We start from the raw sequence: 54789 nt of genomic DNA, 5'->3' as shown, positions 1-54789 counted from the left end.
CACCGCGATCTGGAGCACAGCCTGGAGGAACTGGGCGAGCGCTCGCGCGACCTGCAGCTGTCGCGCTTCATGACCGATCACGCCAGCGATGTGGTGCTGCTGCTCGACGAGGACGGCGCGCCGCGCTACCTCAACGCCGCCGCAGCCGCCTTGCTGGGGGACGACCCGGCCCAGCGCGGGCCACGCCTCGCCGCGCTGCTGCCGCCGTCGGACCAGCCGCTGCCGCTGACCTACGAAACCGTGCTGGACGACGTGCCGTTCGAAGTCAGCCTCACCAGCATGCAGTACCAGGACCACGCCTACCGTTCGCTGCGCGCGCGCGACATGAGCCGGCGCCAGCAGGCGGAGCAGCAGCAGCGGCTGGCCGCCAAGATCTTCGACACCAGCAGCCAGGCCATCGTGATCAGCGACGCCAGCAACCACATCGTCATGGTGAACCGCGCCTTCACCGACATCACCGGCTACTCGGCGCAGGAGGCGATCGGCCGGCAGCCGTCGCTGCTGTCGTCCGGGCGCCAGCCGCCCGCGTTCTACCAGAAGATGTGGCAGCAGCTGGCGCAGCGCGGCCACTGGGCCGGGGAAATCTGGAACCGGCGCAAGGACGGCACCATCTACCCGGAATGGCTGAGCATTTCGCTGCTGCGGGACGAGGCGGGACAGGTCAGCCACCACGTGGCGCTGTTCTCCGACATCAGCGAGCGCAAGGAGCAGGAAGCCCACATCCGCCACATGGCCGAGCACGACTTCCTCACCGACCTGCCCAACCGCGCGCTGATCCACGACCGGCTGGCGCAGGCCATCCGCGCCGCCGCGCGCCAGAAGAACCGGCTCGCCGTGCTGTTCCTCGACCTCGACCACTTCAAGAACATCAACGACACCTTGGGCCACGCCCACGGCGACGAGCTGCTCAAGCAGGTGGCGCAGCGCCTACAGCACACGGTGCGCGGCAGCGATACCGTGGGCCGCAACGGCGGCGACGAGTTCGTGCTGATCGTGCCCGAGCTGGCTTCTCCGGCCGAGGCGGCGCAACTGGCGCAGCGCCTGCTCGACGACCTGCGCCGGCCGTTCCAGATCGACGGTCAGGCGCTGGCGATCAGCACCAGCATCGGCATCAGCCTCTTCCCCGACAACGGCAGCGAGCTGCAGGAGCTGCTGGTCAGCGCCGACCTGGCGATGTACCACGCCAAGGCGCAGGGGCGGAATCGCTACCAGTTCTTCACCCCGGAGCTGAACGCCCAGGTGGCGGAGCGGCTGACGCTGGAAAACCACCTGCGCCAGGCCCTGGAGCGGCAACAGCTGTACCTGGTGTACCAGCCGCAGTTCGCCATCGACAACCGGCGCCTGGTCGGCTGCGAGGCGCTGCTGCGCTGGCAACACCCGGAGCAGGGGCTGATCTCGCCGGCACGCTTCATCCCGCTGGCGGAAGAGACCGGCCTGATCGTGGAGATCGGACGCTGGGTGCTGGACGAGGCCTGCCGCCAGGCCGCCGCCTGGCTCGCCGCCGGCACTCCACTGCGGGTGGCGGTGAACGTCTCGGCCCGGCAGCTGGGCCAGCCGGATCTGCTCGCCGAAGTCGAGGCGGCGCTGGCGCGCCACCGCCTGCCCAGCTGCTGGCTGGAGCTGGAAGTGACCGAGAGCACGCTGATGGAGGACGCAGAACAGGCGGTGCGCCACCTGCAGGCCTTCAAGGAACGCGGCATCCACCTGGCGGTGGACGATTTCGGCACCGGCTATTCCAGCCTGACCTACCTCAAGCGCTTCTCGCCCGACCTGATCAAGATCGACCGCGCCTTCGTGATGAACCTGCCCGACAACCGCGACGACGCCGCCATCGTCAGCGCCATCGTGCAGCTGGCCGAGGCGCTCGGCATGCAGACCCTGGCGGAAGGCGTGGAAAGCGAGGAACAGCTCGACTTCCTGGCCCAAGCCGGCTGCGACGTGGTGCAGGGCTACCTCACCGGGCGGCCGCAAAGCGCTGGCGAGCTGACGGCGCAGCTGGCCGGGGCAAACTCAGTCGAAGCGTAGCGTATAGCGCGTTTCCAGCGAGGCGGTGGTGCCGGCGCGCAGCACCAGCGACCAGCCCTTGGACAACTGGTAGGACATCTTGAGCGCCTGGCTGGCGCTGGCGATGCCGTACTCGTAGCCGAGGTAGAGAGTGCGCGTCAGCTGCCGCCCCACCGTCACCACCTGCTCCGCCGGGCTCACCGTGCCGTCGGCCAGGGTCTTGCCTTGCTGGTTGACCAGGCCGAGGTCGTCGAACAGGCCGATGCGGTCGTTGATGGTGCCGGCCAGCAACGCCCCGGCGGCGGCGGCCAGCGAGGCGTCGTCGCTGCCGCCCACCGAGGCGCGCCCGAGCACCAGCCAGGACAGCTTGTCGCGTTCCGACAGCGCCTCGTCGGCGATCAGGCGCACGCTCGGCGCGGCGACGCTGCCGCCCACTTCCACCCCGGCCCCGACCGGCGACAGGCGGCGCTTGGCGCGCACGTTGAGCGCCGGGTTGTCGAGCGAACCGGTGAAGGTGATGGTGCCGTATTCGATGTCGAGGTCCTGGCCGTAGGCCTTGTAACGCCCCTTCACCACGCGCACCTGGCCACGCGCCGCCGGCGCCTCGCCGGGCGCGGCGCTGACGTGCACCACCCCGCTCAATTCCACGTCCAGCCCCTGCCCGGTGAAGCGGAACCGTTCGCCCAGGTCGAGGTCGAGGCGCACCGTCACCGGCAGCGTGGCCAGCGCCGACGGCGGCGGCGCCTCGCGTCCGACCACATGCACGTCGTCGGACAGCTGCGGCGTGCCCTGCTTGGGCAACTCCACCCGCCCCTGGTCGGCGCGCAGGCGTCCCGTCAGCGTGAGCTTGTTGTCGACGAACAGGATGTCGCTGTCGCCGGAGACCACCAGCCGGCGATTGGGACGGTCGAACACGCTGAAGCGCTTCAGGCTCAGCCGCACCGTGGCGTCGGGACCGCGGTCCTTGAGATCGAGTGCGCCGCTCGCCAGCGCCTCGCCCTCGCCGCTGGCGAAACGCAGCCGGTCAAGCAGCAGGCGGCGCCCGTCCAGGCGCGCCTCCAGCACGCCTTCGGCCAACCTCAGCCCGGTCTTGCGGTCGGCGAACAGCAGCCCCTTGCCGTCGAGGCGGCCGTAGGCCAGCGGCGCGGCGAGCGGACCGCTCAGGGTGACGTTGGCGGCCAGCTGCCCGCCCAGCTCCAGGCCCGGCCCGGCCAGCCCGGCCAGCGCCTTCAGCGCCGGTACCTCGAGCCGCAAGCTGGCGGCGAGCGGGGTGCGGCCGTCGATGCCGCCCGCCAACGGCAGCGCGCCGTTGCCGCTGGCGTTGAGGTAGCGGCTTTGCAGTTGCAGCTCGAGCTGGGCGCGGTTGGCGTCGAGGCGCAGCCCGACCCGGCTGGTGCCGAGCTCCAGCGCCAGCGGGCGGCCGTTGCTGCCGGGCAGCCAGACGTCGCCGCCGACGCGTTGCAGGTTGAGCTGGCCCTGCGGCACACCGCGCCCGGACAACGCCCAGTCGCCGGACACCACCAGCGTCTGCTGCACCGGCAGCGCCAGCAGCGGCGCCAGCTCGGCGAGGCGGAGGCCGGCCGCCCGGCCGCGCGTGTTCAACAGGCCGCTGGCATCGCGGCGCAGTTGCTGCAGTTCGACCTGCCCCCCCAGCATGGCCAGCCGTGCCGCGCCCAGCTCCAGCCGCTGCGGCCCCACGCTCAAGCTGGCCGGGGCGAGCAGCGTCAGGCCGGGCTGGCCGGCCAGCTGCAGCGTCTGCAGCGTGCCCTGCCATTGCGTGGAGCCCGCCGCCAGGCCGCCGTTGGCGCGCAGCGCCAGGGCATAGGGGCGCTGCTTGAGGGTGAGCCGGCCATCCAGCTCGATACGGTGGCGGTTGCGCTGGCCGACGGCGTTGAGGCGCAGCGTGCTGGCGCCGAACTCGCCCAGCCGCAGCTGCTGGGCGGCGAGCTGCACGCGGAACGGGCTGGCGGTGTCGGCCTGCAGTTCGCCCGCCAGCGTCAGCGCCTCGACGCCGACACCGCCCGGCAGCGCCAGCCGTTCCGCCTTGAGGTTGGCCGACAGCAGCGGCAATTTGGGCGTGCCGGCGAGATCGAGCTGGCCGCCGATACGGCCGGTGAAACCCGGCCCCAGCAGGCGCAGGTTGGGGGCGTCGATCAGCAGCTTCAGCCGGTCGCCCGCCGCGCCGTAGGCGCCGGCGGCCTGCAGGCGGTTGTCCGCCAGGCGCAGGTCGGCGTCGAGACGCTTGAGCCGGCCCGGCTGCAGGTCCAGCTCGGCACGGCCGGTCAGCGGCGCGCCGGAAAGCCGGCTCGGGGCGAACTGCAGCCGCAGCGTGGCGGCGAGCGGGGCCGCCAGCTGCCCGCGCGCCGTCAGCCGGGCGTTGAGGTCGCCCACCGGCGCCCCCTTGAGGAAGCGCGCCGGGTCGGCCTTTTCCAGCGCCCCGGACAGTTCGAAGCGGCGTGCCTGCTGCAGCTCGACGCGGCCACTCAGCGCCAGCCGACCGCCGCCGGCGGTAAGTTGCAGGCGCTCCAGCCGCAGCGCCTGGGCCGCCCCCGGTTCCCGCGCCAGGCGCGCCTCCAGCGCCAGCTGCCGGCTCTGCAGCGCCGCGCTCAGCGTCGGCTTCGCCGGGGTCCCGTCCAGGGTCAGCGTGCCGCCCACGGTCTGGTCCGGCGCGCTGGCGTGCAGGGCGCGCAGCGCCACATCCTGCAGCCGCGCCGTGAGCGCCAGCGCCTGCGCGTCGAGGGTCCCGTTCAGCGCCACCCGGCCGCCGCCGGCCAGCTGCGCCTGCAGCGCGTTCAGCGTCAGGCGTTGGCCGCGGACGCGGAACTCGCCGGCGAGGAAGGCCAGCGGCAGTTGCCCGGCAGACAGCGCGCCGGCCTCGCTGTTGATCAGCGACAGTCCGCCCGCCACCGTGGCGCCGGCGGCCGGCTCGGCGTACACCGCGAAGTTGAGCCGCGCCTTGGGCCAGGATGGCTGCAGCGCCTGGGGATTGACGCCGCCGACGCGCACGTCGAGGCGGCGGAAACGGTTCAGCGCCGACGCGGCGAACGGGTCGAAGCGTCCGGACACCTCCGCCAGCAGCCCGCGTCCGGCAACGGTGCCGCGTGCCTGCAGATCGGCCAGGCTGCCCGCCAGGGCGAGGTCGGCCTTGATCGCCACCTGCTCCAGCGTGCCGCGCGCCGAGAGCGTGCCGGAGAGCGCGAACGGACGGGCATCGGCCAGCGTCAACGCCGCGCCGCCGCCGCCCCACGGCGAGTTCAGCCGCGCCAGTTGCACCTGGTGCCGCCCGCCCTGGTAACGGTAGGCGCCGGCGACGTCGTACAGGCGCACGTCGCCCGGCAGCAGCGTCAGGCTGGCGAGCGCGAAGCGGTCCAGCTCCACCGTCAGCGGCAGGGCCAGCGACGCCGGCAGTTGCGGCGGCGCGGCAGGCGCGGCGGCGGCCAGGCTGGTCAGCCGCACGTGCCCCAGTTCCAGCCGCGTCAGGTGCAGCGTGCCCCGCCACAGCGCCGAGGGCTGCCAGTCGAGGCGCAGCCGCTCCACCTCGAGCCGCTGCGCCGGGTCCTGCCAGCGCAAGCGCTGCAGCTCGAAGCCCTGCCATAGCGTACCGCGCACCGCGCCCACGCCGAGCCGGCCATGGCTGAGCTCGGCGGCCGTGCGCCAGGCCCAGGCGAAACCCTGCCCGCTGGCGGTGACCCAGCCGGCGAACGCCGCCAGCGCCAGCAGCAGCGCCAACGCGCCGGCCGCCAGCCAGCGCAGCGGCCGCCAGCCACGGTGCGGCGGCGGGTTGGCCGAAGCCGGAGTGTCGTCAGGAGAATCGGGATGCGCTTGCGTCATGGCGTGCTATCAGAAGGCCAGCCCCAGGCTCAGGTACCAGCGGATGCCGCCATCTTGCTGCGCCTTGGCGATATCCAGCGCCAGCGGCGCCACCGGGCTCATCCAGCGTAGGCCGACGCCGTTGCTGTGCTGCAGCGAAAAATCCTGCCAGCGGTCGGCGGCGTTGCCGGCGTCGTGGAACAGCGCCACGGACCAGTCGCGACTGACCGGGATCTGATATTCCAGGCTGCCCACCGCCATCACCCGCCCGCCCAGCACCGAGCCGTCCGGACCGGGCAGGCCCAGGGCGAGGTAATCGTAGCCGCGCACGCTGGTGGCGCCGCCGGTGCGGAACAGGCGCGAGGTCGGCACGCGCTCGGGGTTGTTGCTGAACACCTCGCCCAGCTCCAGCCGGCTGATCAGCGTGCCCCACTCCTTGCGCGGGGTCCAGTAATGCACCAGCTTGCCGTAGCCGCGCACGAAGGCGGCGCTCGACAGCGTATCGCCCAGCGTGGAGGAGAGCTGCAGGTCGATCAGCGTGCCGGCGCGTGGACGGCGCACGTCGTCGAGCTGGCGCCGCGTCCAGCCGTAGCTCACCAGCAGCGCCTTGTTGTCGCGGTTCAGCACGTCGGCCACGCTTTCCTGCTCCAGCAGGTACTCCAGGCCGATGCGCGATTCGATCGCGCCGTTGCTGCGGATGCGCCACAGCCCGCCCTCCAGCGCGTCGGTCTTCAGCCCCTGCACGTCGCTGTGCTTGAAGGCGGCGTTGACGCTGTGCGAGTAGCCGTCGGACTGGCGCGGAAAGCTCAGGCCGAACTTGAGCGCCTGCTCGCTGGGCTTGTGCTCCAGCAGCACCGAGCCGATGTAGCCGCGCTGGAACAGGTTGTAGTGGTCGTAGCCGATGCGCGCGCCGAGTCCCTCGTCGGCCTCGTAGGTCAGGCCCAGCGTCAGCTTCTGGCGCGGCAGCTCCTCAACCGCCACGTCCACCGGCACGCGGCCGTCGGCGACACGGCTCATGTCGGTGCTCACCACCACGCTGGAAAAGTACGGCGACTGCTCCAGCGCCGACTGGTAATCGAGCAGTCCCTGCAGGGTGTACGGGGTGCCGGGGCGGAAACGCGCCATGCCGGTGACCACGTCCTCGGGGTAGCGCTTGAGGCCGCTCACGGCAATGGCGCCGAACGCTACCGGCTCACCGCTGTCGAGCTCCACCGTGAGGGTGGCGCGGTGCGTCGCCGGATCGACGTCGGCACGGCTGGTGGCGATCCTGGCCAGCGGGTAGCCGTCGACCTGCAACTGGCGCAACAGCACGCGCTTGCCGCTGTCCCACTCGGCCTGGCGGAAGCGCGCCGCGGTCGGCAGCGGCCACAGCTCGAGCGCACGCGCCAGCCGCCGCGGGTAGTCTTCGGCCAACCTCACCGGCCCGGCGAGACGCAGCGTGACGTCGTCGATCAGCACCGGCTCGCCCGGTTCCACCACCAGGCGGTAGCGGCGCGGCGTGTGGCTGTCCTCGTCGAGACGCACCTTGGCGGAGAAGTAGCCCTCGGTCTCCAGCAAGGCCTGCGCCTGCCCCGGCGCCTCGCGCCGCAGCGTCTCGAGCTGCGCCTCGTCCATCTCCGGCTCGTTCTCGCCGGCCACGAAATCGAGGTGCTCGCGCAGCAAGACCGCAATCTCGTCCGGCGCGTCGATCGCCACGCTGTAGGGCAGCGCCGCCCAGGCCGGCGCGGCGCCAGCGAGCACGGCGGCCAGCAGCATGGCGTGCGCCAGCGCGGCCAGACGGAGGGGGTGGGGGAACGTCATGAGCCTCATGGTAAAGAAAGCCCGCACAAGGGGCGAGCCCCGGCGGCGCGTCGATGGCGGGAGACCCTGCTCCAGGTCAAGGAATAACACGAAACAGGATGCGAAAATGGCGACACCGCCCCAACGGCGGCCGCCCCTTCAGTGTAGGTAGCTCATCATGGCAAAAAAGTTTCCCTTGCATCCCGCGCACCCCGAGCGCATCTGCTGGGGCTGCGACAAGTATTGCTCGGTCGACGAGTTGCGCTGCGGCAACGGCTCCGATCGCACCCAGCACCCGATCGAACTGTTCGGCCCCGGCTGGGCCGAACCGGAGAGCGACAGCAACGACTTCACGGCGACCACGCCGCCCGCCGCGCCCTAGCCCGGTCATCCAAGGCTTCTCCGCCGCATGGCGGCGCTGGCCGTGGCCGGCAACACCGCCTGGCCGCGCACAAAGACACGTAGGGACCAAGGCCGGCACACCGCAGGTCATGCCAGCTCCGCCGCACCGTCGCCCCCTCTTGGCGTTCGCCACCAGCGCCCTGCTGGCGGTCGCACCCGCGGGCCCTCTCCCGGCACGCCGTCGCCCCCGGCGGATTCTGGCCAACGGCACACGCCACCAACACAAAGGCGCTGTCGGCGTGACCTGTTGCGTCTTCCGTAGCGCCCTCGCTTTCAGGCTATCTGCCGAAAGCCTGGAGCGGCGTGGGTTTGCCGTGCACGCCGAGCGATTCTCAACACCTCATTCCGGCAGGACCAAAACAAAAGCGGCGGGATGGCCCGCCGCTTTGTCTTTTGCTGCCGCTGCGCTTACTTCTTGCGCTGCGGCGGTAGGTCGGTACACGTGCCGTGCGCCACTTCGGCGGCCATGCCGATGCTCTCGCCCAGGGTGGGGTGAGCGTGAATGGTCTTGCCGATGTCGGTGGCGTCGCAGCCCATTTCGATCGCCAGGCAGATCTCACCCAGCATGTCGCCGGCGTGGGTGCCGACGATGGCGCCGCCGATCACCTGATGCGTCTCGGCGTCGAAGATCAGCTTGGTGAAGCCTTCGTCACGGCCGTTGGCGATGGCGCGGCCGGAGGCGGCCCACGGGAATACCGACTTCTCGATCTTGATGCCGTCGCGCTTGGCGATTTCCTCGGTCACCCCGACCCAGGCCACTTCCGGATCGGTGTAGGCCACGCCCGGAATCACGCGGGCGTCGAAGTAGGACTTGCCGCCGGCGCAGTTTTCCGCCGCCACGTGCGCCTCGTGCACCGCCTTGTGCGCCAGCATCGGCTGGCCGACGATGTCGCCGATGGCGTAGATGTGCGGCACGTTGGTGCGCTGCTGCTTGTCGACCTCGATGAAGCCGCGGTCGGTCACGGCGACACCGGCGTTCTCGGCCGCGATCAGCTTGCCGTTCGGCGCACGGCCGGCGGCCACCAGCACCAGGTCGTAACGCTGCGGCTCGGCCGGGGCCTTGGCGCCTTCAAACGTCACGTAGATGCCGTCTTCCTTGGCCTCGACCGCCACGGTCTTGGTGCTGGTCATGATGTTGTCGAAGCGGTGGGCGTTCATCTTCTCCCACACCTTGACCAGGTCGCGGTCGGCGCCCTGCATCAGGCCGTCCAGCATTTCCACCACGTCCAGGCGCGCGCCCAGCGTGGAGTACACCGTGCCCATTTCCAGGCCGATGATGCCGCCGCCGATGATCAGCATCTTCTTCGGCACGGCCTTCAGTTCCAGCGCGCCGGTGGAATCGACGATGCGCGGGTCCTGCGGGATGAACGGCAGGTTCACCACGCGGCTGCCGGCGGCGATGATGGCGTTCTTGAACTTGATGGTCTGCTTGGCACCGGTCTTGGCCTGGCCCGCGCCTTCGGTGGTATCCACCTGCAGGTGATGCGGGTCGAGGAAGCTGCCGACGCCGCGCACCACTTGCACCTTGCGCGCCTTGGCCATGCCGGCGAGGCCGCCGGTGAGCTTGCCGATGACCTTTTCCTTGTAGCCGCGCAGCATGTCGATGTCGATTTCCGGCTCGGCGAACTTGATGCCGTTGGCCGCCAGGTGCTTCACTTCATCGATCACCGCCGCGTTGTGCAGCAAGGCTTTCGATGGGATGCAGCCGACGTTGAGGCAGACGCCACCCAGGGTGGCGTAGCGCTCCACCAGCACCACGTTGAGGCCGAGGTCGGCGGCGCGGAAGGCGGCGGAGTAGCCCCCCGGGCCGGCGCCCAGCACCAGCACGTCGCATTCGATGTCGGCACCGCCGGCGTGGCTGGCAGCCTGCGGCGCGGCGACCGGTGCGGCAGCTTGCGGCGCGGCAGCGGCCGGAGCCGGTGCGGCCTTCGGCGCTTCGGCCGCGGCGCCCACCGCCTCGACGATAGCGATCACGTCGCCTTCGCTGATCTTGCCACCGACGGCGACCTTCAGCTCGACGATCTTGCCGGCGTGGCTGGCCGGCACTTCCATGGTGGCCTTGTCGGTTTCCAGCGTGATCAGCGAGTCTTCCACCGCGACCACGTCGCCGGCCTTGACGAACACCTCGATGATGTCCACGTTGCTGTGGCCGCCGATGTCCGGGACTTTCAGTTCGATCAGATTGCTCATGGAGTTTCTATCCCTAAGCGTGGAATGAGGAATGTGGGATGGGCCCGCCGGTGCGGCGTCCCATCGTCATGTGAACCAGGGAGCTGGCGAAGAAATCGTTGCGAGCCGCCCAGGGCGGGGTCGCGGGGCCCGGCCGTACAACGGTACGGCGGGCATCCGGGACGCGGCTTGGGCGGCGCGGTCGATTTATCCGCGAACTCAGAGGATCAGACGGCGCACGTCGGACAGCAGCTTGCCCAGGTGCACGGTGAAGCGCGCCGCGGCGGCGCCGTCGATCACGCGGTGATCGAACGACAGGCTCAGCGGGCACATCAGGCGCGGCGCGAAGTCCTTGCCGTTCCACACCGGCTTGATCTGGCTCTTGCAGACGCCGAGGATGGCCACTTCCGGCGCGTTGACGATCGGCGTGAAGCCGGTGCCGCCGATGCCGCCCAGGCTGGAGATGGTGAAGGTGGCGCCCTGCATGTCGGTCGGCTTGAGCTTGCCTTCGCGTGCCAGCAGCGACAGATCGGTCAGTTCCTTGGCGATCTGCTTGATGCCCTTCTGATCGACGTTCTTGATCACCGGGACCACCAGGCCGTTCGGCGTGTCGGCGGCAAAGCCGATGTGGTAGTACTGCTTGAGCACCAGGTTGTCGCCGTCGAGCGAGCTGTTGAAGGTCGGGAACGCCTTCAGCGCCTCGGCGGCGGCCTTGATGATGAAGGCCAGCGGGCTGATCTTCAGGCCGGACTTTTCCCATTCCTTGCCGATGGTCTTGCGGAAGTCTTCCAGCTCGGTGATATCGCACTCGTCGTTGAACGTCACGTGCGGGATCATCACCCAGTTGCGGGAGAGGTTGGCGCCGGAAATCTTCTGGATGCGGCTCAGCGGCTTGGTTTCGATCGGGCCGAACTTGGCGAAATCGACCTTCGGCCACGGCAGCAGGTCGAGACCCGTGCCACTGCCGCCAGCGGCCGGGGCGGCGGCCGGCGGGGCGCTCAGCACGCCCTTGACGAAGGCCTTGATGTCGGCCTCGACGATGCGGCCCTTGCGGCCGGAGCCCTGGACCTTGCCCAGGTCGACGCCCAGTTCGCGCGCGAAGCGGCGTGCCGACGGACCGGCGTGCGCCTTGCTGAAGGCGGCCTCGTCGATCTTGGCGCTGGCGGCCGGCGCCACGGCGGCGGGCGCGGCGGCAACCGGAGCCGGAGCGGCGGCCGGAGCGGGTGCGGCGGCAACCGGGGCGGCAGCGGCAGCCGGAGCCGCCGCCACGTTGGCCGAAGCCGCGCCTTCCACCACCACGATCAGGTCGCCCTGGCTGACCTTGTCGCCTACCTTGACCTTCACTTCCAGCACCTTGCCGGCGGTAGTGGCCGGCACTTCCATGGTGGCCTTGTCGGTTTCCAGCGTGATCAGCGAATCGTCGATGGCGATCACGTCGCCCGGCTTCACCGTCACCTCGATGACGTCGACGCCGGCGTGGCCGCCGATGTCCGGCACGGTGATCTCGACGCGGCCGGTGGCAGCCGGGGCCGCGGCGGGTGCGGCGGCAGGCGCCGGAGCTGTGGCCGGGGCTGCGACGGCAGCGGCGCCAGCGGCTTCCACCAGCGCGATCACGCTGCCTTCGCTGACCTTGTCGCCCACCTTGACCAGCACCTGCTTGACGACGCCGGCGGCGCTCGCCGGGACTTCCATGGTGGCCTTGTCGGTTTCCAGCGTGATCAGCGAGTCGTCCAGCGCCACGGTGGCGCCGGGCTGGATGAACAGTTCGATGACGTCGACGTTATCGTGACCGCCGATGTCGGGTACTTTCAATTCGATGAGATTGCTCATGGTTGCTTTCTCAAGTGCAGCGGGACGTCAGCACGACGCCCCGCGTCGATTCGGTACGCGGAGCAGGGGGAGGGCCGTGCCCTCCCCCGCATTCCCCCGGTTACACCTTCCAGGAAGGCTGCTTGTCGGCCTGCAGGCCGTACTTGGCGATCGCCTCGGCCACCTTGTCGGCGCCGATCTTGCCCTCGTCGGCCAGCGCCTTGAGCGCGGCGACGGCGACGTAGTAGCGGTTCACCTCGAAGAACTCGCGCAGCTTCTGGCGGCTGTCCGAGCGGCCGAAGCCGTCGGTGCCGAGCACCACGTAGCGGCCCGGCACGTATTCGCGCACCTGGTCGGCGTAGTTGCGGATGTAGTCGGTGGCGGCGATGGTCGGGCCGTCGAAACCTTCCAGCACTTCGGTCACGTACGGCTTCTTGGCCGCTTCGGTCGGGTGCAGCAGGTTCCAGCGGGCGGCTTCCATGCCCTCGCGGCGCAGCTGGTTGAACGAGGTGGCGCTGAAGATGTCGGAGCCGATGCCGAAATCGTTGGCCAACAGGTCGGCCGCAGCGATCACTTCGTTGAAGATGGTGCCCGAGCCCATCAGCTTGACGCGCAGCGCGCCGTCGCCGACCGACTTGAACTTGTACAGGCCCTTCAGGATGCCCGCTTCGGCGCCGGCCGGCATGTCCGGATGCGCGTAGTTCTCGTTCATCACCGTCAGGTAATAGAACACGTCCTGCTGCTCGACGTACATGCGGCGCATGCCGTCCTGCACGATCACCGCCACTTCGTAGGCGAAGGTCGGGTCGTAGGTCACACAGTTCGGGATCAGGCCGGCCTGGATGTGGCTGTGGCCGTCTTCGTGCTGCAAGCCCTCGCCGTTCAGCGTGGTGCGTCCGGCGGTACCGCCCAAGAGGAAGCCACGGGCGCGCAGGTCACCGGCGGCCCAGGCCAGGTCGCCGACGCGCTGGAAGCCGAACATCGAGTAGTAGATGTAGAACGGGATCATCGGCACGCCGTGGTTGGCGTACGAGGTGGCGGCGGCGATCCAGGAGCTCATCGCGCCCGGCTCGTTGATGCCTTCCTGCAGGATCTGGCCTTCCTTCGATTCCTTGTAGAACATCAGCTGGTCGTGGTCCTGCGGCACGTAGTTCTGGCCCCAGGTGTTCCAGATGCCGAGCTGGCGGAACATGCCTTCCATACCGAAGGTACGCGATTCGTCCGGCACGATCGGCACGATGTGCTTGCCGATCTGCTTGTCCTTGACCAGGGTGCCCAGCATGCGCACGAAGGCCATGGTGGTGGAGAACTCGCGGCCGCCGGAGTCCTTCAGCAGCGCGTCGAAGGCGGACAGTTCCGGAATCGCCATCGGCTCCTTCACCGGATTACGCGCCGGCAGGTAGCCGCCCAGCGCCTTGCGGCGGGCGTGCAGGTACTGCATTTCCGGGCTGTCGTCGGCCGGCTTGTAGAACGGCACGCTTTCCAGCTGTTCGTCGCTGAGCGGGATGCCGTAGATGTCGCGGAAGCGGCGGATGGAGTCCATGTCCATCTTCTTGGTCTGGTGCGCGGTGTTCTGCGCCTCGCCGGAGTGCCCCATGCCCTCGCCCTTGATGGTCTTGGCGAGGATCACGGTCGGCTTGCCGTTGGCGTTGTTGCAGGCGTCGTGGTAGGCGGCGTACACCTTGCGCGGATCGTGGCCGCCACGGTTCAGCGCCCAGACCTCGTCGTCGGTCATGTCGGCGACCAGCTCCAGCAGTTCCGGGTACTTGCCGAAGAAGTACTGGCGCACGTAGGCGCCGTCCTTCGACTTGAAGGTCTGGTAGTCGCCGTCCACGCATTCCATCATGCGTTTCTTCAACAGGCCGGTCTTGTCCTTGGCCAGCAGGGCGTCCCACTTGGAACCCCAGATCACCTTGATCACGTTCCAGCCGGCACCCTGGAATTCGCCTTCCAGTTCCTGGATGATCTTGCCGTTGCCGCGCACCGGGCCGTCCAGACGCTGCAGGTTGCAGTTGATCACGAACACCAGGTTGTCGAGGCCTTCACGCGCGGCCACGCCCATGGCGCCCAGCGATTCCGGCTCGTCCATTTCGCCGTCGCCGCAGAACACCCAGATCTTGCGGTTCTTGGTGTTGGCCAGACCGCGGTCGTCCAGGTACTTCATGAAGCGCGCCTGGTAGATGGCCATCAGCGGACCCAGGCCCATCGACACGGTCGGGAACTGCCAGAAGTTCGGCATCAGCCACGGGTGCGGATAGGAAGACAGGCCATGGCCGTCGACTTCCTGGCGGAAGTTGAGCATCTGGTCTTCGGACAGGCGGCCTTCCAGGAAGGCGCGCGAGTAGATGCCGGGCGCGGAGTGGCCCTGCACGTACACCAAGTCGCCGCCGTGACCGTCGCTCGGGGCGTGCCAGAAATGGTTGAAGCCGGTTTCGTACAGCGTGGAGGCGGACTGGAACGAGGCGATGTGGCCGCCCAGGCCCATGTCGTTGCCCTTGTTGGCCTTGACCACGGTGGCCAGCGCGTTCCAGCGCACGATATTGCGCAGGCGCTCTTCCACGGCCGGGTCGCCGGCGAGCGGCGCCTGGCGGTCAAGGGATACGGTATTCACGTAAGGGGTGGTGGACCCCAGCGTCAGATCGACGCCACCGTCGCGGGAGCGTTCGACCAGATGCTCAAGCAGGTACTGGGCACGTTCGATACCTTCGTTTTCGAGTACCGATTGCAGTGCATCCAGCCACTCTTTCGTCTCCAACGGATCGATATCGTCAGGGAAGGTTGCAGCCATCTCTCATCCTCACATCTGGTTTTCTGGGTACCGGTCGGGACCGATCCCGCTGTGTCGTCACACGGCTCAGGAATGAATCGACTTCGCCGGGGTTGGTTTGAAAATGAACATTAACAGAATCGAAATTTTCATTTTCGAACAGTTTGTTCATCAGATTCGCAGTGTAAAGCTTGCCCTGTTCGGAAAGGAATAGGCAATCAGTGATTTCCTGCAAATTATGCGGATCGAGTTGAATTGCTGCGATGCACGATGTTGTTTTTTTGCGATTCCGGGCCGGCGGACGGCCGCGGCTGGCTCAACTGCGCGCCTGGCGGCGTTCTTCCTTGAGCCGGTTCTGCAGTTCGCGGATGCGCGCCTCGATCGAGGAACGCAGGTAGAAATCGTCGCCCGGGGCCTGGCTGGCGTACTGGAATTGCTCCAGCGCCGCCTCGTAGCGCTGCTCGTAATAGAACGCCTGACCCAAGGCGGCGTGGTAGCGCAGCTTGTCCCGGTCGGCGTAGACGGCGGCCTGGCGCCGGTACAGCGCGGGTTCGGAGGGATAGCGGTTGAGTTCGCCGCGCAGCCGTGTCAGTGCAACCTCGCGCTGGCCGCTGTCGAGCAGGGTGTCGATCTCGCCGTAGCGCAGCGGGCCGTAGCCGGGGAAGGCCGCCAGGCCGCGCCGGTAGGCGTCCAGCGCCGCCGTCCAGTTGCGCTCGGCGCGCTCGATGGCGGCCTCCTGGCCGAACAGCAGCGGGCTGGCCGGCAGGCGCCGGCGCGCCTCGGCCAGTGCCTCGCGCGCCGGACCGGGCTGGGAGGCGGCGAGCCGCGCCAGCGACAGGCCGTACCACTGCGCGCCCTCGCTGAGGAACTGGCGGCTCTTCAGCCTGGCCTGGTAGTAGCGTAGCGCCTCTTCGCGCCCCAGCGTCGCCAGCCGCAGCTTCTCCCGCACCAGCAGGTAGGCGGTGCTGTCGGCGTGCATCCTGAGCGGAAAGGCCAGCGCGCGGTCCTGCGCTTCGCTGATGCGCTCGCCGGTGACCGGGTGCGAGCGCAGGAAGGCCAGCGCGTTGTTGTCGTTGAAGCGGTTGCTCTGCTGCATGCGCTGGAAGAAAGACGGCATGGCGCGCGCGTCGAAGCCGGCGGCGGCGAGGTACTGCATGCCGAGGCGGTCGGCCTCGCGTTCGAAATCGCGCGTGTAGGCGAGCTCGCTCGACACCGACAGGCCGATGCCGGCGTTGATGGCGCCGAAGGCGGCGTCGGAGTTGCCGGCGCGCGAGGCCAGCGCCCCGGCCAACAGCGCCGCCAGCAGCCACAGCTGGTTGGGCGCACTGGCGGCCTTGAGGCGCGCCAGGTGGTGCTGGCTGGCGTGGGCGATCTCGTGCGCCAGCACCGAGGCCAGCTCGGCCTCGCTCTGCGTCGTCAGCACCAGCCCGGAGTGCACACCGATGTAGCCGCCGGGCATGGCGAAGGCGTTGATGCTGCGGTCGTTGACGGCGAAGAACGAGAAGTTCAAATCCGGCGCCTGCGCCGCCTGGGCCAGGCGCCCGCCCAGTTCCTGCAGGTAGGCGGAGACGTCGGCGTCGTCCAGGGTTTCGCCGGATTCGCGCAGGCGGTTCATCACGTCGCGCCCGACCGCCGCTTCCTGGCTCGGGCTGAACGAGGCGGACGAGGCGTCGCCCAGCTCGGGCAGGTCGATCTGGGCAGAGACGGTGCCGGACAGGGCCAGGGCCAGGGCGGCGGCGGTGAGGACGGTTTTCATGTCCAGCCTATGATACCCATCGCCGGCGCAAAGTTGCAGCCGGCGTGCGCCGTGTTTCAGATATGAAAATCCGGTGGCGGCGCGTAGTGGCGCCAGGCCTGGTCGGTGGAGAGGAAGTGGCGCCCGGCGAAACGCTTGAGCAGGCCGGCACGCGCCAGCACCGTGCCCACCGGTCCCTTGACCTCGGCCAGCGCCAGCGTCACGCCGCGCCGCGCCAGGCTGTCGTCGAGCCACTGCAGCATCGCCACGGCACTGGCATCGAGGCGGTTGACCGCGCTCATGATCAGCACCAGCGTGCTCAGCTGCGGCCGCTCGGCGAGGCGGTCGAGCACGGTGTCGCGCACCAGCCGGGCGTTGCCGAAGTAGAGGCTCTCGTCGACGCGCAGGAACAGCACGCCGGGTAGCGTCTCGGTGGCAAAGCGCGTGACGTTGCGGTAGTGCTGAGTGCCCGGCAGCCGCCCCACCTCGGCCATGTGCGGCCGGCTGCTGCGCCACAGCCAGGCGCCCAGCGACACCAGCACCCCGGCGACGATGCCGCTCTCGACGCCGAGCAGCAGCACCAGCGCGAAGGTCAGTACGAACGCCACGGCGTCGGCGCGGTCGGCGCGCCAGGCCTGGCGCAAGGCGCCAAAACCGATGCTGGGGTAGACCGCCACGACGATGGTGGCGGCCAGCACCGCGAGCGGCAGGCTGGACAGCGCGGCCCCGGCGAACAGCAGCACCAGCGCGATGCCGCCGGCGCTGATCCACGACGCCAGCGGACTGTGCGCCCCGGCGGCGGCGTTGACCAGCGAGCGGCTCAGGCCGCCGGTGACCGGAAAGCCGCCGAACAGCCCAGCGCCGAGGTTGCACACGCCGAGCGCGAGCAGTTCGCGGTCCGGCTCCACCCGCTCGTGGCGGGGTTCGGCCAACAGCTGCGCCACCGACAGGCTCTGCACGTAGTTGATCAGCGCCATGAAGAAGGCCGGCAGCATCAGTTCGGCGAGCAGCTCCCAGGGCAGCAGCGGCAGCGACAACGCGGGCAGCCCGGCGGGCACCGCGCCCACCACCGGCAGGCGCGTGGCCCAGCCGGCCTCGCGCACCGCCACGATGCCCAGCAACACCGCCAGCACCGGCGCGGCGCGCGCCAGCGCCGGCGGCAGCAGGCGCCGTGCCCCGGCCAGCCACAGCAGGGCCAGCGCGCCCACGCCCAGCGCCAACGGGTTGAAGCGTTGCCAGCCGTCCAGCACGGCCGCCAACAGCGCCGGCAGCGCGGCACCGCCGCCGTGCAGCCCGAGCAGCGGCGCCAGTTGCGCCAGCACGATCAGCAGCGCCGAGGCCGAGGTGAACGCCGCCAGCACCGGCGTCGAGAGAAAATCGACGAGGAAGCCGAGGCGCGCCGCCCCGAGCGCGACCAGCATCGCCCCGGACAACAGCGCCAGCCACACCGCCAGCGCCAGGTACTCCGTGCTGCCCGGCGCGGCCAGCCGCGACAGCGTCGCCGCCGCCAGCAGCGAGGTCAGCGCCATCGGCCCGACCGATTGCGCGTGGCTCTTGCCGATCAGGCCGTACAGCAGCAAGGGCGGCAGGCTGGCGTAGAGCCCAGCCTCGGCCGGCAACCCGGCCACCAGCGCGTAGGCGAGGCCCTGCGGCACCAGCAGCAGCGCCACCACCACCCCGGCCACGGCGTCGCCGGGCAGCCAGGCGCGGCGGTAATGGCGCAGCCAGCCGGGCAGCCAGGCCGTCATGCCCGCTTGTGTTGCAGCAGGCGGAACAACTCCATGCCGGCCAGCATCGCCGAGACAAACACCAGCGCCGGCCCGGAGAGCGTCCCCAGCAACACCAGCGCCGGGCCCGGGCACAGCCCGGCCAGGCCCCAGCCGATGCCGAACAACAGGCTGCCCAGCACCAGGCGCGGCGTGATCTCGCGCGTGCCCGGCAGGTGCAAGGGCTCGCCCAGCCAGCTCTTCTTGCGCTGGCCGGCCAGCCGGAACGGTAGGAAGGCCGCGCCGATGGCTCCCGCCATCACCAGCGCCAGGCTCGGGTCCCAGGCGCCGGCCAGATCGAGGAAGCCCTGCACCTTGGCCGGATTGGCCATGCCCGAGAGGATCAGACCGAGGCCGAAGACCAGCCCGGCCAGCAATGCCGATAGTGTTTTCATGTCTCCCCCTCAGGCCAGAACGTGGCGCAGCACATACACCGTAACGAAGCCCGCCGCCATGAAGCTCAGCGTGGCCACCAGCGAGCGCGGGCTCAGCCGCGCCAGCCCGCACACGCCGTGGCCGCTGGTGCAGCCCGAGGCGTAGCGCGTGCCGACTCCGACCAGCAGCCCGGCCAGCGCCAGCTGCGGCCACGCGGCCGTGACGTTGGCCGAAGGCAGGCCGCCCGCCAGCACGCGGTAGAGCAGCGGCGCCAGCACCAGCCCGGCGATGAAGGCGGCGCGCGGGCGCCAGTCGGCGGCGCGGTCCACCAGACCGCCCAGCAGGCCGCTGATGCCGGCGATGCGGCCGTTGGCGAGCACCAGCCAGCTCGCCGCCAGGCCGATCAGCACGCCGCCGGCGAGCGACGCCAGTGGGGTGAAATGATTCCAGTCGATCATGCCGTCTCCTCCTCGGTCGAATCCGCCGCCGGCGCCGTGGCGTCGCCGCAGAACAGCGCGTGCAGCGCGTCCAGCAGCACCATCGCCTCGTTGCTGGCGATGCGGTAATAGATCCACTTGCCTTCACGCCGCGTGGCCACCAGCCCCTCGTTGCGCAGCACACCGAGCTGCTGCGACAGCGTGGGCTGGCGGATGCCGGTGAGGCGCTCCAGTTCCGACACCGTCTTCTCGCCGTCCACCAGCTGGCACAGCAGCAGCAGCCGGTCCTCGTTGGCCAGGCTGCGCAGCAGCGCCGAGGCCTTGCCAGCGTTTTCACGCAGTAGCGATAAATCCATCATCCATACTCTCTTTAATGAGACTTGCGGTTGACTTCATTATATTGATTTATATATCGTTAATCAATATAGTGTTGATCAACACCACTCCTGTCACGAGGTAGACCATGTCCGCCCAGATCGAAGCGTTCTACGACCCCGCCACGCACACCATTTCCTACGTGGTGTACGACCAGCCCGGCGGCCACGCCGCCATCATCGACCCGGTACTCGACTACGACGCCAAGGCCGGGCGCACCGGCACCGTGTCGGCCGGGCGTATCCGCGAGTTCGTGACGGCGCACGGCCTGAGCGTCGACTGGATCCTGGAAACCCACGCCCACGCCGACCACCTCTCCGCCGCCGCGCTGTTGCGCGACACGCTGGGCGGACGCATCGCCATCGGCGCCGGCATTCCCGCGGTGCAGCGCATCTTCAAGGATATTTTTCATCTGGGAGAGGAGTTCCGCACTGACGGCAGCCAGTTCGACGTGCTGCTGCACGACGACGAGCGCTTCATGATCGGCACGCTGGAAGCGCGCGCGCTGGCCGTGCCCGGCCACACCCCGGCCGACATTGCCTACCAGATCGGCGACGCGGTGTTCGTCGGCGACACCCTGTTCATGCCCGACGTCGGCTCGGCGCGCTGCGATTTTCCCGGCGGCGACGCCGCCACCCTGTACCGCTCGGTGCGGCGCCTGCTCGACCTGCCGGGCGAGACGCGGCTGTTCATGTGCCACGACTACCCGCCCGAGGGGCGCGCGCCGCGCTGGGAAACCACCGTGGCCGAGCAGCGCGCGCACAACCTCCACCTGCACGACGGCATCGGCGAGGCCGACTTCGTCACCATGCGCGAGGCGCGCGACGCCACGCTGGAGATGCCGGTGCTGATCCTGCCGTCGGTGCAGATCAACATCCGCGCTGGCCAGCTGCCGCCGGCCGAATCCGACGGCTACTCGTACCTGAAGATTCCGCTCAACCGGCTGTAAACGCCACAGACTAGGAAAATCGCCCCCCCAGCCTGGTTCAGTAGGCGGGCGAGCCAAAACAGGTTGAGCGCCGCCAGCGCACAGGAACCGGAATGCACACGGAGTACATGAGGATTCCTGATCGCGGGGCGAATTGAAAATTCGCACGCAGTACTGCCGGCGCTCAAGACGTGAAGGCGCAGCCGCCTAATGAATCGGGCTCACAACGAGGCGCCGGCGCGCGAGGCCTGATCGTACAAGCCTGACAGCACGCGCAACAGTTCGGCGGTCTCGCCGATGTCGGCGTTCGGCGTGCCGCTTTCCACCAGCGCGTCGATCAGGCACTGCTCGCGCACCTCGCGGTAGCGCTCGCACAAGGCCATGCCGGCCTCGGTAGTGGAGAAGAACACCTCCTTGCCGCTCTTCTCGCTCTCCACGTAGCCCATCCGCACCAGTTTCTTCAGCGCGTACGACACCACGTGCGTGTCCTCGATGTTCAGCACGAAGCAGATGTCCGCCAGCTTCTTCTTGCGGCCACGGTGGTTGACGTGGTGGATCAGCGACACCTCCAGCGCCGTCATGTCCTTTTCGCCTGCCGCCGTCATGCAGCGCACCATCCAGCGGTTGAAGGCGTTGTTGACCACGATCAGGCCGAACTCGAACTCGGACAGCTCGACGCTGCGCTCGGACACCAGGAGGGAAGACGAAACGATGTTCAGATGCGTGCTCATGGACGGTGGCCCATAGGGATAAGGCCGCCAGTATAGCAAGCCCGCCCTTCCCTGCCGCCGTCGCCGCCCCCGCACGATCACAGAAACGCAACACTTCATCGTCACATCAAATACAAATTATCGATAATTTATTGACGTCATGACGGCAAATTTTTATGTTCTCACCAACAACACCGACAACGACCCCGGCACCACCGCCGGGGCATGACTGCAATTGGAGAACGCCTTGAAGCCAGGAGAAGCCCGCTTCTACCTGCTGGGGGAGCGCGCGGCCGTGCTGGCTGTCGACGCCCCGGCCGAACTCGCCTGCCAGCGCCGCATCTGGTGGCTGGCGAACCAGCTGCGCGGCCGCACCGAGCTCACCGACGTCGTGCCGGGCATGAACAACCTGACCGTGGTGTTCGACCCGCTGGCCAGCGACGGCACGACCGTACTGGCCGAACTCGAGCAGCTCTGGAGCGGGGCCGACGAGGCCAGCTTCACCCCGCGCGAAGTGCTCATCCCGGTACGCTACGGCGGCGCGGACGGGCCGGACCTCGACGACGTCGCGCGCCACACCGGGCTCAGCCCGGACGAGGTGATCGCCCGCCACAGCGGCGCCGACTACATCGTGTTCTTCCTCGGCTTCCAGCCCGGCTTCGCCTATCTCGGCGGCCTGCCCGAGGCGCTCGCCACGCCGCGCCGCGCCGAGCCGCGCCTGGCGGTACCGGCGGGCTCGGTCGCCATCGGCGGCAGCCAGACCGGCATCTATCCCGCCGCCGCCCCCGGCGGCTGGCATCTCATCGGCCGCACCGCGCTGGCCCTGTTCGACCCGCGGCGCGATCCGCCCACGCTGCTGCTGCCGGGCGACCGCGTACGCTTCGCCCCGGAGGAGGCCCACCATGCTTGAGATTCTGCGTCCCGGCGTTCAAACCACGGTGCAGGACCTGGGGCGCCACGGCCTGCGCCACCTCGGCATCGGCCAGGGCGGCGCACTCGACATGCCGGCACTGAGGATGGCCAACCGCCTGGTCGGCAACCCGGAAGGGGCGGCCGGGCTGGAAATCGTGCTCGGGCCGGTGCAGCTGCGCTTTTTGCGCGACGGCTGGCTGGCGCTCACCGGCGCCGACTTCGACGCCACGCTGGACGGCGCGCCGGTGTGGTGCGGCTGGCGCCAGGCGATGCGCGCCGGACAGGTGCTGCAACTGCGCGGCTGCCATCACGGCATGCGCGCCTACCTGGCGGTGGACGGCGGCATCGCCGTGCCCGAGGTGCTGGGCGCGCGCGCCACCGACCTCGCCGCCGGCTTCGGCGGCTTCGCGGGCCGCGCGCTGCAGGCCGGCGACCGCCTGCCGCAGGGCGCAGCGGTGGCACTCGAAGGCCGGGCGGGCAGCCGCCCGCCGCAATGGACACCGGAAATCCGCGCCCTGCCCGGCCCGGAATACGACGAATTCTCCGCCGCCGCACAGGACGCCTTGTGGACCCGCCCCTGGAGCGTCACGCCGCAGAGCAACCGCATGGGCTACCGCCTGGCCGGCCCGGCACTGGAACGCACAGCACGCCACGAACTGCTGTCGCACGGCGTGCTGCCCGGCGTGGTGCAGGTGCCGCCCGGCGGCCAGCCCATCGTGCTGCTGGCCGACGCCCAGACCAGCGGCGGCTACCCGCGCATCGCCACGGTGATCGAGGCCGACCTGTGGAAGCTGGCGCAGGCCCGCCCCGGCGCCGAACTGCACTTCGTGCCCACCACGTTGGCCGAAGCGCGCCACGCCCTGCGGCAGCAGCGCTATCACCTGAACCGTTTCAACTGGAGTGCCTATGGACATTGACCTGAACGCCGACCTCGGCGAAGGCTGCGGCGACGACGCGGCGATCCTGGATTGCGTCAGCTCGGCCAACATCGCCTGCGGCTGGCACGCCGGCGACGCCGCCACCATGCGCACCGCGGTGCAGGCCGCCAAGGCGCGCGGCGTGGCGGTGGGCGCGCACCCGAGCTTTCCCGACCGCGAGCACTTCGGCCGCCGCGCGATGCAGCTGCCGCCCGACACCGTCTACAGCGACGTGCTGTACCAGATCGGCGCGCTGCAGGCGATCGCCCGCGGCGAAGGCGTGCGCCTGACCCACGTCAAGCCGCACGGCGCGCTGTACAACCAGGCGGCGCGCGACCCGCAGCTGGCGGCGGCCATCGTGCGCGCGGTACGGGCGGCCGACCCGGCGCTGGCCGTGGTCGGGCTCGCTGGCAGCGAGCTGGTGCGCCAGGCGCGCGGCGCCGGGCTGCGCGCACTGGACGAGGTGTTCGCCGACCGCGCCTATCAGGCGGACGGCAGCCTGGCGCCGCGCGGCACTCCGGGCGCGCTGATCGAGGACGAGGACGAGGCGTTGGCACAGACGCTGCAGATGATTACCGAGGGCCGCGTCACCGCGCTCGACGGCAGCCGCGTCGCGCTGCGTGCCGACACCGTCTGCCTGCACGGCGACGGCGCCCATGCCGTGGCCTTCGCCCGGCGGCTGCGGCGCGAGCTGCTGGCACGCGGCCTGAACTTGCGCGCGCCGGGCTGAAGCCTGTGCGCCCCGGGCGAGGTTGGCCGAAGCGCCCGCCCGGCACCGGATAACAAGAAAACGACAGGGCAAAAAGCCCGCTATCTACAACGGAGAAACCTGATGAGCATCACGCTTCAACCTGCGCGGCCCAGCGTGGCGGCACGTCTCGCCATCCGGCGCGGCGACCATCCCGGGCCGACCGCCGGCCTCGCGGCGGGCTACGTGCAAGCCAACCTGGCGATCCTGCCGGCCAGCCACGCCGACGACTTCCTGAAATTCTGCGTGCGCAATCCGCAGTCCTGCCCCGTGCTGGCGGTGTCCGAACCCGGCGACACCGCCCTGCCCGCGCTCGGCCAGGATATCGACATCCGCAGCGACGTCCCGGGCTACCGGGTGTTCCGCGACGGCGAGCTGATCGCCGAACCGGACAACCTCGACGAGGTCTGGCGCGACGATCTGGTCACCTTCGTCATCGGCTGCTCGTTCTCCTTCGAAGAGGCGCTGCTCGCCAACGGCGTGCCGGTGCGCCACATCGAGCAGGGCTGCAACGTGCCGATGTACCGCACCAGCATCCCGACCCAGCCTGCCGGCCCGTTCCACGGTCCGCTGGTGGTATCGATGCGGCCGATGCTGCCGGCCCAGGCCATCCGCGCCATCCAGGTCACCTCGCGCTTCCCCGCCGTGCACGGCGCGCCGGTGCACCTGGGCGATCCGGCCCTGATCGGCATCGCCGACCTGGCCCGTCCCGACTACGGCGACGCGGTGGCGATCCGGGACCACGAGATCCCGGTGTTCTGGGCTTGCGGTGTCACCCCGCAGTCGGTCATCGCCGCCACCAAGCCACCGTTCTGCATCACCCATGCGCCGGGCAAGATGCTGATCACCGATCTGCTGAATGCCCACCTGGCCGCGCTGTGAGCGCCGGTTCTCGAGATTGAGAGGAATTGCAACGATGTGGCTGAAACATACCACCCCCACCGAGCGGATCACCCTGACCGCCTCGTTCGGCGGCTACGCCGTCGATGCCTTCGACTACATGATCTACACCATGCTGATCCCCACCCTGATGACGGCCTGGAGCATGAGCAAGGCCGAAGCCGGCCTGATCGCCACCGTCACGCTGTGGGCCTCGGCGCTCGGCGGCTGGGCCGCCGGCGTGCTGGCCGACCGCTACGGTCGGGTACGGGTACTGCAATGGACCGTGGTCTGGTTCTCGGTGTTCACCTTCCTGTGCGGTTTCTCCCAGACCCCGGGCCAGCTGATGGCGGCGCGCGCGCTGCAGGGCTTCGGCTTCGGCGGCGAATGGTCGGTGGGCTCGGTGCTGATCGCCGAAACCATCCGCTCGCACTACCGCGGCCGCGCCGTCGGGCTGGTGCAAAGCAGCTGGGCGATCGGCTGGGGCGCCGCCGCGCTGGCCTTCGCCTGGGTCTACACCGCGCTGTCGCCGGAACTGGCCTGGCGCGTGCTGTTCTGGATGGGCATCCTACCGGCGCTCTTGATCATCTATATCCGCCGCAACCTGACCGAACCGGAGGTGTACCTGCACGCCAAACGGCAGGAGCAGGAAAGCAACGAGAAAACCTCGTTCCTGGCGATCTTCTCGCCGGATATCCTCAAGACCACGCTGCTGGCGAGCCTGCTGATCATGGGGATGCAAGGCGGCTACTACACCATCACCACCTGGCTGCCGACCTTCCTCAAGACCGAGCGCCAGCTCTCGGTACTGGGCACTGGCGGCTACCTGCTGGTGATCATCAGCGGCTCGTTCGCCGGCTACCTGACCAGCGCCTGGCTGTCCGACCACCTCGGCCGCAAGAAATGCTTCATGCTGTTCGCGCTGATGTCGCTGTTGATCGTCACCACCTACATGCAGATTCCCATTACCGACGCCCAGATGATGCTGCTCGGCTTCCCGCTGGGCTTCTTCGTGTCGGGCATCTTCAGCGGCGCCGGAGCCTTCCTGAGCGAGCTGTTCCCGCACCAGCTGCGCGGCTCCGGCCAAGGCTTCTGTTACAACTTCGGGCGCGGCACCGGCTCGTTCTTCCCGGCCCTGGTCGGCATCCTCAGCGCCACCATGCCGCTCAGCAAAACCATCGGCATGCTGGCCGCCGCCGCCTACGGCCTGGTGATCGTCACCCTGCTGTTCCTGCCGGAAACCCGCGGCAAGGCGCTGCACTAACCCACTCCCTTCACGGACCGGGCCCTCGCCCGGTCATGCCCCCTTTTCCCGATCAGGACTCCATTGATGGAATTACGCAAGTTGAAACAGCTGATCCAGCTGGTGCAGGCCTCCGGCATCGCCGAGCTGGAGATCAGCGCAGGCAGCGAACAGATCCGCATCACCCGCACCGTCGCCGGCACGCCCACCGTCCCCGCCCAGTTGCTGCCGGCCCCGCTAGCGGTCGTTGCCCCGGCGAGTGCCACCGCCGCACCGGCCGCCGCCCCCAGCCCTTCGGCCAACCCCAACACCGTCAAGTCGCCGATGGTGGGCAGCTTCTACCGCCGCCCCAGCCCGCAGGCCAGCGCCTTCGTCGAGGTCGGCCAGCCGGTCAAGGTCGGCGACACGCTGTGCATCATCGAGGCGATGAAGCTGATGAACGAGATCGAGGCCGACCGCGCCGGCGTGCTCAAGGCCATCCTGGTCGAAGAAGGCCAGCCGGTGGAATTCGGCGAACCGCTGTTCGTCATTGAATAGTCTAAGAAAGACGGTACGCCATGTTCGATCACATCCTCATCGCCCACCGCGGCGGCCCGCTGCCGCCAGGCAGCACCACGACGCCGTCACATTGCACTGTCGCGGTACGCGACGCGGGCGATCTCGCCACGGAGACCCGTCATGTTCGATAAGATCCTCATCGCCAATCGCGGCGACCAGCTGCCGCCAGGCGGCGCAGCGACGAAGTCACATCGCACCGTCGCGGTACGCGACGCGGGCGATCTCGCCGCGGAGACCCGTCATGTTCGATAAAATCCTCATCGCCAACCGCGGCGAGATCGCCCTGCGCATCCAGCGCGCCTGCCGCGAAATGGGCATCAAGACCGTGGTGGTGCACTCCGAGGCCGACCGCGACGCCAAGTACGTCAAGCTCGCCGACGAGTCGGTCTGCATCGGCCCGGCGCCGTCGGCCAAGAGCTACCTCAACGTGCCGGCGCTGATCGCCGCCGCCGAAGTCACCGACGCCCAGGCCATCCACCCCGGCTACGGCTTCCTGTCGGAAAACGCCGACTTCGCCGAACGCGTCGAGCAGTCCGGTTTCGCCTTCATCGGCCCGCGTCCGGACACCATCCGCCTGATGGGCGACAAGGTCTCGGCCAAGGAATCGATGATCGCCGCCGGCGTGCCCTGCGTGCCCGGCTCGGACGGCGCGCTGCCGGACGACCCCGGCGCCATTGCCGCCACGGCGCGCCGCATCGGCTACCCGGTGATCATCAAGGCCGCTGGCGGCGGCGGCGGACGCGGCATGCGCGTGGTACACCAGGAACAAGACCTGCTGACCTCGGTCGAGACCACCCGCAGCGAGGCCGGCGCCGCCTTCGGCAACCCGACGGTGTACATGGAGAAATTCCTCGAACAGCCGCGCCACATCGAAATCCAGGTGCTGGCCGACCAGCACGGCCACGCCATCTATCTGGGCGAGCGCGACTGCTCGATGCAGCGCCGCCACCAGAAGGTCATCGAGGAGGCGCCGGCTCCGGGCATCAGCGCCGAGCAGCGCCGACAGATCGGCGAGGCCTGCGCCGACGCCTGCCGCCGCATCGGCTACCGCGGCGCCGGCACCTTCGAATTCCTGTTCGAAAACGGTGAGTTCTACTTCATCGAGATGAACACCCGCGTCCAGGTCGAGCACCCGGTGACGGAAATGATCACCGGCATCGACATCGTGCAGGAGCAGATCCGCATTGCTGCGGGCGAGAAACTACGTTACAAGCAGGCCGACGTCGTGCTCAAGGGACACGCCATGGAATGCCGCCTCAACGCCGAAGACCCGTTCACCTTCGTGCCGAGCCCGGGCCGCATCGAAAGCTACCACCCGGCCGGCGGCCCGGGCATCCGCATCGACTCGCACATCTACCAGGGCTGCACCGTGCCGCCGCACTACGACTCGATGGTCGGCAAGCTGATCGCCTACGGCGACAACCGTGCCCAGGCGATGGCGCGCATGCGCGTGGCGCTGTCGGAACTGGCCATCAGCGGCATCAAGACCAACATCCCGCTGCATCAGCAGCTGTTCGCCGACCCCGGCTTCAGTCAGGGCGGGACCAGCATCCACTACCTGGAGCACTGGCTGGCCGCCCGCCGCCAACCGTAACCCGCAAGGAGCGCCGCCCCATGTCCACCACCCCCGTCCTGCTGTTGCGTCCGGCCCGCGCCGGCGACATCGACGCCCTCGCCACGCTGTCCGGCGAACTGGGCTACCCGTGCGACCCGACCCGGTTCGCGGCGCGCTGCGCCACGCTGCTGGCGGCACCGGAACAGCACTTCGTCGGCGTGGTCGAAGACAATGGGGCGGTGTGCGGCTGGATCCACGCTTTCGTGTTGACGCTGCTGGAAGCGGACCCCACCGTGGAAATCGGCGGGCTGGTGATCGGCGCCAACTGGCGCGGACAGGGACTGGGGGCGATGCTGCTGGACGCCGGCGAGCAATGGGCGCGGCAACGCGGTATCGCCAGCGTCAGCCTGCGCAGCGCCGAACACCGCCACGACGCGCACCGCTTCTACCTGCGCCAGGGTTACCAGCACGTCAAGAACCAGTTGATGTTGCGCAAAACCCTTTAAATCACGGGGTTGGCATCGCCGCCAACCGTGGTAGCATTGCTGCCGACCAAAATAGAGCAATCACCCGAGATCCCGTGCAGCCACCCGCTGCCCGCGGGCAAGCATCCAAACAGGAGAACACCATGGGCCTGCTTAACAGCTTGCTGGAACACAATCGCAGCTTCGTCGACAACCGCGAATACGAGCAATTCCAGACCGACAAGTTTCCCGACAAGAGCCTCGCCGTGCTGGCCTGCATGGACGCGCGCCTGGTGGAACTGCTGCCCAAGGCGATGGGCCTGAAGAACGGCGACGCCAAGCTGATCAAGAACGCCGGCGCGCTGGTTACCCACCCCTGGGGTTCGGTGATGCGCAGCCTGCTGATCGCCATCTACGAACTGCGCGCCGAGGAAATCTGCGTGGTGGCGCACCGCGACTGCGGCATGAACGCCATCGACCCGGCGCGCATCCTCGACGCCGCCTGCCAGCGCGGCGTCAGCGCCGACACGCTGGCCACGCTGCGCAGCGCCGGCATCAACCTGGAAGGCTGGCTCAAGGGCTTCGACAACGTCGAGGACAGCGTGCGCCACACCGTCAGCGTCATCCGCACCCACCCGCTGATGCCGCGCGACGTGCCGGTGCACGGCCTGGTAATCCACCCGGTGACCGGCCAGCTCGACCTGATCGTCGACGGCTACGCCACCCTGCCCAAGGCCGCATGACCCACGCCATCGGGCTGTTCGGCGGTACCTTCGACCCGATCCACAACGCCCACCTGCGCATGGCCGAGGCGTTCCGCGACGAGTGCCGCCTGGCCGAGGTGCGGCTGATCCCGGCCGGCCAGCCCTACCACCGCGCGCAGGCGCCGCACGCCACGCCGGAGCAGCGCCTGGCGATGGTGAAACTGGCCATCGCCGACCGCCCCGGTCTGGTCGCCGACGAGCGCGAGGTGCACCGGCCGCGCCCGGCCTACACCGTCGAGACGCTGGAAGAGGTGCGCGCCGAAGTCGGTGCGGAGGTGCCGCTGTGGCTGTTGATCGGCGGCGACTCGCTGGCGACACTCGACCGCTGGCGGCGCTGGCGCGAACTGTTCGCGCTGGCGCACGTGGCGGTAGCACTGCGCCCCGGCTTCGATCCCGCCACCCTCCCCGCCGCCGTGCGCCACGAGTGGCAGACACGCCAAGTCCCTGATTTTCCAAATCGAACGCCTTCCGGTACAATCCGCCCCTTGGCTTTGCCGCCGGTGGCGCTGTCCGCCACCGACATCCGCGCCAGACTGGCGCGCGGGGACGACGTCAGCACGCTGATCCCCGCCCCGGTACTGGCCTACCTGCGCGCGCACGGACTCTACCAGCGGTAGCCCGTCCCGGCAGGCCAGAGCCCCTCATACCGGGTGTTGCCCTCGCGGCAGCGCCCCACCCTCATTGTGGAAGGAAACATGGATATCAACGCTATCGCCAAGCTGGCCGTGGAAGCCCTGGAAGACGTCAAGGGCAAGGACATCATCGAACTCGACACCACCGACCTCACCTCGCTGTTCCAGCGCATGATCGTCTGCACCGGCGACTCCAACCGCCAGGTCAAGGCACTCGCCAACAACGTGCAGGTGACGCTGAAGGAAGCCGGCGTCGACATCGTCGGCAGCGAAGGCCAGGAATCGGGCGAGTGGGTGCTGGTCGACGCCGGCGACGTGGTGGTCCACGTCATGCTGCCGGCGGTGCGCGACTACTACGACCTCGAAGCGCTGTGGGGCGGCCAGAAGCCGTCCTTCCTGCCCACCGGCGGCAAGCCGTGGTCGGTGGTCTGAGCGCCCGACTGACGTAACGACAAGGTTGGCCGAAGCCCCCGCGTCACGGCGCGACACGGGCGTCGGCCAACCTTTTTGCCTGCTGACACCATGAAAATCACCATTCTCGCCGTCGGCACCAAGATGCCGCGCTGGGTCGACGAGGCCTACCAGGACTACGCCAAGCGCTTCGGCCGCGACGTCACGCTGGAGCTGAAGGAAATCAAGCCGGAGAAACGCGGCGGCGGCGTCACCGCGGAAAAGGGCATCGCCGCCGAACACGCCCGGCTCATGGCGGCCATCCCGCCGCGCAGCCGGCTGGTGGTGCTGGACGAGCGCGGCCGCAACTGGACCACGATGCAGCTGGCGCACGCGATGAAGGACTGGCTCGCCGGCGGCGACGACCTGTGCTTCGTCATCGGCGGCGCCGACGGCCTCTCGGACGAGCTCAAGGCGCGTGCCGACACCCTGCTGCAACTGTCGGCGCTGACCATGCCGCACGGCATGGTGCGCGTGCTGCTGGCCGAACAGCTCTACCGCGCGCTGTCCATCCTCAACAACCACCCCTACCACCGCGAGTGACGCTGGCGGCCGGAGCGCCGTCCCACGGCTGACAAGCTCGGCCGCGCCGGGCATCGCGCAGCCCCGGCCGAGCCGCCGCTTTCCCGCCGTTTACCTCCCAGCATCGCGCCGGGCCAGGCCGCCCCGCTCCGGGGAAACCGCGCCACGCGCTGCGACAGTTTGTCGCATTCCGCCGCCCGGCCGCGGCGATTACACTGCGCAATCAAGAATCATTCTCAACCAGGAATTCACCGATGCGCCGCTCCCTCGCCCTGCTGCCGCTGCTGTTCGCCGCCGCCGCTTCCGCCCACATCACGCTGGAAACCCCGCAAGCCGACGCCGGCAGCAGCTACAAGGGCGTGCTGCGCGTCGGCCACGGCTGCGACGGCGCGCCGACCACCGCGTTGCGACTCATCGTCCCGGCCGGGGTGGAAAAGCTCAAGCCGATGCCGAAAGCCGGCTGGACGCTGGCAGTGAAGAAGCACAAGCTGGCCCAGCCCTACGACTACTACGGCGAACAGGTGGACGAGGACGTCAGCGAGGTGAGCTGGAGCGGCGGCACCCTGCCCGACGACTTCTACGACGAATTCGCCTTCCGCGCCCGCCTGCCCAAGATGCCGGGCGCAACGCTGTACTTCAAGGTCGAGCAGCGCTGCGCCAAGGGTGAAACGCGCTGGGTCGACATCCCGGCCGCCGGCCAGGACGCCCACGACCTGCCGACCCCGGCCGCGGCACTGAAGCTGACCGCGCCGGGCGAAGGGCATCGCCACTAGGCGGCGCGGCACACCGCATCATGACCGGCACGTTTCCATGCGCCGGTCCCGCCACCCTGGCCTGGCCAGGACCGCCCCAAGGCCAAGAATCGTACCGGCCACGGCCGGGCCGGTGTGGCGTCAAAACAAGCGAGGCTCCCACGGGAGCCTCGATCCGTCCTTGCGCTTCAAGCGCACATCAGCCGCGGCCGAACAGCCCCGACAGCGCCTTCAGCCCCTGCTCCGCCAGATCGCCCGACGGCAGCTCGCCGCCCGGCGTGAGCTTGTCCACCAGCTGCGGCAGCTGCTCTGCCAGCTGCTGCGACAACTGCGCGGTATCGATCCCCAGCGACTGCGCCAGCCCCGCCAGCTGCTCGTTGCCGAGCACCGCCTGGATCTGCTCCGGCGACACAGCCAGGTTGGCGCCGCTTCCCACCCAGCTGGACACGACGTCACCCAGGCCGCCCTGCTGGAACTTCTCCACCAGCCCCGCCACGCCGTCATTCTGCTCCAGCAGGCCCTGCGCCACCCCCAGCAATCCGCCCCCGGATTCGCCACCGAGCAGGCCGGTCACTTGATCGAACAGGCTCATGTTTTCACCTCGCTTACTTGGAAAGTCAATTCAATGATCCTAGTATAAATAGCAAATAAATCAATCAGTTATATTTAACAAACCGTTGCTGACAGGGCCCTCATTATGAAGCCGAGATTGATGCTGCTGTTTGCCCTGCTAGTGTCCGGTTACGCCCGGGCCGATCTTTACGGCTACGTCGACGCGCAGGGACAGGCGCATCTGGCCAACTACCCGGTCGACGAACGCTACCAGTTGTTCCAGCGCGGCAGCTCGCCGACGCCCGAGCCCGCGGAGCGTTCCGCCGTCCTGGCCGACGCCACCACCCCGGGCCTGGGCGCCACGCTCAGCAGCGACAGCCGCCCCCCCGATCCGGTCAGCGTCAGCGAGGCCAGCCCCGCGCCCTTCGACCCGCAGCTGGCGGCCCGCTTCAGCCGGCTGATCAGCCGCACCGCGCGCGAGTTCGGGCTGGACGTCCAGCTGCTGCATTCCATCGTCACGGTGGAATCCGCCTACAACCCGCTGGCGATCTCGCCCAAGGGCGCCATCGGGCTGATGCAGGTGATGCCGGCCACCGGCAAGCGCTTCGGCATCACCGCACTCACCGACCCGCGCCAGAATCTCCTGGCCGGGGCACGCTACCTGCGCTTCCTGCTGGAACGCTTCAACCACGACCTGCCGCTGGTGATCGCCGCCTACAATGCCGGCGAGGGCGCCGTGCAGAAATACCGCAATACCATCCCGCCGTTCCGCGAAACGCGCGACTACGTGGCCAAGGTGCTGGCGTCCTACCAACAGCGCAAGGGGGGAGAGAGCGGGACGCGGGTGCGCGCCGTGTTCACGCCGGACGCCGCCGGGCTCTAGCCGGCGACGGAGGGGCAACGGCGCCGCGGCTAGAGACGGACGCCGAGAATATCGCCCAGCGAGTCGGCCAGGTCGCGATAGGTGGCGCGGTGGTCGAATACCCCGAGCAGGCCGGGGAAAGCATCCGGGCTCTGCAGTATCTGCGTCGCCTTGCGCGAACTCAGCTTGTGCACGCGCAGGATGCGCCCGTCCCAGTTGACCACCCGGCTATCGTCGGCGGTCAGCAGGGTATCCAGCGTTTGATAGATGTTCTCGACCACCATCATCTTGCTGCGCGTGCGGCCTTCGGCCTGCCAATTTTGTGCTGTCGCAGTCACACATGACTCCAATGTCATTTTCAAGATTCGGGATCTAGCCCATTTGGAATGACAATGGTAAACGTCATAGGTTTCCATGACAACCGTATATTTTTTGTGGAAATTGCTCCCGGCACCGCGCCAAAAGCAGAAAACGGCACGCGGGGAGCGTGCCGTCACGGGAAAGTCAGGCCGCCAGGCGGGCGCCCAGCGCCTTCAGCGCCGCCCAGGCGTCGCCGGGCTCGACCCCCTTGATCAGGCGGTCGATGCGCGCGCAGTCGGCCAGCGCCGCCATCAGCGTGCGCGGCCCGATGCGGCGCAGCGCCGGCTCGGCCAGGCGCTGCTTGTCGCCCCACAGCTTGAGCTCGCGCGTGAGGTCGCGCACCTGGCGGCCGTCCTTCAGCCCCTGGCGCAGCTTGAGCAGCATGCGCACGTCTTCGCTGAACGACCACAACACCAGCACCGGTGCCTCGCCCTCCGCCGCCAGGCCGTCGAGCATGCGCGTCACCCGCACCGTGTCGCCGCCCAGCCAGGCCGCCGACAGCTGGAACACGTCGAAACGCGCCACGTTGGCCACGGCATCCCGGATGGCGTCCAGGTCGAGGCTGGCGCCGGGGTGGAGGATGGCGAGCTTGTCGACCTCCTGGCGCGCCGCCAGCAGGTTGCCTTCGACGCGGTCGGCAAAGAAGCTCAACGCCTCCTCGCTCAGGCTCAGCCCCTGCGCCTTGAGGCGGCGGCTGATCCAGCCCGGCAGCTGCTGCCGGCTCACCGCCGCGGCGTGCACCACCACCGCGGCCTTTTCCAGCGCGGCGAACCACTTGCTGGAGAGTTGCACGCGCTCGAGCTTGGGCAGGATCACCAGGGTCACGGTGTCGGCCGGCGGGGCTTCGGCCAACCTTTGCAGCGCCTCGCCGCCTTCGCTGCCGGGCTTGCCGCCGGGAATGCGCAGCTCCAGCAGCTTGAGCGAGGCGAACAGCGACACGCTGCCCATCGCCTCGGTCAGCTGCGACCAGTCGAAGCCGCCCTCCACCGTCAGCACCTCGCGTTCGAGGTAGCCCTGCGCCCGGGCCGCCAGACGCAAGGCGTCGGCCGCCTCCAGCGCCAGCAGCGCCTCTTCGCCGTGGATCAGGTAGAGCGGCGCCAGGCCGCGCTCCAGCGCGGCGGGCAGGGCGTCAGGGCTGAGTGCCGGCATGCTCGCCCGGAGCCTCCTTCAGATAACCGAGGCGGGTCACCAGCTGCTCGGCGGCGTCACGCCGCATGTCGTTCCACAGCAGGGATTCTTCCTGTTCCTTGCCGAGAATCGCGCTGTCCGAATAGCCCAGGCTGCGGCGCACGATCACCGTCATGTCCGGACCCCAGGCCACGCCGCGCTGGCTCAGCCGCGCCGTGACACGGTAGATCAGCTGGTATTCGTTGACCTTGCCGGCGCTGTTGATGGTGAGGATGTCCTTCGACACCTTTTCCTCGGTGATGGTCAGCGCCGCCTCGGCGTCCTTGGCAGACACCGTCACCGTGACGTGCGGCTGGCGCCTGAGCGCGGTGCGCAGGTAGGGCTTGAGGCTGCCGTCGCCGCCGGAAAGGTAGACGCTGCCAAACGGCATCTGGTGCACGGTCGAGCCCGCCGTGCCGCGCAGCTGGAAGCCGCAGGCCGCGAGCGAGAAGGCCAGCACGGCGCAGGCCAGCCAGCGGATGAATCGGGTCATGCCATTTCCCCCAGAGAAAAAGGCCGGGAAACCCGGCCCGTCGGGCCTGAAGGCCCGCTTAAGCGGTTCAGGAGCGTGTCGCGCGCCCCGGAGCTGGGCTTGGCGGCCCGGCTCGCGGAAACCGTGATGGACGCCCTGCCCACTCCGGTTTCCACGCCGAGGCCACGGGCGACAACGCCCGGACAGGTGCTTATACCACGATGTTGACGAGACGGCCCGGCACCACGATCACCTTCTTGGCCGGCTTGCCTTCCATGAACTTCTGCACGTTGTCGTTGGCCATGGCGGCGGCCTCGATCGCGTCCTTGGCGGCATCGGCGGCCACGGTGACGCTGCCGCGCAGCTTGCCGTTGACCTGCACCATCAGCTCGATCTCGCTCTTCACCAGCGCCGCTTCGTCGACCTTGGGCCAGGCCTGCGCCAGCAGCTCGCTGCCCGGCTGGAGCGCGTTCCACAGCGCATCGGTGATGTGCGGCACGATCGGCGACAGCAGGATCACCGCCGCTTCCAGCACTTCCTGCGCCACGGCGCGGCCGGCGTCGCTGCTGCGATCGGCCTTGTCGTAGGTGTTGAGCAGTTCCATCACCGCGGCGATGGCAGTGTTGAACTGCTGGCGGCGGCCGTAATCGTCCGCCACCTTCTGGATCGTGCCGTGCAGCTTGAAGCGCAGCTCCTTCAGGCCGGCGTCCAGCTCGCCGCCCCGGTAGGCCGCCACCACGCCGCCGTCGGCGTGGTCCTTGACCACCTTCCACAGGCGCTTGAGGAAGCGGAACGCCCCTTCCACGCCGGCGTCGGACCACTCCAGGCTCTGCTCCGGCGGCGCCGCGAACATCATGAACAGGCGCGCGGTGTCGGCGCCGTACTTCTCGATGAATTCCTGCGGGTCGACGCCGTTGTTCTTCGACTTGGACATCTTCTCGATGCCGCCGACCGTGACCGGCTGGCCGTCGACGCGGTGCGTGGCGGCGATGATCTTGCCCTTGCCGTCGCGCTCCAGCACCACGTCCTGCGGCGCGATCCAGTCCTTGGAGCCGTTCGGCAGGTCGCGGTAGAAGGTCTCGCACACCACCATGCCCTGGGTCAGCAGGCTCTTGAACGGCTCGTCGGACGACACCAGGCCCTCGTCGCGCATCAGCTTGTGGAAGAAGCGCGCGTACAGCAGGTGCAGGATGGCGTGCTCGATGCCGCCCACGTACTGGTCGACCTGCAGCCAGTAGTCGGCGGCGTGCTTGTCCACCATCGCGGTGTCGCACTTGGGGCTGGCGTAGCGCGCGTAGTACCACGACGACTCGACGAAGGTGTCCATGGTGTCGGTTTCGCGCTTGGCCGCGCCGCCGCACTTGGGACACGCGGTCTCGTAGAATTCCGGCATCTTGGCCAGCGGGGAGCCGGCGCCGTCCGGCACCACGTTCTCCGGCAGCACCACCGGCAGCTGATCGGCCGGCACCGGCACGTCGCCGCAGCACGGGCAGTGGATGATCGGGATCGGGCAGCCCCAGTAGCGCTGGCGGCTGATGCCCCAGTCGCGCAGGCGGTACTGGGTCTTCTTGGTGCCGTGCCCCTGGGCGGCGAGATCGGCGACGATGGCGTCGAACGCGGCCTGGTAGCCGAGGCCGTCGTACTTGCCGGAGTTCACGGTCTTGACCGAGTCGTCCTTGTCGGCGTACCACTCGCGCCACACGGTGGCGTCGAAGTCGTTGTCGCCGTCACGCTTGGCGATCACCTGCTTGATCGGCAGCGCGTACTTGTTGGCGAAGGCGAAGTCGCGCTCGTCGTGCGCCGGCACCGCCATCACCGCGCCTTCGCCGTAGCCCCACAGCACGTAGTTGGCGACCCACACCGGCAGCGTGTCGCCGGTCAGCGGATGCACCACGGACAGGCCGGTCGGCATGCCCTTCTTCTCCATGGTCGCCATGTCGGCCTCGGCCACCGAGCCGGCCTTGCATTCGGCGACGAAGGCCTGCAGTTCCGGGTGGCTGGCGGCGGCCTGCGTCGCCAGCGGATGCTCGGCGGCGACCGCGACGTAGGTGGCGCCCATCAGGGTGTCCGGGCGGGTGGTGTAGACCTTCAGCTCGCCGCCGTGGCCGACCGAGGCCTCGTCGTACGGGAACACGATCTCGGCGCCGAAGCTCTTGCCGATCCAGTTCTTCTGCATGGTCTTGACCTGCTCGGGCCAGCCATCCAGCGTGTCGAGGCTGGTGAGCAGTTCATCGGCGTACTGGGTGATGGCGAAGTAATACATCGGGATTTCGCGCTTTTCCACCAGCGCGCCCGAGCGCCAGCCACGGCCGTCGATCACCTGCTCGTTGGCGAGCACGGTGTGGTCGACCGGGTCCCAGTTCACCACGCCGTTCTTCTTGTAGATCACGCCCTTCTCGAACAGCTTGGTGAACAGCCACTGCTCCCAGCGGTAGTAGTCGGGCTTGCAGGTGGCGAGCTCGCGCTCCCAGTCGAGCGCGAAGCCCAGGCTGTCGAGCTGCTTCTTCATGTAGTCGATATTGGCGTAGGTCCACGCCGCCGGCGCGCCGCCGCTCTTCATCGCGGCGTTCTCGGCCGGCAGGCCGAAGGCGTCCCAGCCCATCGGCTGCAGCACGTTGTAGCCCTGGAAGCGCTTGAAGCGCGCCAGCACGTCGGTGATGGTGTAGTTGCGCACATGGCCCATGTGCAGCTTGCCCGACGGATAGGGGAACATCGACAGCGCGTAGTACTTGGGGCGCGAGGTATCTTCGACGGCCTTGAAGGCGGCGGTGCGTTGCCATTTCTGTTGCGCGGCGGCTTCGATCTCGCGCGGGCTGTAATGTTCTTGCATGGTGATCTTGTCGGAATCCGGAAAAAGGCTGAGAAATCAATCGGCCAATTATAGCCGCGCCAGGGGCCGGCGCAGAAGGGCTACGCAGGAAAAGCTCGCCCCGGCCGTCAACGTTGGCCGAAGCACCGGCTCGCCCGCCTGGCCGCCGCGGCCCGCGGCGGCGCGACGTTAGCGGGGGGAACGGGCGACGGGGCCGGGCAGCCAGCCCCGCGCCAGGATCGCGCCACGCCACCGACCATCACGCCAGCCGCGCCTGGAAGCGCACCAGCGCACTCGTCACCGCCTGCAGGATGCCGGGCTCCCACAGCGAATGCCCGGCGCCCTCCACCATGGTCAGCTCGCCGCGCGGCCAGGCCTGCGCCAGCTCGTAGGCGGAGCGGGGCGGGCAGATCACGTCGTAGCGCCCCTGAACGATGATGCCGGGGATATGGCGGATGCGCTCCACGTTCTTCAACAGCTGGTTGTGCGGCAGGAACAGGCGATGGCTGAAGTAATGCGCCTCGAGCCTGGCCAGCGGCAAGGCGTTGAACTCGGCTGCCGCACGCACCACCGCGTCGGGGTTGGGCAGCAACGTGGCGCAGCTGCTCTCGTACTGCGCCCACTGCCGCGCCGCCGCCAGGTGCACCCTCGGCTCGGGATCGGTCAGGCGTTGGTAGTAGGCCTGCAGGAAGTCGCCGCGCACCGCCTCGGGCACCGGCGTGACAAAACGCTGCGCCGCCTCCGGAAAGAAGCGCCCCATGCCGGACAAGAACCAGTCGATCTCCTCGTCGCGACCGAGGAACACGCCGCGCAGCACCAGGCCGCTGACGCGCTGCGGATGCGCCTCGGCGTAGGCCAGCGCCAGCGTGCTGCCCCACGAGCCGCCGCACACCAGCCAGCGCTCGATGCCGAGGTGTTCGCGCAGCTGTTCGATGTCGTCGAGCAGGTGCGCGGTGGTGTTGCTGCGGATCTCGCCGCGAGGAATCGAACGGCCGCAGCCGCGCTGGTCGAACAGCACGGCGCGGTAGAACGAGGGATCGAACAGCTGGCGGCAGGCCGGGGCGCAGCCGTCGCCGGGGCCGCCGTGCAGGTACAGCACCGGCACACCGTCGGGCTTGCCGCATTGCTCCCAGTACATCAGGTGCAGGTCGTCCAGCGGCAACATGCCGCAGGCGTAAGGCTCGAGCGGGGGGAACAACATGATGTCTCTCTCTTGATTCTCGGATGGTGATCGTCCGCACTCTGCCGGTGCGGTACGCAAAACGGGGGGATACCAGTGGGGTACTAGCGCAGCAGGCTGTACAGCATCTGCGACGCCATCACCGCCATCAGCACGGCGAAGGCGCGTTTCAGGCCCGCCACCGGCAAGGCGTGCGCCATGCGCGCCCCCAACGGCGCGCACAGCACGGTCATCAGCATCAGCGCCAGCGTGGCCGGCAGGTAGACGAAGCCCAGCGAGCCCCAGGGCAGGCCGGGCGCGCCCCAGCCGCTCACCAGGTAACCGATGGCGCCGGACACCGCGATCGGCCAACCCAGCGCCGCGCTGGTGGCGATGGCGGTGTGCACCGGCACGTTGCACCAGTTCATGAACGGCACGCTCATCGAGCCGCCGCCGATGCCGACCCAGCTGGAAATCATGCCGATCGCGCCGCCCGCGCCGCACTGTCCGAGCAACCCCGGCATGTCGCGGCTGCCGGCCGGCTTGGCGCCGAAAAACAGCTGCAGCCCGGCAAGATAGGCGTACACCACGAAGAACCAGCGCAACACGTGGCCGGGAATCAAGCCGGCAACCAGGCTGCCGAGGAAGGTGCCGGCGACGATGGCCGGCGCCATGCCGCGCACGATGCGCCAGTTCACCGCGCCCTTGCGATGGTGCGCCAGCACGCTGGAGAAGCTGGTGAACACCATCACCGCCAGCGAGGTGCCCACCGCCAGGTGCTGCACGTGTTCGCCGCCGAGCCGGGCCGCCGACAGCACGCCCACCACCACTGGCACGATCACCAGCCCGCCCCCCACCCCGAGCAGGCCGGCGAGAAAACCGGCCAGCACACCGCAGCCCAGCAACACCAGGATCAAGGAAATCGACAGCATCAGATCAGTTGCTCCGTGATGTAGGTCCACTCGTCGGCGCTGACCGGGGTGATGGACAGGCGGTTGCCGCGCTTGAGCACGGTCATCCCGGCGAGCGGCGGGTGGCCGCGCAACTCGGCGGGGGACAGCAGGCGGGTCTTGGTCAGGAAACGTACGTCCACGCACAGCCAGCGCGGCGCGTCGGTCGTGGACTTGGGGTCGAAATAAGGGCTGTCGGGGTCGAACTGCGAGGAATCGGCATGGGCCGCCGTCACCACTTCGGCGAGGCCGGCAATGCCGGGCTCGGGGCAACTGGAATGCCAGAACAACACACGGTCGCCCGGCTGCATGGCGTCGCGCATGAAGTTGCGCGCCTGGTAGTTGCGCACGCCGGTCCACTCGAAAGCCTGCCCCGGCCGGGCGGCGAGATGGTCGATGGAGACCTCGTCGGGCTCCGATTTCATCAGCCAGTAACGCATGGAAAACCTATGTCTGTCGTCTGTCGCCGGGAACGGCGGCCAGCAAGGGCGGTGGCGGTCGCGGGGCACGGAATCGTCACGCCGCCCGCTCGCCCGGACCGGCAAAACGCACCTTACTATCGCAACAATCACTTAATAATTGTTAGCAATTTTCGGGTATCCGGCGGGCGGAAGCTTCGATTATGCTCGAATTGCACCTTCTGCCGGCATATTAATTGTGCGCAGCGCGCCGGCTTTACGCAACGAGCGCGCTCACCGGCAGCACCGAGGAGACTCCCTCATGAAAGCCCTGATTCTCGTTCTGGTGGCCGCCACCTTGTCGGGCTGCGTGGTCCGGCCCTTGTACCCCTATCATGATCGTGGCTACGATCATGACTATCACCATCGCGACTACGATGGCCGGGGCGACTGGCGCCGCTGACACGCGGGAACACACCCGCTCACGAGGGCTCCCCGGCACTCTCAACAACCATCGGGTGGCAGCACTCCAGGCGCCATCCCTAAGAATACGATATGAAAAACCTGTTGCTTTTCCTGATTGCCGCCGGCAGCCTGTCGGCCTGCGTTGTTGAGCCTGCCCATGTCCGGGTGCGTTCACCCATCGTGCTCGAACCGGGGGTGATCGTCGCACCGACCTATTATGGTGGCTATGGCGGCGAGGAGTACCGCCATCATCGGCACGAACGCGACGACGACGACGACAATTAACCAAGCGGCAGGGCCGTACGTGTCACCCCGCATCAACCCGCTACCTCACAAACCCTGGGCGGTGTCGGTCACGCCGCCGCCGGAGACCACAATATGAAAACCTTGCTGTTTGCCCTGATTGCCGCCGGCAGCCTGTCGGCCTGTGTCGTCGAGCCCGCCCACGTCCGCGTGCGCGCCCCCGTCGTCCTCGAACCCGCCGTGGTCCAGCCGGCCTACGGCGGCGGCTTCTGTCCGCCGGGGCAGGCCATGAAAGGCCGCTGCTGATCCCCGCCCGAGACAGAAAAAAGGCCGCATATGCGGCCTTTTTCGTTTATGCGCCGACGGCCGCTTGCCGCGGGAAGCGGTGCAGTCCCGACTCGGTCACCAGGTAGTCCAGTTGTACGTCCCACTGCTCGCGCGGCACCCGCGCCACGCGCTGGCAATCGTACGCCACCCCCACCAGCAGCGGGCGGCGGCGGTGCACCTGACGGCGCCGGAACGCCAGCGTGGTGTCGTAGAAGCCGCCCCCCTGCCCCAGCCGATAGCCTTCCTCGTCCACCCCCAACAGCGGCACGAACAGCACGTCCAGCTTGTGGGCGCGCAGTACCGGGCCATGGTACTCGGCGATGCCGTAGCGCGGGTGGCGGCTCCAGCGGTTGGCCGTCCCCAGCCGGGAAAACCACAGCCGGCGGCCGCGATCTGGAATTTGCGGCAGAAACAGCACGGCGCCACGGAACAGCGCGGCGCTCATCAGCGGCTCGAGGTCGAGTTCGGAACCGGCCGCAAGATAGCCGCCGATGCGCCGGCCGCGTGCCAGAAAGCGCCGGGCATGGCGCGCCACCGCCTCGGCAGCGGCCTGACGATAGGCGCGCGGCAAGGCCATGCGGGCACGACGGATGGCGCGGCGCAGGGCATGCTTGTCGTCGGGGGTCATGGACACGGAAGTGGTCACGATGGAATGGAAGGGAGAGCCCCCCGCGAGTGCCGTTCGGGCAAAATTCGCTTGAACCCTGTTTCCAGGGGGTCGCCTGCCTCGTGCATCGGGCACATCCGTCAGTGGGACGCGCGCACCCGCACGGTAGATGCTGGCAACCAAAGCGAACGCATTGGTTCAAAGGAATTTTTGAGCCGTCACGAACACCGCAGGGGATGAACTGATCTGTGCTGCGTCAGCTTCGCCGTTTAACCCAGCGAGTGCTGACTTTGTTGAAGCGCCGCATCGGCTGCTTCACTCATGGTTCGTATTTTACGCTGAAACTCGGCCATCTCCAAGCCACCCCCCACTTTTGTTTTCAGCAGATCGTGGGCGATATTGAGCGCGGCCATGATGGCGATCTTGTCGGCGTCGACGATGCGCCCCTGTCCCTTGATGGTGTTGATCTTGTCGGAGATCAGCTGCACCGCCTGCAGCAGGGTGTCACGCTCGGCCAGCGGCGTTCCTACGGTGAACTGCCGTCCCAGCAGTTCGATATCGACCTGAACTACCTCGCTCATGCCTCATTTTCCTCGGCTTTGGGCAGCCGCTCGATCAGCGCCGCCACCCGGGTCTTGGTTTCCTCGACGCGGAAGTGCAGTTCGGCGTTTTCCTTCAAGGCCTGCGCCAGCGCCTCGGCAAAGCGACCGTTCTGTGCTTCCAGCTCGCGGATGCGGGCGATCAGCGCCGCTACCCGGGATTCCAGATATTCAAGTTCTTTGTCCATGGCGGCGAGGATAGCCAAGCCTCGGCAGGGCGTCAAACCCCGCCGGGCGCCGCTGTCTCGGGGGCGGTACAGCCGCTCGCGGCGGCCAGGAATGCGGGACTGGCGGCGCCCTCGGGCGGAGCCTTCAACACCAGCGGCAGACCGCAGGCGACCAGCGTAACGCGCTCGCAAAGGGCCGCGATATCCTGGTTGAGCCGTCCCAGCTCGTCGACGAAACGGCGTGACAGCCGCCCCAGCGGCACCACGCCCCAGCCGATCTCGTTGCTGACCAGCACGATCTCGCCGGGCAGCGTGGCCAGGGCGTGCAGCAGGACCGCCTTTTCACGCGCGAAATCGGCCTCGTCGAGGCCGTCGTCGAGGCAGAAGCGCATCAGCCACATGCCGAGGCAATCGACCAGCAACAGGGTGTCGGCGGCGGCGGCGCACTCCAGCACGGCGGCCAGGCCGCGTTCGGCCTCGCACAGGGCCCAGTGGGCCGGACGGCGCTCCCGGTGCAGCGCGACGCGCGCCGCGAAGTCGGCGTCCGCCACCGCGGCGGTGGCGACGTAGGCGACCGGCCCCGGGTGGGCCAGCGCCAGCTGTTCGGCGAAGCGGCTCTTGCCGGAGCGCGCGCCGCCGCTGATGAGGTGGGTCATGGCGGGATGATCTGCTGATGAAAAAGGGGGCGCGGCGGGACGCTTGGCCATCCGGTGTAGATACGGACGGCGGCCGCGGCGCTATTATACCCGCCGCTACCCACGCTTTCCCGACAAACTGCCCCCGTGGCCGGTACGCCTCTGTTGCCGTGACCCCGGGCTTGGCTTAAGGTCTCGCCCATGACGACATTCCTCTCCCCCATTGCCGCTCCCGATGCGGCCTCCGCCGCCCTGGCCCGCGCCCGCCAGGACACCCTGACCAAACCTGCCGGCAGCCTCGGCCAACTGGAAGCGCTGGCCTGCCGCTTTGCCGGCTGGCAAGGCAAGGTACAGCCGGCACCGCTGCGGCCGGCGATCACGCTGTTCGCCGCCGACCACGGCGTGACGGACGAAGGCGTGTCCGCCTTCCCGCAGGCGGTGACCGCCGAGATGGTGAAGAACTTCGCCGCCGGCGGCGCGGCGATCTGCGTGCTGGCGCGCCAGCACGGTGCCCGGCTCGAGGTGGTCGACGCCGGCGTAGCCGGCGATCTCAGCGGCCTGCCCATCGTGCACGCCAAGGTGCGCCGCGCTTCGGCCAACCTGCGCCGCGAGGCCGCGCTCTCCCTGGCCGAGGCGGAAGCCGCGCTGGCGGTGGGACGGGACGCCGCACGCCGCGCCGTGGAAGCGGGCGCCAACCTGCTGGTGGCCGGCGACATGGGCATCGGAAACACCACGCCGTCGGCGGCGCTGATCTGTCGCCTGTCCGGCGCCGCGCCGGAGATCGTGGTCGGCCGCGGCACCGGGGTCGACGACGCCGGCCTGGCGCTCAAACGCCAGGTGGTGGAAGACGCGCTGGCGCGGCTGGCCGGGCGCGAGCTGGCGGCGCTGGAGGTACTGGCCGAGCTGGGCGGGCTGGAAATCGCCGCCATCGCCGGCTTCTACCTGGAAGGCGCCGCGCTGGGCGTGCCGTCGCTGGTGGACGGTTTCATCACCAGCGCCGCCGCGCTGGTGGCCAAGGCGCTGCAGCCGGCGGTGGCCGACTGGCTGATCGCCAGCCACCGCTCGCAGGAAACCGGCCACGGCATCGCGCTGGAAACCCTGGGCCTGACGCCGCTGGTGGAACTCGGCCTGCGCCTGGGCGAGGGTTCCGGCGCCGCGCTGTGCCTGCCGCTGCTGCAGTCGGCGATCCTGCTGCACAACGAGATGGCCACCTTCGCCGAGGCCGGCGTGTCGGAAAAGGCCGAGTGAACCCGTACACGCTGACCTTGCTGCGCCACGGCGACATCGACCACGAGGGGCGGCTGGTGGGCCGCCTCGACCTGGCGTTGAACGAGCGCGGCCGGCGCCAGCTCGCCGCCAGCTGGCAGCGCGTCAACGCCCTGGCGCCGGTCACCGCCATCGCCAGCTCGCCGCTCAAGCGCTGCCGCGAATTCGCCGTGCAGCAGGCGCTCGCCGGCGGCGTGCCGCTCAAGCTGGACGAGCGGCTGGCCGAGTGCGACTTCGGCGCCTGGGACGGCATGGCGCTCGCCGAACTGGCGGCGCGCCACCCCGACTGGAGCCAAAGGTTGGCCGAAGGCTCGCTCGACGCCCCCGGCGGCGAGGACTTCGACACCTTCCGCACCCGCGTGCTGGCCGGTTTTGCCGGCTGGATGAGCGAGGCGCGCGGCAGCCACCGCGTGCTGGTGAGCCACGGCGGCGTGATCACCGTGCTCTTGGCCGAGCTGCTCGGCACCGGCTTCAACGTGGCGCGGCTGCTGACGGTACAGCGTGGCGGCTTCGCCCAGCTCTCCATTCTCGACGGCCACCCGGCCTACCTGCTGCGCCTGGAGCCGCCATGCGCGGACTGATCCTGGCGCTGCAGTTCCTCACCCGGCTGCCCACCCCGGCGCTCGAGGAGTACCGCCCGGAGTGGCTGGCCGACAGCGCGCGCTGGTTCACCGTGGTCGGCGCGCTGATCGGCGCCCTGCTGGCGGCGGCGCTGTGGCTGGGCACGCGCGTCGACCCGTGGCTCGGGGCGCTCGCCGCGCTGGGCGCGTGGGTCTGGGTCAGCGGCGGACTGCATCTGGACGGATTGGCGGACCTCGCCGACGGCCTGGGCGCGGCGCACCGTTCGCGCGAGCGCATGCTGGCGGTGATGAAGGAGCCGCACGTCGGCAGCTTCGGCGTGATCGCGCTGGTGCTGGCGCTGATTGCCAAGCTGGTGCTGCTGATGCTGCTCGCCAAATCCTCAGCCAACCCGTGGGGGCTGCTGCTGCTGCCGGCCTGGGCCCGCCTCGGCGCGGTCTGGTGGTCGGCCACCCTGCCGCCGCTGGCCGCCGGCAGCGCCGCGCTGTTCGCCGGCAAGCCCGACTGGCGCGCCTTGGCGCTGGGCGCCGCCGCGCTCGCGCTGCTCTCCGCGCTGCTTGCCCCGGCCCTGCTGCTGGCGCCGCTGGCGCTGTGGGGCTGGCGCCGTTTCCTGGCGCAACGCGTCGGCGGCATGAGCGGCGACTGCCTCGGCGCGGGCGTGGAGTGCAGCGAGATCGTGCTGCTGGTGCTGCTGGTCGTCGCCACCGCGTTCTGAACCCCGGTGCCGGGCGTTGCCGGCCGCCCTCAGCGCAGCGGCAGCGCCGCCTCGCCACGGTGGCGGTCGACCACTTTCCACGGCAGCACCGGCCATTCCGGGTACTCGCAGGCGCGCGCCACGCGCGGGAACGACGGCCCAAGGTACAGCCCCTGCGGCAGCAGGTACCAGGTCGGCAAGGTCCACAGCCCGCTGTCGCGGTAGTCGCAGCCATCGTCCTTGGCCGGCGATGCCATCTGCTGCGGGTAGAGCTGGCGCAGGGTGCGTGCCAGCCACGGGCCGAGCACCTTGTTCTGGTAGTCGTAATTCTGCAAATGACCGTCGGCGTCGCGCGCCAGCCGGGGCTTGCCCTGTCCCAGCCACAGCACATCCTCCAGCTGCAGTTCACGGCCGCTCTGCACCTCGAGGTTGAGCGGGTTGTCGCCGAAGTCGGGGTGGGCGCCGCCGCAGTCGAAACTGGTGAACACGCTGGCGCTGAGCACGTGCTCGTTGAGCAGGCGCGGTGTGACCGTCTGCTCGTAGTCGAAGCCGCGGCGGCGCGCACCGCCGAAGGCACAGTCGAAATAGCCGTTCACCTCCTGCCAGTGCCGGCTCTCCAGCACGCGGTTGAGGCGCTGCTGCACTCCGGCGGGGTAGCCCTCCTCCACCCGGAAGAAGCGGATCTTGCTGACCGGCTCCTGCCACCAGCGCAGCCGGTAGCTACCGACGCGCTGCTCCTGCCCCTCGCGCAGCGTCAGGTCGGTCAGGCGCACGAACTCGTAGGGATGCTGCTGGCGCAGCCGCGCCAGCGCGGCTACCTCGCTGGCGGGCAAGGCGTCGGGCGGCAGCGGGCTCAGGCTGACCGGCTTGCTGCCCTGCCAGCGCCCCTGCCAGCCACCCTTGCCGTCCGAGCGCAGCACCAGGTCGGTACGGCTCTCGTCGTAGCCGAGGTTCTCGCCCAGCGTGACGCTGCCGTCGGCGCGGCGCTGGCCGTCCAGCGCGATGTCGTGGTGATACTTGCGGTAAAAGTAGCGGCCGTCGGCCTTGCCATCCTTGGCGAGATTCAATTCCATTACCACCGCCGCGCTGCCGATCTGGCCCTGCAGCAGAAGCGGCGCTGCCGGCAGCGGCGACAGCAAGCCGGCGGCGCCGAGGGTGGCGAGGCCGACACGGAGCATCATGGTCTTCATACGGGTATCCGGCATCGATCTGACAGCAGCATACAAAAAACAACGCCACTGCGGGGCAGTGGCGTCGTCGGGGAGGGGCGGGAGGAACGCTTACAGCGTGCCGGCCAGCTTGCGGTTGCGCAGCAGGCACAGCAGATCGCAGGCGATGTGCGCCGCAGCCAGCGCGGTGATCTCGCTCTGGTCGAACGGCGGCGACACCTCCACCACGTCCATGCCGACCAGGTTGACATCGCCCAGGTTGCGCACGATCTTCAGCGCCTGCGCCGTGGTCAGCCCGCCCGGCACCGGGGTGCCGGTGCCCGGCGCGAACGCCGGGTCGAGACAGTCGATATCGAAGGTGAGGTAGGTCGGGTTGTCGCCGACGATCTCCTTGATGCGCGCGATGGCGGCATCGGTGCCGTGGTCGTGCACCCACGGCGCGTCCAGGCGCTGGATGCCCATGAAGTCGTCGTTCCAGGTGCGCAGGCCGACCTGCACCGAGGTCTGCGGGTCGATCAGGCCGTCCTTCACCGCCTTGTAGAACATGGTGCCGTGGTTCAGCGAATCGGGGCTGTCGTCCGGCCAGGTATCGCAGTGTGCGTCGAAGTGGATGATCGACAGCGGCTTGCCGAACTTCTCGGCATGCGCGATCAACAGCGGGTAGGTGACGTAGTGGTCGCCGCCGAAGGTCAGCATCTTGGCGCCGGAGGCCAGGATAGTGCGCGCGTGCTCGATGATGCTGTCCTTGATGGTCAGCGGGTTGTGGGCGTCGAACCAGCAGTCGCCGTAGTCGATCACCGCCAGGTCGTCGAACGGGTCGAAGCCCCACGGGAACGGCTTCAGCTCGGCCAGCTGCACGCTGGCGGCGCGCACCGCCGCCGGACCGAGGCGGGCGCCGGGGCGGAAGGTCACCGCCAGGTCGAGCGGGATGCCGGAAATCGCCACGTCGACGCCGCTGAGGTCGCGCGTGTAGTTGCGGCGCATGAAGCTGAGCACGCCGGCGTAAGTGTTTTCGATCGAGGAACCGTACAGCGAGGTACGACGAATGGCGCCATCGCCATGAATCGTGTGAGACATGAAACTCTCCGTCAGAGAGTACGCCGGAGCGGCACCACAGCCGGCACCGACGCTTCCCGTCCATCTTGCGAGCCGACGGGTTGAGGCTGCCGCGCCGCCTTGGCACGGAGGCCGCTAGTGTGCCGCGCCGGTGCGGGACTTTCAAGCCCGCCGGGGTTGGCCGAAGCCGCCCCGGCATGAAAAAGCCGGCGGGGACACCGCCGGCAAAGGCTTCAGAGGTACGACGACAATCAGGAGCCGATCACGCCACCGTCCAGCTTGCGAATCACCACGGTGGCGGCGCGCGGCCGGCCGGCTTTCGGCCCCTCCGGCCAGCTGGAGATCGCCAGCGGCCGGTCCGGATCGGAACGCTCGCTGTCCGGCTCGCCCGGGTGCTGGATGTTGATGAACAGCGTCTTGTTGTCCGGGGTGAAGGCGATGCCGGTGATCTCGCAGCCATTCGGGCCGGTCAGGAAGCGGCGGAACTCGCCGGTCTCCGGCACCACCGCCAGCATCTGGTTGTTGCCCATGCCCTTGTATTCCTTCATGTTCACCGTCGAGGTGGACACGTCGGTCTCGACCCACAGCACGCCGTTGTAGTCGAACTTGAGGCCATCCTGGCTGCCGAAATAATCGCCCTTGATGTTGCCCTTGTGCTCCGGCTTGGCCGCGTCGGGACGGCCCGCCAGCGCGAAGATGTCCCACTTGAACGCCGTGGCGGCGGCGTCGCCGCCGTGCTCGTTCCAGCGGATGATGTGGCCGAACTTGTTGTCGGTGCGCGGGTTGGCGGCGTCCGGGCCCGGCTTGCCGTCCTTGCCGCGCTCGCTGTTGTTGGTCAGGGTGCAGTACACCTCGCCCGGCTTGTGGCTGTGCACCGCGATCCATTCCGGACGATCCATCTTGGTGGCGCCCATCACGTCGGCCGCCATGCGCGCCTTGATCACCACGTCGCCCTGGCTGGCGAAACCCTTGTCGGCGCTCAGACCGTTCTGGCCGGCCACCAGCGGCAGCCACTGGCCGGAACCGTCGGCGTCGAAGCGCGCCACGTACAGCGTGCCCTCGTCCAGCAGCTGCATGTTGGCCTTGCGGTTCTTCGGATCGAACGTGTTCTTGGAAACGAACTTGTAGATGTACTCGAAACGCTGGTCGTCGCCCATGTAGACCACGGCATGGCCGGACGGCGCGATCGCCACCGTCGCGCCTTCGTGCTTGAAGCGGCCGAGCGCGGTGCGCTTGACCGGCTTGGATTTCGGATCGAACGGATCGATCTCCACCACCCAGCCGAAGCGGTTCGGCTCGTTCGGATTGAGCTGGGCGTCGAAGCGGAAGTCCTCCCACGCCCACTTGTAGCCGGCGTCCTTGTTGGAGATGCCGTAGCGCTTCTCCAGCTCGGTCAGCTTGCCGGAATCGTTGACGAACACGCCGTCGAAGTTCTCTTCGCAGGTGAGGTAGGTACCCCACGGCGTCGGGCCGCTGGCGCAGTTCTGGAAGGTGCCGAGCACTTCCACCCCTTTCGGGTCGGCCTCGGTCTGCATCAGCGCGTGGCCGCGCGCCGGGCCCTGGATAGCGATCGGGGTATTGGCGTGGATGCGGCGCGCGTACTTGGACGGGCGCACCACCTTCCAGCCGCCCTGGCCGGTAGCCTCGACCTCGATCACCGACACGCCGACCGCCGCCTGCGCCTTCTTCACCTTGTCGGCGCTCCAGGTCTTCATGCCGTCGCTGTGCAGCAAACCGTCGTCGGTGTATTCGTGGTTGATCGCCATCAGGCCGTGCTTGGAGCTGGTGGAGCCCAGCGGCAGCGGGAAGAACGCCATGCCGTCGTGGTGCATGCCGGCCTGCAGTTCCTGCTCGGCGGCGCTGTTGGACGCATCCGGCTTGAACGCCGGCATCGCCCCCTTGATGCCGACCGGATCACCCCAGGCGTACAGCACGTCCGCCACGTAGCCTTCCGGCACCACCACCTTGTCCTCGAAGCCGAACGGTACCGGCTTGAACCCCAGCACCGGAGCCTTGCGCGCGAACGGCACCTGCGCCGCCTCGGCCAGCGTGGCCAGGCTACCGCCCAGCAGGCCGGCCAGCCCGGCCGCCCCGGTGCCTTTCAGCACGCCACGGCGCGAGAAACGCGCTGCCAGCACCTCGGACAGGGCCAGGTTGGCCGAAGGATTGGTCGGTTCGTCCACGCCGTGCTGCTTGATCTTGTAGCTCTCGCTCATTACAACGCTCCTGGAAAATCGGTCTTACCCCGCAGGGAATCGACCGCCAAGCCTAAGAGCGGGACATGACAAACAGATCACGCCGTCATGTCGAATTCATGAATGGTTGCGCGCCGCCCAGCCCTGCTGCTGCCACAGGCGCAGACGCAGCCTCACGTCGTACCACACCGGGCGCAAGCCGAGCAGGAACAGTCCGCCCGCCAGCGGCAGCGAAAAGCCGAAACCGAGATGCTTGAAGCCCAGCGCCCCGACCACCCCGCCGACGAAGAACGACACCAGGATCAGCAGGTAGAGCCGCAGCTTGGCGTGATTGGCCTGCACCCGTTGCACCCGCGTCGGACCGACGCGATCGAGGTAGAACAGCTTGGCCAGCTCGATGCCGATGTCGGTGGCGATGCCGGTCATGTGCGTGGTGCGCAGCAGCCCGCGCGACAGCTTGGTGACGATGGTGTTGTGCATGCCCATGATGAAGCACAGCAGCAGCACCGTCGGCGGCGTCAACAGCCCCTTGTGCGTCGACAGTCCCGCCCCCAGCAGGCCGAACAGCAACAGCAGCAGGGCCTCCTCCATGATCGACACGCCGTAGCCGCCGCGCAGGCGCCGGCGCCGCGCCCAGATGATCAGCCAGGTGGAATGCATCGCCCCGGCCACGAAGCTCACCAGCATCAACAGCGCGGACAGGGCCAGGCGCAATTCGCCCAGCGCGAAATGGTCCGCCATGCTGGAGACGACGCCGGAAACGTGGGAGGTGTAGCGGTGTACCGCGAGGAAACCGCCGGCGTTGAGGGCGCCGGCGCTGAACGCCATCGACCAGCCGAGCTGATGGATGACCCGGTCGTTGAAAGGCCCCCGGTCCAACAACCGGGTGATATTGACGCGTCGCGACATGGCAGCAGATGGCCAAAGAAAAAGCGGCAGGAGCGCCGCTTTTCAATAATGCGCCGCCCGCTGCGCACTGGCAAGCGGGCCGACGTTCACGGACACGCCGCCAGCGGCACTCCCGGCAGCAAACGCTTCTGCAATGCCTCAAGATGCGCAACCTGCTGCGCGGTCAGCGCCCCCAGCGTGAGCCGGGTGCGGGTCACCTGCTGACCACGCGGCTCGACCTGCACCTTGGCATACCCCGCCGCCTTGGCCTTGGCCGCCAGCGCCTGGGCCGAGGCCTCGCTGCCGAACAGACCGAGCGACACGCTGCCCTTGCGCTCGTCGTTCTGCACGATGTAGCCGTCGAAACCCTTGCCCTTGAGCTCGGCCAGCAAGGTCTGCGCTTCGGCCGGCGTCGCCAGCGCCGGGTGGAAGACCCAGAACTTGCCGCTGCCGCGCAGCTCGCTGCTCTGCGTCTCCTTGAGCTGGCCCGCGCCGAGCTTGAGCGATGCCAGGCGTGCCTTCACGTGAGCCAGCTGGCGCGCCTCGAACGGCCCCCACTGGTAGCATGTCAGCGCCTCGGGCCTGGCTGCTGCGACCTTCGGAGCGGCCACGACCGGGGACGGCGGCACCGCTGCCAGCTTGGGCGCAGGCACGGGCTTGGCCTCCACCGGATTCGGGGCCGGCACGGCGGCCTTTCCTGGCGCGACTGCCGGCACGGCATCGAGCGAGGCCGGCAGCGCGGTCGGGGTCGCCGCGGCGGCCGGCGCGCTCGTCGCCGCCTTCACCGTCATTGCCACCGGGGCCGATGCGGCGACCCAGCCTGCCGGCAGCAGCTTGAGCGACTCCGGGCTGACTTCCTGGGCGTGGATATCGACCGTCGGGTGCGGCTTGAGCGCCCCGTACAATGCCGCCACCAGATTCAGCCCGACCACCAAGGCTAGAAACCACTTCATGATTCGCCCGCCACTTTTAACAATCCCATAAGGACCAGATTATCCACGATCCGCAGCGGTGCCGCGAGCCAGGGTGCCAGCCGCTCGGCATCGCCCCCGGTCAGCAGCAGTTCGGCCTGCCCGCGTCCGGTGGTCTCGGCCAGACGGTGCCGCATGCGCTCGATCGCGCCACACAAGGCGTCCACCGCGCCCGACGCCAGCGCATCCGCCGTGCCTTGCGGAAATGCCACGACCTGCCCCGGCACCCGGTTGAGGTTGGCGGTACCGCGCGCCAGGCTCTCCAGCATCAAGGCATGGCCGGGCAGGATCAGCCCGCCCAGATAATCACCCTCGGCGGTCAGCGCCTCCACCGTCAACGCGGTACCTGCGCAGGCCACCACCACGTCGCCGGCGCTCAGCTCGCGCGCCGCCAGCACCGCCAGCCAGCGGTCTGCCCCCTGCTCGCCCGGGTCACGGTAATGGTTGCATACTCCACCACCGTCACGCTGCGACCTCACCCACTGCACCGGCTGCGGCGCCGCCGCCTCCAGCGCCGCCGTCACCGCCGCACTCGCCACCGAGGCCGCGTGCACGCTGCGAATGGGATACCCCGCCCAGACCGCGGCCAGAGTCGGGATGTCGGCGTGCGACACCGCACCCTGCGCCAGCCAGTCGCGGCCGTCGTGCAGCGCCCACTTCACCCGGGTATTGCCGGCGTCGATCAGCAGCTTCACGACAACGGCCTCAGGCTCACTTCGCCGACGTGGAAGCGCTGCATTCCCGCCGCTGTTTCCACTTCCAACGCGCCGTCGTCGGCCACGCCGCGGGCGATACCCTCGATCGGCTCGCCGTGCGAGAACGACAGGCGCACCGGGCTGTCGCGGTGCGCCGACAACGCCAGCCACTCTTCGCGTACTGCGGCGAACCCCTGTTTGGCAAAGGCGTCGAGCACCTGCTGCAGCTCGTTGAGCAGCGCCGCCAGCAGGGCATTGCGACCCACACGGACACCGGCCTGATCCAGCGCCGCCACCGGCTGATCGACCTCGCCCGGCGACTGCAGGTTGAGGCCGATGCCGATTACCACCGCCGCCGGCCCCATCGCCTCGCCGGAGAGCTCGATCAGGATGCCGGCCAGCTTCTTGCCGTCGAGCAGCACATCGTTCGGCCACTTCAGCATGACCGGCGCCCCCAGTGCGCGCAGCGCACGTGCCAGCGCCACGCCGACCGCCAGCGACAGGCCGGCGAGCCCCGCCAGTCCCTTGTCGAAGCGCCACAGCAGGGAGAAGGTCAGCCCCGCTCCCAAGCGCGCCTGCCAGCGCCGGCCAAGACGGCCGCGCCCGGCGCTCTGCAGCTCGGCGGCCAGCACCAGGCCGTGCAGATCGCTGCTGGTGGCATGTTGCATCAGCTGGGAATTGGTCGAATCGATGCGCTCCGCCACCGCCACGGTAAGGGCCTCCGCCGCCACCGGCGAAAGTCCGGCGCGGATCGCGGCCACATCCAGCCATTCGAACCCTTCGGCCAACTTGTAGCCCTGGCCGCGCACGCTGTACACCGTCAGGCCGAAATCGTTCTCGATGGCGTGCACCGCCTGCCACACCAGGGTGCGCGACACCCCCAGCTGCTGCGCGATCGCCTCGCCGGAATGAAAGCGGCCGTCGGACAACGCCCTCAGCACCGCGAACGCGTATTGCTCGCTCACGCCTTGCCTTCGCTTTCGCGGATCTTCTGCAGCGTCGCGGTGGTCGAGGTGTCGAACAGGAACGGGATCGAATGCACCTGACCGCCCCGCGCCAGCGTTTCAGCCGCGCCGACGATGCGGTCCGGGGTCCAGTCGCCCCCCTTCACCAGCACGTCGGGCTTGACCAGCTCGATCAGCTCGGCCGGGGTATCGCTATCGAACCACGTCACCAGGCTGACGCTCTCCAGCGCCGCCAGCACCGCGGCGCGGTTGTCCTGGGAATTGATCGGCCGGTCGTCACCCTTGCCCAGGCGCTTGACCGAGGCATCGGTGTTGATCGCCACCACCAGGCCTGCCCCCAGCGCCGCCGCCTGCGCCAGATAGGTCACGTGACCGCGATGCAGAATGTCGAAGCAGCCGTTGGTGAAGACCAGCGGGCGCGGCAGCGTCGCCAGCCGCTCGGTCAGCTGCTCCGGCGGACATATCTTGTTTTCAAACAGGGGAGAGGGATAGCTCATGGATTTCCTTCAAACTGACCGGACGCGTCTACACCTGCGCGCAACGGCCTTGCGGCTCGACAAGTCAGTCAGGATACCATCCGTCACGGCGCCCCCCAAGCACCGCCTTGCCTGGAAAATGGCGGTGGCCAGGGACGCATTCCGCCGGCGCAAAGCAAAAAGCCCAGCTCGGATGAGCTGGGCTTTTATAAGGGGAGTCTGGCGGTGTCCTACTTTCACACGGCAATGCCGCACTATCATCGGCGCTAAGGCGTTTCACGGTCCTGTTCGGGATGGGAAGGGGTGGGACCACCTCGCTAAGGCCGCCAGACATAAACTGTCAACAAACTAGAAGAAGCCTGGAAGCCAGCTGGCTTCCATTTCGAATTGGGTAATCGATCGTACGTCGCACTCTCTATTCACCGCGTGGCCCAAGCCACTCAAATGATAGGATCAAGCCTCACGAGCAATTAGTATCGGTTAGCTTCACGCCTCACAGCGCTTCCACACCCGACCTATCAACGTCCTGGTCTCGAACGACTCTTCAGGAGGGTCAAGCCCTCAGGGAAGTCTCATCTTCAGGCGAGTTCCCGCTTAGATG

At 68.7% G+C, this 54789-nt stretch carries 55 protein-coding genes, 2 rRNA genes and 1 other RNA gene (1 of these 58 only partly in view); 24 read left to right on the top strand and 34 right to left on the bottom strand.

Annotated features, from left to right (window positions below):
• Positions 1 to 2025, top strand: the 3' portion of a protein-coding gene (locus FURADRAFT_RS00275; protein ID WP_008952075.1) for a bifunctional diguanylate cyclase/phosphodiesterase. It extends 1140 nt beyond the left edge of the window; the window shows 2025 of its 3165 coding nt (coding positions 1141–3165); its start codon lies off the left edge, out of view; its stop codon occupies positions 2023 to 2025.
• On the opposite strand, the gene FURADRAFT_RS00270 is transcribed toward FURADRAFT_RS00275, so the two are convergent.
• Together FURADRAFT_RS00270 and FURADRAFT_RS00265 are read right to left on the bottom strand one after the other, a co-directional pair.
• Positions 2011 to 5835: a translocation/assembly module TamB domain-containing protein gene (locus FURADRAFT_RS00270; RefSeq protein WP_008952074.1), complete on the bottom strand. Its 3825-nt coding sequence runs from the start codon at positions 5833 to 5835 to the stop codon at positions 2011 to 2013. The genes FURADRAFT_RS00275 and FURADRAFT_RS00270 overlap by 15 nt on opposite strands.
• 9 nt (positions 5836 to 5844) lie before the next feature.
• On the bottom strand, positions 5845 to 7614 hold the full coding sequence (locus tag FURADRAFT_RS00265) for an autotransporter assembly complex protein TamA (RefSeq protein WP_008952073.1): 1770 nt from the start codon (positions 7612 to 7614) through the stop codon (positions 5845 to 5847).
• Positions 7615 to 7771: 157 nt separating this feature from the next.
• On the opposite strand from FURADRAFT_RS00265, the gene FURADRAFT_RS00260 reads away from it, so the two are divergent.
• Positions 7772 to 7975, top strand: a complete 204-nt coding sequence (locus tag FURADRAFT_RS00260; RefSeq protein ID WP_008952072.1) for a DUF3079 domain-containing protein — start codon at positions 7772 to 7774, stop codon at positions 7973 to 7975.
• A gap of 428 nt (positions 7976 to 8403) precedes the next feature.
• Here FURADRAFT_RS00260 and lpdA read toward each other — a convergent pair whose 3' ends face one another.
• The 8 genes from lpdA to FURADRAFT_RS00220 form a co-directional block, all read right to left on the bottom strand.
• The gene (gene lpdA / locus FURADRAFT_RS00255) at positions 8404 to 10185 is read right to left on the bottom strand and encodes a dihydrolipoyl dehydrogenase (RefSeq protein WP_008952071.1); all 1782 of its coding nucleotides are present in this window, start codon (positions 10183 to 10185) and stop codon (positions 8404 to 8406) included.
• 198 nt (positions 10186 to 10383) lie between these two features.
• Positions 10384 to 11994, bottom strand: coding sequence for a dihydrolipoyllysine-residue acetyltransferase (gene aceF / locus FURADRAFT_RS00250; RefSeq protein WP_008952070.1), 1611 nt, complete (start codon positions 11992 to 11994; stop codon positions 10384 to 10386).
• A 100-nt stretch (positions 11995 to 12094) separates the two neighbouring features.
• Positions 12095 to 14761 (bottom strand): pyruvate dehydrogenase (acetyl-transferring), homodimeric type, encoded by a 2667-nt coding sequence (aceE, locus tag FURADRAFT_RS00245; RefSeq protein ID WP_008952069.1) that lies wholly within the window; start codon positions 14759 to 14761, stop codon positions 12095 to 12097.
• 295 nt (positions 14762 to 15056) lie between these two features.
• A complete protein-coding gene (locus FURADRAFT_RS00240; RefSeq protein ID WP_008952068.1) occupies positions 15057 to 16496 on the bottom strand; it encodes a M48 family metalloprotease in 1440 nt (479 codons plus the stop codon).
• A 56-nt stretch (positions 16497 to 16552) separates the two neighbouring features.
• Positions 16553 to 18223, bottom strand: a complete 1671-nt coding sequence (locus FURADRAFT_RS00235) for a SulP family inorganic anion transporter (RefSeq protein WP_008952067.1) — start codon at positions 18221 to 18223, stop codon at positions 16553 to 16555.
• On the bottom strand, positions 18220 to 18636 hold the full coding sequence (locus tag FURADRAFT_RS00230; RefSeq protein WP_008952066.1) for a YeeE/YedE family protein: 417 nt from the start codon (positions 18634 to 18636) through the stop codon (positions 18220 to 18222). The genes FURADRAFT_RS00235 and FURADRAFT_RS00230 overlap by 4 nt, the downstream gene beginning before the upstream one ends.
• A gap of 9 nt (positions 18637 to 18645) precedes the next feature.
• Positions 18646 to 19074: a YeeE/YedE family protein gene (locus tag FURADRAFT_RS00225; RefSeq protein ID WP_008952065.1), complete on the bottom strand. Its 429-nt coding sequence runs from the start codon at positions 19072 to 19074 to the stop codon at positions 18646 to 18648.
• Positions 19071 to 19412, bottom strand: coding sequence for an ArsR/SmtB family transcription factor (locus FURADRAFT_RS00220; RefSeq protein ID WP_008952064.1), 342 nt, complete (start codon positions 19410 to 19412; stop codon positions 19071 to 19073). Before FURADRAFT_RS00220 ends, FURADRAFT_RS00225 begins: the two co-directional genes overlap by 4 nt.
• Positions 19413 to 19516: 104 nt before the next feature.
• Between FURADRAFT_RS00220 and FURADRAFT_RS00215 the strand changes: the two genes are divergently transcribed.
• Entirely contained in the window at positions 19517 to 20377 is an 861-nt protein-coding gene (locus tag FURADRAFT_RS00215; protein ID WP_008952063.1) for an MBL fold metallo-hydrolase, read from the top strand.
• A 200-nt stretch (positions 20378 to 20577) separates the two neighbouring features.
• On the opposite strand, the gene FURADRAFT_RS00210 is transcribed toward FURADRAFT_RS00215, so the two are convergent.
• The gene (locus tag FURADRAFT_RS00210; protein ID WP_008952062.1) at positions 20578 to 21087 is read right to left on the bottom strand and encodes a winged helix DNA-binding protein; all 510 of its coding nucleotides are present in this window, start codon (positions 21085 to 21087) and stop codon (positions 20578 to 20580) included.
• A gap of 226 nt (positions 21088 to 21313) precedes the next feature.
• Here FURADRAFT_RS00210 and pxpB point away from each other — a divergent pair, with 226 nt between their 5' ends.
• The 14 genes from pxpB to FURADRAFT_RS00145 all read left to right on the top strand — a co-directional run bounded on the left by pxpB (position 21314) and on the right by FURADRAFT_RS00145 (position 31483).
• Positions 21314 to 21976 (top strand): 5-oxoprolinase subunit PxpB, encoded by a 663-nt coding sequence (gene pxpB, locus FURADRAFT_RS00205; RefSeq protein ID WP_008952061.1) that lies wholly within the window; start codon positions 21314 to 21316, stop codon positions 21974 to 21976.
• Complete coding sequence (locus FURADRAFT_RS00200; protein WP_008952060.1) at positions 21969 to 22895, top strand: 5-oxoprolinase subunit C family protein; 927 nt, start codon at positions 21969 to 21971, stop codon at positions 22893 to 22895. Before pxpB ends, FURADRAFT_RS00200 begins: the two co-directional genes overlap by 8 nt.
• A complete protein-coding gene (pxpA, locus tag FURADRAFT_RS00195; RefSeq protein WP_008952059.1) occupies positions 22885 to 23625 on the top strand; it encodes a 5-oxoprolinase subunit PxpA in 741 nt (246 codons plus the stop codon). The genes FURADRAFT_RS00200 and pxpA overlap by 11 nt, the downstream gene beginning before the upstream one ends.
• A gap of 102 nt (positions 23626 to 23727) precedes the next feature.
• Entirely contained in the window at positions 23728 to 24525 is a 798-nt protein-coding gene (locus FURADRAFT_RS00190) for a putative hydro-lyase (RefSeq protein WP_008952058.1), read from the top strand.
• Positions 24526 to 24559: 34 nt separating this feature from the next.
• Entirely contained in the window at positions 24560 to 25786 is a 1227-nt protein-coding gene (locus FURADRAFT_RS00185) for an MFS transporter (protein WP_008952057.1), read from the top strand.
• Between the two features lie 66 nt (positions 25787 to 25852).
• The gene (gene accB, locus FURADRAFT_RS00180) at positions 25853 to 26302 is read left to right on the top strand and encodes an acetyl-CoA carboxylase biotin carboxyl carrier protein (protein ID WP_008952056.1); all 450 of its coding nucleotides are present in this window, start codon (positions 25853 to 25855) and stop codon (positions 26300 to 26302) included.
• A gap of 141 nt (positions 26303 to 26443) precedes the next feature.
• Positions 26444 to 26575 carry a hypothetical protein gene (locus tag FURADRAFT_RS21200; RefSeq protein WP_008952055.1) on the top strand — a complete coding sequence of 44 codons (132 nt, stop codon included), beginning with the start codon at positions 26444 to 26446 and terminating at the stop codon, positions 26573 to 26575.
• Positions 26565 to 27917, top strand: coding sequence for an acetyl-CoA carboxylase biotin carboxylase subunit (gene accC, locus FURADRAFT_RS00175; RefSeq protein WP_008952054.1), 1353 nt, complete (start codon positions 26565 to 26567; stop codon positions 27915 to 27917). Before FURADRAFT_RS21200 ends, accC begins: the two co-directional genes overlap by 11 nt.
• Before the next feature lie 20 nt (positions 27918 to 27937).
• Positions 27938 to 28384 (top strand): GNAT family N-acetyltransferase, encoded by a 447-nt coding sequence (locus FURADRAFT_RS00170; RefSeq protein WP_008952053.1) that lies wholly within the window; start codon positions 27938 to 27940, stop codon positions 28382 to 28384.
• A 122-nt stretch (positions 28385 to 28506) separates the two neighbouring features.
• The gene (locus FURADRAFT_RS00165; RefSeq protein WP_008952052.1) at positions 28507 to 29085 is read left to right on the top strand and encodes a beta-class carbonic anhydrase; all 579 of its coding nucleotides are present in this window, start codon (positions 28507 to 28509) and stop codon (positions 29083 to 29085) included.
• Positions 29082 to 29723 carry a nicotinate-nucleotide adenylyltransferase gene (gene nadD, locus FURADRAFT_RS00160; RefSeq protein ID WP_008952051.1) on the top strand — a complete coding sequence of 214 codons (642 nt, stop codon included), beginning with the start codon at positions 29082 to 29084 and terminating at the stop codon, positions 29721 to 29723. The genes FURADRAFT_RS00165 and nadD overlap by 4 nt, the downstream gene beginning before the upstream one ends.
• A 78-nt stretch (positions 29724 to 29801) precedes the next feature.
• Positions 29802 to 30170, top strand: a complete 369-nt coding sequence (gene rsfS / locus FURADRAFT_RS00155; RefSeq protein ID WP_008952050.1) for a ribosome silencing factor — start codon at positions 29802 to 29804, stop codon at positions 30168 to 30170.
• A gap of 90 nt (positions 30171 to 30260) precedes the next feature.
• Positions 30261 to 30731, top strand: coding sequence for a 23S rRNA (pseudouridine(1915)-N(3))-methyltransferase RlmH (gene rlmH / locus FURADRAFT_RS00150; RefSeq protein ID WP_008952049.1), 471 nt, complete (start codon positions 30261 to 30263; stop codon positions 30729 to 30731).
• Positions 30732 to 30964: 233 nt separating this feature from the next.
• Positions 30965 to 31483: a YcnI family protein gene (locus tag FURADRAFT_RS00145; protein WP_008952048.1), complete on the top strand. Its 519-nt coding sequence runs from the start codon at positions 30965 to 30967 to the stop codon at positions 31481 to 31483.
• 178 nt (positions 31484 to 31661) lie between these two features.
• Here the strand turns inward: FURADRAFT_RS00145 and FURADRAFT_RS00140 are convergent, their stop codons facing one another.
• Positions 31662 to 32054 carry a YidB family protein gene (locus FURADRAFT_RS00140; protein ID WP_008952047.1) on the bottom strand — a complete coding sequence of 131 codons (393 nt, stop codon included), beginning with the start codon at positions 32052 to 32054 and terminating at the stop codon, positions 31662 to 31664.
• 105 nt (positions 32055 to 32159) lie between these two features.
• On the opposite strand from FURADRAFT_RS00140, the gene FURADRAFT_RS00135 reads away from it, so the two are divergent.
• Positions 32160 to 32897: a lytic transglycosylase domain-containing protein gene (locus FURADRAFT_RS00135; RefSeq protein ID WP_008952046.1), complete on the top strand. Its 738-nt coding sequence runs from the start codon at positions 32160 to 32162 to the stop codon at positions 32895 to 32897.
• Positions 32898 to 32926: 29 nt separating this feature from the next.
• On the opposite strand, the gene FURADRAFT_RS00130 is transcribed toward FURADRAFT_RS00135, so the two are convergent.
• The 7 genes from FURADRAFT_RS00130 to FURADRAFT_RS00100 all read right to left on the bottom strand — a co-directional run bounded on the left by FURADRAFT_RS00130 (position 32927) and on the right by FURADRAFT_RS00100 (position 40233).
• A complete protein-coding gene (locus tag FURADRAFT_RS00130; RefSeq protein ID WP_014088690.1) occupies positions 32927 to 33214 on the bottom strand; it encodes a hypothetical protein in 288 nt (95 codons plus the stop codon).
• Positions 33215 to 33380: 166 nt separating this feature from the next.
• Complete coding sequence (gene holA / locus FURADRAFT_RS00125; protein WP_008952044.1) at positions 33381 to 34385, bottom strand: DNA polymerase III subunit delta; 1005 nt, start codon at positions 34383 to 34385, stop codon at positions 33381 to 33383.
• Positions 34366 to 34896, bottom strand: a complete 531-nt coding sequence (locus FURADRAFT_RS00120) for an LPS-assembly lipoprotein LptE (RefSeq protein ID WP_008952043.1) — start codon at positions 34894 to 34896, stop codon at positions 34366 to 34368. The genes holA and FURADRAFT_RS00120 overlap by 20 nt, the downstream gene beginning before the upstream one ends.
• A gap of 190 nt (positions 34897 to 35086) precedes the next feature.
• Positions 35087 to 37705 carry a leucine--tRNA ligase gene (leuS, locus tag FURADRAFT_RS00115; RefSeq protein ID WP_008952042.1) on the bottom strand — a complete coding sequence of 873 codons (2619 nt, stop codon included), beginning with the start codon at positions 37703 to 37705 and terminating at the stop codon, positions 35087 to 35089.
• 238 nt (positions 37706 to 37943) lie between these two features.
• A complete protein-coding gene (pip, locus tag FURADRAFT_RS00110; protein WP_008952041.1) occupies positions 37944 to 38885 on the bottom strand; it encodes a prolyl aminopeptidase in 942 nt (313 codons plus the stop codon).
• Between the two features lie 83 nt (positions 38886 to 38968).
• Positions 38969 to 39775, bottom strand: coding sequence for a sulfite exporter TauE/SafE family protein (locus FURADRAFT_RS00105; protein WP_008952040.1), 807 nt, complete (start codon positions 39773 to 39775; stop codon positions 38969 to 38971).
• Positions 39775 to 40233 (bottom strand): EVE domain-containing protein, encoded by a 459-nt coding sequence (locus FURADRAFT_RS00100; protein ID WP_008952039.1) that lies wholly within the window; start codon positions 40231 to 40233, stop codon positions 39775 to 39777. The genes FURADRAFT_RS00105 and FURADRAFT_RS00100 overlap by 1 nt, the downstream gene beginning before the upstream one ends.
• Before the next feature lie 280 nt (positions 40234 to 40513).
• Here FURADRAFT_RS00100 and FURADRAFT_RS20745 point away from each other — a divergent pair, with 280 nt between their 5' ends.
• From FURADRAFT_RS20745 to FURADRAFT_RS00090, 3 genes are all read left to right on the top strand, one after another.
• A complete protein-coding gene (locus FURADRAFT_RS20745; RefSeq protein WP_008952038.1) occupies positions 40514 to 40654 on the top strand; it encodes a hypothetical protein in 141 nt (46 codons plus the stop codon).
• 92 nt (positions 40655 to 40746) lie between these two features.
• Positions 40747 to 40941, top strand: a complete 195-nt coding sequence (locus tag FURADRAFT_RS00095; protein WP_008952037.1) for a hypothetical protein — start codon at positions 40747 to 40749, stop codon at positions 40939 to 40941.
• 93 nt (positions 40942 to 41034) lie between these two features.
• Positions 41035 to 41205, top strand: a complete 171-nt coding sequence (locus tag FURADRAFT_RS00090) for a putative periplasmic lipoprotein (RefSeq protein WP_008952036.1) — start codon at positions 41035 to 41037, stop codon at positions 41203 to 41205.
• A gap of 46 nt (positions 41206 to 41251) precedes the next feature.
• On the opposite strand, the gene FURADRAFT_RS00085 is transcribed toward FURADRAFT_RS00090, so the two are convergent.
• The 5 genes from FURADRAFT_RS00085 to cobU form a co-directional block, all read right to left on the bottom strand.
• Positions 41252 to 41854, bottom strand: a complete 603-nt coding sequence (locus tag FURADRAFT_RS00085) for a 5-formyltetrahydrofolate cyclo-ligase (protein ID WP_008952035.1) — start codon at positions 41852 to 41854, stop codon at positions 41252 to 41254.
• A 34-nt stretch (positions 41855 to 41888) separates the two neighbouring features.
• Positions 41889 to 42072: non-coding RNA, 6S RNA (gene ssrS, locus FURADRAFT_RS19915), on the bottom strand.
• A gap of 30 nt (positions 42073 to 42102) precedes the next feature.
• Positions 42103 to 42414, bottom strand: a complete 312-nt coding sequence (locus FURADRAFT_RS00080) for a cell division protein ZapA (RefSeq protein WP_008952034.1) — start codon at positions 42412 to 42414, stop codon at positions 42103 to 42105.
• Entirely contained in the window at positions 42411 to 42620 is a 210-nt protein-coding gene (locus FURADRAFT_RS00075) for a hypothetical protein (RefSeq protein WP_008952033.1), read from the bottom strand. The genes FURADRAFT_RS00080 and FURADRAFT_RS00075 overlap by 4 nt, the downstream gene beginning before the upstream one ends.
• A 32-nt stretch (positions 42621 to 42652) precedes the next feature.
• Positions 42653 to 43255: a bifunctional adenosylcobinamide kinase/adenosylcobinamide-phosphate guanylyltransferase gene (cobU, locus tag FURADRAFT_RS00070; protein ID WP_008952032.1), complete on the bottom strand. Its 603-nt coding sequence runs from the start codon at positions 43253 to 43255 to the stop codon at positions 42653 to 42655.
• A 180-nt stretch (positions 43256 to 43435) separates the two neighbouring features.
• Here cobU and cobT point away from each other — a divergent pair, with 180 nt between their 5' ends.
• From cobT to cobS, 3 genes are read left to right on the top strand one after another with little or no spacing between them, the layout of a single operon-like run.
• Positions 43436 to 44482: a nicotinate-nucleotide--dimethylbenzimidazole phosphoribosyltransferase gene (gene cobT, locus FURADRAFT_RS00065; protein WP_008952031.1), complete on the top strand. Its 1047-nt coding sequence runs from the start codon at positions 43436 to 43438 to the stop codon at positions 44480 to 44482.
• Entirely contained in the window at positions 44479 to 45081 is a 603-nt protein-coding gene (locus FURADRAFT_RS00060; protein ID WP_008952030.1) for a histidine phosphatase family protein, read from the top strand. The genes cobT and FURADRAFT_RS00060 overlap by 4 nt, the downstream gene beginning before the upstream one ends.
• Complete coding sequence (gene cobS / locus FURADRAFT_RS00055) at positions 45069 to 45794, top strand: adenosylcobinamide-GDP ribazoletransferase (RefSeq protein WP_008952029.1); 726 nt, start codon at positions 45069 to 45071, stop codon at positions 45792 to 45794. The genes FURADRAFT_RS00060 and cobS overlap by 13 nt, the downstream gene beginning before the upstream one ends.
• Positions 45795 to 45823: 29 nt before the next feature.
• Here cobS and FURADRAFT_RS00050 read toward each other — a convergent pair whose 3' ends face one another.
• The 10 genes from FURADRAFT_RS00050 to FURADRAFT_RS00005 form a co-directional block, all read right to left on the bottom strand.
• Entirely contained in the window at positions 45824 to 46963 is a 1140-nt protein-coding gene (locus FURADRAFT_RS00050) for a hypothetical protein (protein ID WP_008952028.1), read from the bottom strand.
• A 90-nt stretch (positions 46964 to 47053) separates the two neighbouring features.
• Positions 47054 to 48019 (bottom strand): agmatinase, encoded by a 966-nt coding sequence (gene speB / locus FURADRAFT_RS00045; protein ID WP_008952027.1) that lies wholly within the window; start codon positions 48017 to 48019, stop codon positions 47054 to 47056.
• Between the two features lie 230 nt (positions 48020 to 48249).
• Positions 48250 to 50214, bottom strand: a complete 1965-nt coding sequence (locus tag FURADRAFT_RS00040; RefSeq protein WP_008952026.1) for a PhoX family protein — start codon at positions 50212 to 50214, stop codon at positions 48250 to 48252.
• Between the two features lie 96 nt (positions 50215 to 50310).
• On the bottom strand, positions 50311 to 51102 hold the full coding sequence (locus tag FURADRAFT_RS00035; RefSeq protein WP_008952025.1) for a YoaK family protein: 792 nt from the start codon (positions 51100 to 51102) through the stop codon (positions 50311 to 50313).
• An 86-nt stretch (positions 51103 to 51188) separates the two neighbouring features.
• Positions 51189 to 52034, bottom strand: a complete 846-nt coding sequence (locus FURADRAFT_RS00030; RefSeq protein WP_008952024.1) for an SPOR domain-containing protein — start codon at positions 52032 to 52034, stop codon at positions 51189 to 51191.
• Positions 52031 to 52747: a type III pantothenate kinase gene (locus FURADRAFT_RS00025; RefSeq protein ID WP_008952023.1), complete on the bottom strand. Its 717-nt coding sequence runs from the start codon at positions 52745 to 52747 to the stop codon at positions 52031 to 52033. Before FURADRAFT_RS00025 ends, FURADRAFT_RS00030 begins: the two co-directional genes overlap by 4 nt.
• Positions 52744 to 53712, bottom strand: a complete 969-nt coding sequence (locus tag FURADRAFT_RS00020; RefSeq protein ID WP_008952022.1) for a biotin--[acetyl-CoA-carboxylase] ligase — start codon at positions 53710 to 53712, stop codon at positions 52744 to 52746. Before FURADRAFT_RS00020 ends, FURADRAFT_RS00025 begins: the two co-directional genes overlap by 4 nt.
• A complete protein-coding gene (rfaE2, locus tag FURADRAFT_RS00015) occupies positions 53709 to 54209 on the bottom strand; it encodes a D-glycero-beta-D-manno-heptose 1-phosphate adenylyltransferase (RefSeq protein ID WP_008952021.1) in 501 nt (166 codons plus the stop codon). Before rfaE2 ends, FURADRAFT_RS00020 begins: the two co-directional genes overlap by 4 nt.
• 196 nt (positions 54210 to 54405) lie before the next feature.
• Positions 54406 to 54519: ribosomal RNA gene (gene rrf / locus FURADRAFT_RS00010) — 5S ribosomal RNA — on the bottom strand.
• Positions 54520 to 54637: 118 nt separating this feature from the next.
• Positions 54638 to 54789: ribosomal RNA gene (locus tag FURADRAFT_RS00005) — 23S ribosomal RNA — on the bottom strand; the annotation flags it as partial.

This window comes from Pseudogulbenkiania ferrooxidans 2002 (assembly GCF_000174355.1).
GTDB classification, from domain to species: Bacteria; Pseudomonadota; Gammaproteobacteria; order Burkholderiales; family Chromobacteriaceae; genus Pseudogulbenkiania; species Pseudogulbenkiania ferrooxidans.
Note: the sequence above shows the minus strand (reverse complement) of the source record. Positions and strands in the feature narration are given on the sequence as shown.

Bases quoted from the DNA above. Each gene is read 5' to 3' on its own strand.
- FURADRAFT_RS00100 (WP_008952039.1), bottom strand. From the start codon at position 40,233: ATGCGTTACTGGCTGATGAAATCGGAGCCCGACGAGGTCTCCATCGAC.
- FURADRAFT_RS00120 (WP_008952043.1), bottom strand. From the start codon at position 34,896: ATGACCCGATTCATCCGCTGGCTGGCCTGCGCCGTGCTGGCCTTCTCG.
- accB (WP_008952056.1), top strand. From the start codon at position 25,853: ATGGAATTACGCAAGTTGAAACAGCTGATCCAGCTGGTGCAGGCCTCC.
- FURADRAFT_RS00085 (WP_008952035.1), bottom strand. From the start codon at position 41,854: ATGACCCCCGACGACAAGCATGCCCTGCGCCGCGCCATCCGTCGTGCC.
- FURADRAFT_RS21200 (WP_008952055.1), top strand. From the start codon at position 26,444: ATGTTCGATAAGATCCTCATCGCCAATCGCGGCGACCAGCTGCCGCCA.
- FURADRAFT_RS00080 (WP_008952034.1), bottom strand. From the start codon at position 42,414: ATGAGCGAGGTAGTTCAGGTCGATATCGAACTGCTGGGACGGCAGTTC.
- FURADRAFT_RS20745 (WP_008952038.1), top strand. From the start codon at position 40,514: ATGAAAGCCCTGATTCTCGTTCTGGTGGCCGCCACCTTGTCGGGCTGC.
- aceE (WP_008952069.1), bottom strand. From the start codon at position 14,761: ATGGCTGCAACCTTCCCTGACGATATCGATCCGTTGGAGACGAAAGAG.
- FURADRAFT_RS00220 (WP_008952064.1), bottom strand. From the start codon at position 19,412: ATGATGGATTTATCGCTACTGCGTGAAAACGCTGGCAAGGCCTCGGCG.
- rlmH (WP_008952049.1), top strand. From the start codon at position 30,261: ATGAAAATCACCATTCTCGCCGTCGGCACCAAGATGCCGCGCTGGGTC.
- FURADRAFT_RS00095 (WP_008952037.1), top strand. From the start codon at position 40,747: ATGAAAAACCTGTTGCTTTTCCTGATTGCCGCCGGCAGCCTGTCGGCC.
- FURADRAFT_RS00135 (WP_008952046.1), top strand. From the start codon at position 32,160: ATGAAGCCGAGATTGATGCTGCTGTTTGCCCTGCTAGTGTCCGGTTAC.
- accC (WP_008952054.1), top strand. From the start codon at position 26,565: ATGTTCGATAAAATCCTCATCGCCAACCGCGGCGAGATCGCCCTGCGC.
- FURADRAFT_RS00215 (WP_008952063.1), top strand. From the start codon at position 19,517: ATGTCCGCCCAGATCGAAGCGTTCTACGACCCCGCCACGCACACCATT.
- speB (WP_008952027.1), bottom strand. From the start codon at position 48,019: ATGTCTCACACGATTCATGGCGATGGCGCCATTCGTCGTACCTCGCTG.
- FURADRAFT_RS00050 (WP_008952028.1), bottom strand. From the start codon at position 46,963: ATGAAGACCATGATGCTCCGTGTCGGCCTCGCCACCCTCGGCGCCGCC.
- FURADRAFT_RS00235 (WP_008952067.1), bottom strand. From the start codon at position 18,223: ATGACGGCCTGGCTGCCCGGCTGGCTGCGCCATTACCGCCGCGCCTGG.
- FURADRAFT_RS00165 (WP_008952052.1), top strand. From the start codon at position 28,507: ATGGGCCTGCTTAACAGCTTGCTGGAACACAATCGCAGCTTCGTCGAC.
- FURADRAFT_RS00260 (WP_008952072.1), top strand. From the start codon at position 7,772: ATGGCAAAAAAGTTTCCCTTGCATCCCGCGCACCCCGAGCGCATCTGC.
- FURADRAFT_RS00170 (WP_008952053.1), top strand. From the start codon at position 27,938: ATGTCCACCACCCCCGTCCTGCTGTTGCGTCCGGCCCGCGCCGGCGAC.
- FURADRAFT_RS00030 (WP_008952024.1), bottom strand. From the start codon at position 52,034: ATGAAGTGGTTTCTAGCCTTGGTGGTCGGGCTGAATCTGGTGGCGGCA.
- FURADRAFT_RS00240 (WP_008952068.1), bottom strand. From the start codon at position 16,496: ATGAAAACCGTCCTCACCGCCGCCGCCCTGGCCCTGGCCCTGTCCGGC.
- pxpA (WP_008952059.1), top strand. From the start codon at position 22,885: ATGGACATTGACCTGAACGCCGACCTCGGCGAAGGCTGCGGCGACGAC.
- pip (WP_008952041.1), bottom strand. From the start codon at position 38,885: ATGTTGTTCCCCCCGCTCGAGCCTTACGCCTGCGGCATGTTGCCGCTG.
- nadD (WP_008952051.1), top strand. From the start codon at position 29,082: ATGACCCACGCCATCGGGCTGTTCGGCGGTACCTTCGACCCGATCCAC.
- FURADRAFT_RS00190 (WP_008952058.1), top strand. From the start codon at position 23,728: ATGAGCATCACGCTTCAACCTGCGCGGCCCAGCGTGGCGGCACGTCTC.
- leuS (WP_008952042.1), bottom strand. From the start codon at position 37,705: ATGCAAGAACATTACAGCCCGCGCGAGATCGAAGCCGCCGCGCAACAG.
- FURADRAFT_RS00075 (WP_008952033.1), bottom strand. From the start codon at position 42,620: ATGGACAAAGAACTTGAATATCTGGAATCCCGGGTAGCGGCGCTGATC.
- FURADRAFT_RS00040 (WP_008952026.1), bottom strand. From the start codon at position 50,214: ATGAGCGAGAGCTACAAGATCAAGCAGCACGGCGTGGACGAACCGACC.
- FURADRAFT_RS00270 (WP_008952074.1), bottom strand. From the start codon at position 5,835: ATGACGCAAGCGCATCCCGATTCTCCTGACGACACTCCGGCTTCGGCC.
- FURADRAFT_RS00090 (WP_008952036.1), top strand. From the start codon at position 41,035: ATGAAAACCTTGCTGTTTGCCCTGATTGCCGCCGGCAGCCTGTCGGCC.
- FURADRAFT_RS00105 (WP_008952040.1), bottom strand. From the start codon at position 39,775: ATGCTGTCGATTTCCTTGATCCTGGTGTTGCTGGGCTGCGGTGTGCTG.
- lpdA (WP_008952071.1), bottom strand. From the start codon at position 10,185: ATGAGCAATCTGATCGAACTGAAAGTCCCGGACATCGGCGGCCACAGC.
- holA (WP_008952044.1), bottom strand. From the start codon at position 34,385: ATGCCGGCACTCAGCCCTGACGCCCTGCCCGCCGCGCTGGAGCGCGGC.
- FURADRAFT_RS00140 (WP_008952047.1), bottom strand. From the start codon at position 32,054: ATGAGCCTGTTCGATCAAGTGACCGGCCTGCTCGGTGGCGAATCCGGG.
- rfaE2 (WP_008952021.1), bottom strand. From the start codon at position 54,209: ATGAGCTATCCCTCTCCCCTGTTTGAAAACAAGATATGTCCGCCGGAG.
- FURADRAFT_RS00185 (WP_008952057.1), top strand. From the start codon at position 24,560: ATGTGGCTGAAACATACCACCCCCACCGAGCGGATCACCCTGACCGCC.
- FURADRAFT_RS00035 (WP_008952025.1), bottom strand. From the start codon at position 51,102: ATGTCGCGACGCGTCAATATCACCCGGTTGTTGGACCGGGGGCCTTTC.
- cobS (WP_008952029.1), top strand. From the start codon at position 45,069: ATGCGCGGACTGATCCTGGCGCTGCAGTTCCTCACCCGGCTGCCCACC.
- FURADRAFT_RS00230 (WP_008952066.1), bottom strand. From the start codon at position 18,636: ATGAAAACACTATCGGCATTGCTGGCCGGGCTGGTCTTCGGCCTCGGT.
- rsfS (WP_008952050.1), top strand. From the start codon at position 29,802: ATGGATATCAACGCTATCGCCAAGCTGGCCGTGGAAGCCCTGGAAGAC.
- aceF (WP_008952070.1), bottom strand. From the start codon at position 11,994: ATGAGCAATCTCATCGAATTGAAAGTACCCGACATCGGCGGTCACGAT.
- FURADRAFT_RS00200 (WP_008952060.1), top strand. From the start codon at position 21,969: ATGCTTGAGATTCTGCGTCCCGGCGTTCAAACCACGGTGCAGGACCTG.
- FURADRAFT_RS00210 (WP_008952062.1), bottom strand. From the start codon at position 21,087: ATGAGCACGCATCTGAACATCGTTTCGTCTTCCCTCCTGGTGTCCGAG.
- cobU (WP_008952032.1), bottom strand. From the start codon at position 43,255: ATGACCCACCTCATCAGCGGCGGCGCGCGCTCCGGCAAGAGCCGCTTC.
- FURADRAFT_RS00225 (WP_008952065.1), bottom strand. From the start codon at position 19,074: ATGATCGACTGGAATCATTTCACCCCACTGGCGTCGCTCGCCGGCGGC.
- FURADRAFT_RS00265 (WP_008952073.1), bottom strand. From the start codon at position 7,614: ATGACGTTCCCCCACCCCCTCCGTCTGGCCGCGCTGGCGCACGCCATG.
- FURADRAFT_RS00145 (WP_008952048.1), top strand. From the start codon at position 30,965: ATGCGCCGCTCCCTCGCCCTGCTGCCGCTGCTGTTCGCCGCCGCCGCT.
- cobT (WP_008952031.1), top strand. From the start codon at position 43,436: ATGACGACATTCCTCTCCCCCATTGCCGCTCCCGATGCGGCCTCCGCC.